Annotated in this window: 59 protein-coding genes, 3 pseudogenes and 1 riboswitch (1 of these 63 running past the window's edge); of the genes and pseudogenes, 21 read left to right on the forward strand and 41 right to left on the reverse strand. The window is 71.4% G+C overall.

All coding sequences use genetic code 11. The annotated features are described in order from the left end of the window. Window positions 1-6: 6 nt before the first annotated feature. Window positions 7-357, reverse strand: a complete 351-nt coding sequence (locus ABZS58_RS20220; RefSeq protein WP_354783519.1) for a hypothetical protein — start codon at window positions 355-357, stop codon at window positions 7-9. Further along, window positions 357-545, reverse strand: coding sequence for a hypothetical protein (locus ABZS58_RS20225; protein ID WP_354783521.1), 189 nt, complete (start codon window positions 543-545; stop codon window positions 357-359). The genes ABZS58_RS20220 and ABZS58_RS20225 overlap by 1 nt, the downstream gene beginning before the upstream one ends. A 125-nt stretch (window positions 546-670) precedes the next feature. Here ABZS58_RS20225 and ABZS58_RS20230 point away from each other — a divergent pair, with 125 nt between their 5' ends. Continuing rightward, window positions 671-1,078 (forward strand): GntR family transcriptional regulator, encoded by a 408-nt coding sequence (locus tag ABZS58_RS20230; RefSeq protein ID WP_354783523.1) that lies wholly within the window; start codon window positions 671-673, stop codon window positions 1,076-1,078. Between the two features lie 146 nt (window positions 1,079-1,224). Here the strand turns inward: ABZS58_RS20230 and ABZS58_RS20235 are convergent, their stop codons facing one another. From ABZS58_RS20235 to mtfM, 11 genes and pseudogenes are all read right to left on the reverse strand, one after another. Further along, window positions 1,225-1,962 carry an alanyl-tRNA editing protein gene (locus ABZS58_RS20235; protein ID WP_354783524.1) on the reverse strand — a complete coding sequence of 246 codons (738 nt, stop codon included), beginning with the start codon at window positions 1,960-1,962 and terminating at the stop codon, window positions 1,225-1,227. A gap of 166 nt (window positions 1,963-2,128) precedes the next feature. Then, a complete protein-coding gene (locus ABZS58_RS20240) occupies window positions 2,129-3,022 on the reverse strand; it encodes an alpha/beta hydrolase (RefSeq protein ID WP_354783656.1) in 894 nt (297 codons plus the stop codon). 10 nt (window positions 3,023-3,032) lie between these two features. After that, complete coding sequence (locus ABZS58_RS20245) at window positions 3,033-3,359, reverse strand: DUF2516 family protein (protein ID WP_354783526.1); 327 nt, start codon at window positions 3,357-3,359, stop codon at window positions 3,033-3,035. A gap of 69 nt (window positions 3,360-3,428) precedes the next feature. Further along, window positions 3,429-3,962 (reverse strand): hypothetical protein, encoded by a 534-nt coding sequence (locus tag ABZS58_RS20250; protein WP_354783528.1) that lies wholly within the window; start codon window positions 3,960-3,962, stop codon window positions 3,429-3,431. Window positions 3,963-4,045: 83 nt separating this feature from the next. Continuing rightward, window positions 4,046-4,372, reverse strand: a pseudogene (locus ABZS58_RS20255) (helix-turn-helix domain-containing protein); the annotation flags it as partial. A gap of 69 nt (window positions 4,373-4,441) precedes the next feature. Continuing rightward, the gene (locus ABZS58_RS20260; protein WP_354783529.1) at window positions 4,442-5,389 is read right to left on the reverse strand and encodes an asparaginase; all 948 of its coding nucleotides are present in this window, start codon (window positions 5,387-5,389) and stop codon (window positions 4,442-4,444) included. After that, a complete protein-coding gene (locus ABZS58_RS20265; RefSeq protein WP_354783531.1) occupies window positions 5,386-6,219 on the reverse strand; it encodes a 3-keto-5-aminohexanoate cleavage protein in 834 nt (277 codons plus the stop codon). The genes ABZS58_RS20260 and ABZS58_RS20265 overlap by 4 nt, the downstream gene beginning before the upstream one ends. An 8-nt stretch (window positions 6,220-6,227) precedes the next feature. Then, window positions 6,228-7,304, reverse strand: coding sequence for a folate-binding protein (locus tag ABZS58_RS20270; protein WP_354783533.1), 1,077 nt, complete (start codon window positions 7,302-7,304; stop codon window positions 6,228-6,230). Between the two features lie 4 nt (window positions 7,305-7,308). Then, window positions 7,309-7,734, reverse strand: coding sequence for a transcriptional repressor (locus ABZS58_RS20275; RefSeq protein WP_354783535.1), 426 nt, complete (start codon window positions 7,732-7,734; stop codon window positions 7,309-7,311). A gap of 22 nt (window positions 7,735-7,756) precedes the next feature. Next, a complete protein-coding gene (locus ABZS58_RS20280; protein ID WP_354783537.1) occupies window positions 7,757-8,341 on the reverse strand; it encodes an FABP family protein in 585 nt (194 codons plus the stop codon). Then, complete coding sequence (gene mtfM, locus ABZS58_RS20285; protein WP_033363477.1) at window positions 8,338-8,442, reverse strand: small membrane protein MtfM; 105 nt, start codon at window positions 8,440-8,442, stop codon at window positions 8,338-8,340. The genes ABZS58_RS20280 and mtfM overlap by 4 nt, the downstream gene beginning before the upstream one ends. Before the next feature lie 12 nt (window positions 8,443-8,454). On the opposite strand from mtfM, the gene ABZS58_RS20290 reads away from it, so the two are divergent. Next, window positions 8,455-8,829: a DsrE family protein gene (locus tag ABZS58_RS20290; protein WP_354783539.1), complete on the forward strand. Its 375-nt coding sequence runs from the start codon at window positions 8,455-8,457 to the stop codon at window positions 8,827-8,829. On the opposite strand, the gene ABZS58_RS20295 is transcribed toward ABZS58_RS20290, so the two are convergent. The 6 genes from ABZS58_RS20295 to ABZS58_RS20320 all read right to left on the reverse strand — a co-directional run bounded on the left by ABZS58_RS20295 (window position 8,826) and on the right by ABZS58_RS20320 (window position 13,034). Next, on the reverse strand, window positions 8,826-9,611 hold the full coding sequence (locus tag ABZS58_RS20295; RefSeq protein ID WP_354783541.1) for a hypothetical protein: 786 nt from the start codon (window positions 9,609-9,611) through the stop codon (window positions 8,826-8,828). The two genes, ABZS58_RS20290 and ABZS58_RS20295, sit on opposite strands and share 4 nt — an antisense overlap. An 82-nt stretch (window positions 9,612-9,693) precedes the next feature. Beyond that, window positions 9,694-10,005 carry a DUF1416 domain-containing protein gene (locus tag ABZS58_RS20300; RefSeq protein WP_354783543.1) on the reverse strand — a complete coding sequence of 104 codons (312 nt, stop codon included), beginning with the start codon at window positions 10,003-10,005 and terminating at the stop codon, window positions 9,694-9,696. 13 nt (window positions 10,006-10,018) lie between these two features. Continuing rightward, window positions 10,019-10,870 (reverse strand): sulfurtransferase, encoded by an 852-nt coding sequence (locus ABZS58_RS20305; protein WP_354783544.1) that lies wholly within the window; start codon window positions 10,868-10,870, stop codon window positions 10,019-10,021. Window positions 10,871-11,081: 211 nt separating this feature from the next. Further along, the gene (locus ABZS58_RS20310) at window positions 11,082-11,189 is read right to left on the reverse strand and encodes an Ms5788A family Cys-rich leader peptide (protein ID WP_354783546.1); all 108 of its coding nucleotides are present in this window, start codon (window positions 11,187-11,189) and stop codon (window positions 11,082-11,084) included. 49 nt (window positions 11,190-11,238) lie between these two features. Further along, window positions 11,239-12,003: a DUF2993 domain-containing protein gene (locus ABZS58_RS20315; RefSeq protein ID WP_354783548.1), complete on the reverse strand. Its 765-nt coding sequence runs from the start codon at window positions 12,001-12,003 to the stop codon at window positions 11,239-11,241. 92 nt (window positions 12,004-12,095) lie between these two features. Continuing rightward, window positions 12,096-13,034, reverse strand: coding sequence for a hypothetical protein (locus ABZS58_RS20320; RefSeq protein ID WP_354783550.1), 939 nt, complete (start codon window positions 13,032-13,034; stop codon window positions 12,096-12,098). A 272-nt stretch (window positions 13,035-13,306) separates the two neighbouring features. On the opposite strand from ABZS58_RS20320, the gene ABZS58_RS20325 reads away from it, so the two are divergent. From ABZS58_RS20325 to pstB, 6 genes are all read left to right on the forward strand, one after another. Further along, on the forward strand, window positions 13,307-14,008 hold the full coding sequence (locus tag ABZS58_RS20325) for a response regulator transcription factor (protein WP_354783552.1): 702 nt from the start codon (window positions 13,307-13,309) through the stop codon (window positions 14,006-14,008). Between the two features lie 14 nt (window positions 14,009-14,022). Beyond that, entirely contained in the window at window positions 14,023-15,066 is a 1,044-nt protein-coding gene (gene mshD / locus ABZS58_RS20330) for a mycothiol synthase (RefSeq protein ID WP_354783554.1), read from the forward strand. Window positions 15,067-15,259: 193 nt separating this feature from the next. Next, window positions 15,260-16,378: a phosphate ABC transporter substrate-binding protein PstS gene (gene pstS, locus ABZS58_RS20335; protein ID WP_354783556.1), complete on the forward strand. Its 1,119-nt coding sequence runs from the start codon at window positions 15,260-15,262 to the stop codon at window positions 16,376-16,378. A 98-nt stretch (window positions 16,379-16,476) separates the two neighbouring features. Then, complete coding sequence (pstC, locus tag ABZS58_RS20340; RefSeq protein ID WP_354783558.1) at window positions 16,477-17,379, forward strand: phosphate ABC transporter permease subunit PstC; 903 nt, start codon at window positions 16,477-16,479, stop codon at window positions 17,377-17,379. Beyond that, window positions 17,376-18,464 (forward strand): phosphate ABC transporter permease PstA, encoded by a 1,089-nt coding sequence (gene pstA / locus ABZS58_RS20345; RefSeq protein WP_354783560.1) that lies wholly within the window; start codon window positions 17,376-17,378, stop codon window positions 18,462-18,464. Before pstC ends, pstA begins: the two co-directional genes overlap by 4 nt. 20 nt (window positions 18,465-18,484) lie before the next feature. Then, a complete protein-coding gene (pstB, locus tag ABZS58_RS20350; RefSeq protein ID WP_354783562.1) occupies window positions 18,485-19,261 on the forward strand; it encodes a phosphate ABC transporter ATP-binding protein PstB in 777 nt (258 codons plus the stop codon). 5 nt (window positions 19,262-19,266) lie between these two features. On the opposite strand, the gene ABZS58_RS20355 is transcribed toward pstB, so the two are convergent. Further along, window positions 19,267-20,028 carry an NUDIX hydrolase gene (locus ABZS58_RS20355; RefSeq protein ID WP_354783564.1) on the reverse strand — a complete coding sequence of 254 codons (762 nt, stop codon included), beginning with the start codon at window positions 20,026-20,028 and terminating at the stop codon, window positions 19,267-19,269. 9 nt (window positions 20,029-20,037) lie between these two features. Next, on the reverse strand, window positions 20,038-20,460 hold the full coding sequence (locus tag ABZS58_RS20360; RefSeq protein WP_354783566.1) for a hypothetical protein: 423 nt from the start codon (window positions 20,458-20,460) through the stop codon (window positions 20,038-20,040). A 38-nt stretch (window positions 20,461-20,498) separates the two neighbouring features. On the opposite strand from ABZS58_RS20360, the gene ABZS58_RS20365 reads away from it, so the two are divergent. From ABZS58_RS20365 to ABZS58_RS20375, 3 genes are all read left to right on the forward strand, one after another. Further along, the gene (locus tag ABZS58_RS20365; RefSeq protein ID WP_354783568.1) at window positions 20,499-21,476 is read left to right on the forward strand and encodes a Gfo/Idh/MocA family oxidoreductase; all 978 of its coding nucleotides are present in this window, start codon (window positions 20,499-20,501) and stop codon (window positions 21,474-21,476) included. Window positions 21,477-21,517: 41 nt separating this feature from the next. Then, a complete protein-coding gene (locus ABZS58_RS20370) occupies window positions 21,518-21,844 on the forward strand; it encodes a hypothetical protein (protein ID WP_354783570.1) in 327 nt (108 codons plus the stop codon). Window positions 21,845-22,049: 205 nt separating this feature from the next. Then, complete coding sequence (locus tag ABZS58_RS20375) at window positions 22,050-24,071, forward strand: M91 family zinc metallopeptidase (protein ID WP_354783572.1); 2,022 nt, start codon at window positions 22,050-22,052, stop codon at window positions 24,069-24,071. A 3-nt stretch (window positions 24,072-24,074) separates the two neighbouring features. Here the strand turns inward: ABZS58_RS20375 and ABZS58_RS20380 are convergent, their stop codons facing one another. From ABZS58_RS20380 to ABZS58_RS20390, 3 genes are all read right to left on the reverse strand, one after another. Next, window positions 24,075-25,091: an inorganic phosphate transporter gene (locus ABZS58_RS20380; protein ID WP_354783658.1), complete on the reverse strand. Its 1,017-nt coding sequence runs from the start codon at window positions 25,089-25,091 to the stop codon at window positions 24,075-24,077. Continuing rightward, window positions 25,091-25,717 (reverse strand): DUF47 family protein, encoded by a 627-nt coding sequence (locus ABZS58_RS20385; RefSeq protein WP_354783574.1) that lies wholly within the window; start codon window positions 25,715-25,717, stop codon window positions 25,091-25,093. The genes ABZS58_RS20380 and ABZS58_RS20385 overlap by 1 nt, the downstream gene beginning before the upstream one ends. Window positions 25,718-25,832: 115 nt before the next feature. Then, entirely contained in the window at window positions 25,833-26,831 is a 999-nt protein-coding gene (locus tag ABZS58_RS20390; protein WP_354783576.1) for a hypothetical protein, read from the reverse strand. A gap of 71 nt (window positions 26,832-26,902) precedes the next feature. On the opposite strand from ABZS58_RS20390, the gene sigJ reads away from it, so the two are divergent. Then, on the forward strand, window positions 26,903-27,775 hold the full coding sequence (gene sigJ, locus ABZS58_RS20395; RefSeq protein WP_354783578.1) for an RNA polymerase sigma factor SigJ: 873 nt from the start codon (window positions 26,903-26,905) through the stop codon (window positions 27,773-27,775). Here sigJ and ABZS58_RS20400 read toward each other — a convergent pair. Then, on the reverse strand, window positions 27,758-28,252 hold the full coding sequence (locus ABZS58_RS20400; RefSeq protein ID WP_354783580.1) for a DUF402 domain-containing protein: 495 nt from the start codon (window positions 28,250-28,252) through the stop codon (window positions 27,758-27,760). The two genes, sigJ and ABZS58_RS20400, sit on opposite strands and share 18 nt — an antisense overlap. 130 nt (window positions 28,253-28,382) lie before the next feature. On the opposite strand from ABZS58_RS20400, the gene ABZS58_RS20405 reads away from it, so the two are divergent. After that, window positions 28,383-30,368, forward strand: a complete 1,986-nt coding sequence (locus ABZS58_RS20405; RefSeq protein WP_354783660.1) for an ATP-dependent DNA helicase — start codon at window positions 28,383-28,385, stop codon at window positions 30,366-30,368. Window positions 30,369-30,773: 405 nt separating this feature from the next. Continuing rightward, window positions 30,774-31,049, forward strand: coding sequence for a hypothetical protein (locus ABZS58_RS20410; protein ID WP_354783582.1), 276 nt, complete (start codon window positions 30,774-30,776; stop codon window positions 31,047-31,049). A gap of 18 nt (window positions 31,050-31,067) precedes the next feature. Here the strand turns inward: ABZS58_RS20410 and ABZS58_RS20415 are convergent, their stop codons facing one another. Continuing rightward, window positions 31,068-32,339 carry an AI-2E family transporter gene (locus ABZS58_RS20415; protein WP_354783584.1) on the reverse strand — a complete coding sequence of 424 codons (1,272 nt, stop codon included), beginning with the start codon at window positions 32,337-32,339 and terminating at the stop codon, window positions 31,068-31,070. Between the two features lie 118 nt (window positions 32,340-32,457). On the opposite strand from ABZS58_RS20415, the gene ABZS58_RS20420 reads away from it, so the two are divergent. Then, window positions 32,458-32,808, forward strand: a complete 351-nt coding sequence (locus ABZS58_RS20420; RefSeq protein ID WP_354783662.1) for a co-chaperone GroES — start codon at window positions 32,458-32,460, stop codon at window positions 32,806-32,808. Here ABZS58_RS20420 and ABZS58_RS20425 read toward each other — a convergent pair. Further along, the gene (locus ABZS58_RS20425) at window positions 32,799-34,361 is read right to left on the reverse strand and encodes a PrsW family intramembrane metalloprotease (protein ID WP_354783586.1); all 1,563 of its coding nucleotides are present in this window, start codon (window positions 34,359-34,361) and stop codon (window positions 32,799-32,801) included. The genes ABZS58_RS20420 and ABZS58_RS20425 overlap by 10 nt on opposite strands. Before the next feature lie 32 nt (window positions 34,362-34,393). Then, window positions 34,394-34,510, forward strand: a riboswitch (SAM riboswitch). Between the two features lie 12 nt (window positions 34,511-34,522). On the opposite strand from ABZS58_RS20425, the gene ABZS58_RS20430 reads away from it, so the two are divergent. Next, entirely contained in the window at window positions 34,523-35,713 is a 1,191-nt protein-coding gene (locus ABZS58_RS20430; RefSeq protein ID WP_354783588.1) for an aminotransferase class V-fold PLP-dependent enzyme, read from the forward strand. Window positions 35,714-35,825: 112 nt separating this feature from the next. Here ABZS58_RS20430 and ligD (ABZS58_RS20435) read toward each other — a convergent pair. Together ligD (ABZS58_RS20435) and ligD (ABZS58_RS20440) are read right to left on the reverse strand one after the other, a co-directional pair. Next, window positions 35,826-36,632, reverse strand: a pseudogene (gene ligD, locus ABZS58_RS20435) (non-homologous end-joining DNA ligase); the annotation flags it as partial. Then, the gene (gene ligD, locus ABZS58_RS20440) at window positions 36,625-37,566 is read right to left on the reverse strand and encodes a non-homologous end-joining DNA ligase (protein ID WP_354783590.1); all 942 of its coding nucleotides are present in this window, start codon (window positions 37,564-37,566) and stop codon (window positions 36,625-36,627) included. The pseudogene ligD (ABZS58_RS20435) and the gene ligD (ABZS58_RS20440), both read right to left, overlap by 8 nt. A gap of 96 nt (window positions 37,567-37,662) precedes the next feature. On the opposite strand from ligD (ABZS58_RS20440), the gene ABZS58_RS20445 reads away from it, so the two are divergent. Further along, entirely contained in the window at window positions 37,663-38,652 is a 990-nt protein-coding gene (locus ABZS58_RS20445) for a Ku protein (RefSeq protein WP_354783592.1), read from the forward strand. Here the strand turns inward: ABZS58_RS20445 and ABZS58_RS20450 are convergent. From ABZS58_RS20450 to ABZS58_RS20470, 5 genes are all read right to left on the reverse strand, one after another. Next, window positions 38,649-39,116, reverse strand: coding sequence for a hypothetical protein (locus ABZS58_RS20450; protein WP_354783594.1), 468 nt, complete (start codon window positions 39,114-39,116; stop codon window positions 38,649-38,651). The genes ABZS58_RS20445 and ABZS58_RS20450 overlap by 4 nt on opposite strands. Then, complete coding sequence (locus ABZS58_RS20455; protein WP_354783664.1) at window positions 39,113-40,741, reverse strand: fatty acid--CoA ligase; 1,629 nt, start codon at window positions 40,739-40,741, stop codon at window positions 39,113-39,115. Before ABZS58_RS20455 ends, ABZS58_RS20450 begins: the two co-directional genes overlap by 4 nt. 94 nt (window positions 40,742-40,835) lie before the next feature. Further along, window positions 40,836-42,401, reverse strand: a complete 1,566-nt coding sequence (locus tag ABZS58_RS20460) for an MDR family MFS transporter (protein WP_354783596.1) — start codon at window positions 42,399-42,401, stop codon at window positions 40,836-40,838. Next, the gene (locus tag ABZS58_RS20465) at window positions 42,398-42,892 is read right to left on the reverse strand and encodes a MarR family transcriptional regulator (protein WP_354783598.1); all 495 of its coding nucleotides are present in this window, start codon (window positions 42,890-42,892) and stop codon (window positions 42,398-42,400) included. The genes ABZS58_RS20460 and ABZS58_RS20465 overlap by 4 nt, the downstream gene beginning before the upstream one ends. A 141-nt stretch (window positions 42,893-43,033) precedes the next feature. Then, on the reverse strand, window positions 43,034-43,423 hold the full coding sequence (locus ABZS58_RS20470) for a winged helix-turn-helix domain-containing protein (protein WP_354783600.1): 390 nt from the start codon (window positions 43,421-43,423) through the stop codon (window positions 43,034-43,036). A 204-nt stretch (window positions 43,424-43,627) separates the two neighbouring features. Here ABZS58_RS20470 and ABZS58_RS20475 point away from each other — a divergent pair, with 204 nt between their 5' ends. Then, a complete protein-coding gene (locus ABZS58_RS20475) occupies window positions 43,628-43,870 on the forward strand; it encodes a hypothetical protein (RefSeq protein ID WP_354783602.1) in 243 nt (80 codons plus the stop codon). A gap of 262 nt (window positions 43,871-44,132) precedes the next feature. On the opposite strand, the gene ABZS58_RS20480 is transcribed toward ABZS58_RS20475, so the two are convergent. Further along, window positions 44,133-45,737 (reverse strand): hypothetical protein, encoded by a 1,605-nt coding sequence (locus ABZS58_RS20480; RefSeq protein ID WP_354783604.1) that lies wholly within the window; start codon window positions 45,735-45,737, stop codon window positions 44,133-44,135. A 238-nt stretch (window positions 45,738-45,975) separates the two neighbouring features. On the opposite strand from ABZS58_RS20480, the gene ricT reads away from it, so the two are divergent. Then, window positions 45,976-46,809 (forward strand): regulatory iron-sulfur-containing complex subunit RicT, encoded by an 834-nt coding sequence (gene ricT / locus ABZS58_RS20485; protein ID WP_354783606.1) that lies wholly within the window; start codon window positions 45,976-45,978, stop codon window positions 46,807-46,809. On the opposite strand, the gene ABZS58_RS20490 is transcribed toward ricT, so the two are convergent. The 4 genes and pseudogenes from ABZS58_RS20490 to ABZS58_RS20505 all read right to left on the reverse strand — a co-directional run. Beyond that, the gene (locus ABZS58_RS20490) at window positions 46,803-48,314 is read right to left on the reverse strand and encodes a molybdopterin-dependent oxidoreductase (protein ID WP_354783608.1); all 1,512 of its coding nucleotides are present in this window, start codon (window positions 48,312-48,314) and stop codon (window positions 46,803-46,805) included. The two genes, ricT and ABZS58_RS20490, sit on opposite strands and share 7 nt — an antisense overlap. A gap of 8 nt (window positions 48,315-48,322) precedes the next feature. Continuing rightward, on the reverse strand, window positions 48,323-48,967 hold the full coding sequence (locus tag ABZS58_RS20495; protein ID WP_354783610.1) for a fasciclin domain-containing protein: 645 nt from the start codon (window positions 48,965-48,967) through the stop codon (window positions 48,323-48,325). A gap of 134 nt (window positions 48,968-49,101) precedes the next feature. Continuing rightward, window positions 49,102-49,617 carry a cellulose binding domain-containing protein gene (locus ABZS58_RS20500; protein ID WP_354783666.1) on the reverse strand — a complete coding sequence of 172 codons (516 nt, stop codon included), beginning with the start codon at window positions 49,615-49,617 and terminating at the stop codon, window positions 49,102-49,104. Next, window positions 49,591-51,417 (reverse strand): annotated as a pseudogene (locus ABZS58_RS20505) (cellulase family glycosylhydrolase); the annotation flags it as partial. The pseudogene ABZS58_RS20505 and the gene ABZS58_RS20500, both read right to left, overlap by 27 nt. Window positions 51,418-51,599: 182 nt before the next feature. On the opposite strand from ABZS58_RS20505, the gene ABZS58_RS20510 reads away from it, so the two are divergent. Then, complete coding sequence (locus ABZS58_RS20510; protein WP_354783612.1) at window positions 51,600-52,196, forward strand: response regulator transcription factor; 597 nt, start codon at window positions 51,600-51,602, stop codon at window positions 52,194-52,196. Between the two features lie 129 nt (window positions 52,197-52,325). Further along, entirely contained in the window at window positions 52,326-52,946 is a 621-nt protein-coding gene (locus tag ABZS58_RS20515; protein WP_354783614.1) for a LuxR C-terminal-related transcriptional regulator, read from the forward strand. Here the strand turns inward: ABZS58_RS20515 and ABZS58_RS20520 are convergent. Further along, window positions 52,918-54,504, reverse strand: a complete 1,587-nt coding sequence (locus tag ABZS58_RS20520; protein WP_354783616.1) for a cellulose binding domain-containing protein — start codon at window positions 54,502-54,504, stop codon at window positions 52,918-52,920. The two genes, ABZS58_RS20515 and ABZS58_RS20520, sit on opposite strands and share 29 nt — an antisense overlap. Before the next feature lie 39 nt (window positions 54,505-54,543). Continuing rightward, window positions 54,544-54,707, reverse strand: the final stretch of a protein-coding gene (locus ABZS58_RS20525; protein ID WP_354783618.1) for a bifunctional diguanylate cyclase/phosphodiesterase. The gene runs 2,173 nt beyond the window's last position; only the last 164 of its 2,337 coding nucleotides appear in the window; its start codon lies beyond the right edge, outside the window; it ends in the stop codon at window positions 54,544-54,546.

Genomic DNA, 54,707 nt, shown 5'->3' on the forward strand with positions numbered 1-54,707 from the left:
ACGTGGCTACACCGCCAGCACGTAGGCCTCCGCCGCATACTGCCCCGGGTCGCAGGTCAGCACGGGCCATCCCGTCGCTTCCGACTCCCAGATCGCCTGCCTCACCGCCAGCGACCCGGACCACGCGGAAACTGTCGTGGCAGCCGCCTCATCGAGCGGCAGCACCTTCATCGACGGAGACCAGAGCACCGGCTCCCACGCGGTCGGCCGGATACCGGCCTGATCGCCGGCTTCCACGATCGCGGCAGCGGGGAAGGCGAGCGGGAAATCGCCCCGATCGGCACGGAACCAGAGGTTCATGAGCGGTTCGTAAGCGTCGAACATCGCCACTATCGCGCTTGCGTCGAGGACGAACATCAGGCTGTCGCCTGACCGCCCCGCTCGGCGATCAACCGTTGCGCCGTCGCGATCAGCTCGTCGACCTGACGCTCGGCCTCGGGCGAGAACTCCTCCGGCACACGGTCAGGACCCCACAGCTGTCTCAGGAGCGCCGCACCCGCACCGGGCGTGTGTGGCGGCAACCCGCCGTGCTCAGGAGCTTCCATTTCACAAGAATAGCCAGTCATCGTGCCTCCCGATCGAGCTTCGGCAATGCCCATGAGCGATTATAGGGCCATGTGCGCATAGGACGGCAAGCGGACAAGATCGGCGGGTTATCTACGGTTGTCGCATGATCGACCGGAGTTCGGATCGGCCGCTGTATCAGCAGCTGGCGGACCTGCTGCGTGAGCAGATCCACACGGGGGTGCTGGCGCCGGGGGCGTTCGTGCCGTCGGAGAGCAGCCTCATGCAGGAGCACGCGCTGGGGCGGCCCGCGGTCCGGAACGCGGTGTCGGTGCTGCGGCAGGAAGGGCTCGTGGTGTCGGCGAGAGGGGCGCGCACACAGGTGCGGCCCGCCCTGCAGCGGGACGTCGTGGAGCTGCGCGACGGGGACGAGGTCATCGGGCGGATGCCGACCGATCCGGAGCGCCGCGACCTGGGGATCGACCCGGGCGAGCCGATCCTGGAGGTGACGAGGGCCGACGGGGCGAAGCTGATCCTGCCCGCCGGCGCCAACCAGCTGAAGGTCGGTCGCTGACGCGGACCCCGCATCCCGCGAGCCGCCACCGGCCAGAGTGCGTCAGTCGCTGAGGCGGACTCGGCGTCTCGCAAACGCCACCGGCCAGAGTGCGTCAGTCGCTGAGGCGGACTCGGCGTCTCGCAAACGCCACCGACCAGAGTGCGTCAGTCGCTGAGGCGGACCCGGACCCGGCGGTTGGCCTTGCCCTTGCTCTCGACCTTGACGACCTGGAGACGGCCGATCTGGGCGGTCGACGCGACGTGGGTGCCGCCGTCGGCCTGAGCGTCGAGGCCCACGATGTCGACGATGCGGATCTCCTGCTCGTCGGGCGGGATCAGGTTGGCCTGGGTGCGGATGATGTCCGGGATGGCCAGGGCCTCGTCGCGGCCGAGGACCCTGGTCACGACCTTCCGATCGGCGGCGACCTCGGCGTTGATGAGCTCCTCGAGCCGCGCCTTGAAGTCGGGCGGGACCTCGGGCAGGTTGAAGTCCATGCGGGCCTCGGCGGGCTCCATGCTGCCGCCCGTGACGAGTGCGCCGAAGTCGCGGAACACCACACCGCCCAGGACGTGCAGGCCGGAGTGGGTGCGCATCAGCTTCGTGCGGCGGTCGTCCTCCACGGCACCGATGACCTCGGTGCCGGCGGGCGGGAGCGGGTCACCCTCGGCCGGCTGGAGGTAGAGGTCGTCACCTTTTCGCGTCCCGGTGATCCGCGTCTGTACCCCCTGCCACAGCAGAACGCCGTGGTCCGGCGGCTGGCCGCCGCCGCCCGGATAGAAGGCGGAGCGGTCGAGCACGATGCCGTCGGTGGCATCGGAGTGCAGGACGACGCACGTCCACTCGCGCAGTGTCGGGTCCGCGAGGTCGAGACGGGAGGTCCTGCCGTGTTGCGTGACACCCATGTCCCGAACTCTATGTCGGTCCGGCCCAGCGGCGCAGCGCGGTCATGGTCCGATCCCCCTCAGGTCAGTCGTGGCGAAGTTTTGTCGTCCACAAGACAGACGCCTCGAGGTGTCCTCCTGATACACGCCCGGGGATCAGCCGTTCGGACAGTCTCGGGCGGCGGGCTCAGGCGGCGTTGAGGAACGCGGAGATCCGGCCGCGCAGGTCTGCCCGATGGGTCCACACGACCCCGGGGCGGTCGTAGATGTGCAGCTCGGCGCCGGGCAGGGATTCGGCGAGCTGCTCGGCGACGGCGACAGGATGCAGGTCGTCCCCGCGGGCGCCGATGACGAGGCATCTGGCGGTGACCTTGCCGAGGTCGGCGCGGTCATCGACGGCGACCTGGGCGGGCAGGCTGCCGAGGCCGGCCGCGAGCCCGTCGCGCATCAGCTGGTCGAGCCGCTGGCGCAGGAACGCCCAGACCGCGGGCGTGTTGCGGACCTGGGTGGGGACCTCCATGGAGATCACGTCGGCCACGGCGGCGGCGTCGCCGGCGTCGATCGCTTCGAGCAGCGCGCTGAGTCGCTCCTGCGCGGCGGCCGGCCGCGCCGTGTCCAGGACGGCGGGGAGGAAGAACACGGCGCGCTCGAAGCGGCCGGGGTTGTCGGCGAGGAGCCGGCAGAGCGCGCCGGCGCCGAGGCTGACGCCGAGGGCACGGGTGGCGCCGGACAGGTCCGCGACGGCGCGCAGGTCCCGGGCGAGGTCGGCATAGGTCCAGAAGCCGCCGGGCGCGGCGGAGTGGCCGTGCCCGCGGAACTGGAAGAAGACCTTGCGGCCGGAGACCGCGCTGCCCAGGGGGCGGGTCTCGGCGATGCCGCTGCCCAGCCCGTGGGCGAAGACCGTGACGGGGTCGCCGTCGCCGGTGATGAGCCGCTCCAGCTCGACGCCGTGCGGGGTGGCGATCTGCTCTGTCGGCGGTGCGGGGAGGGTCGGCCGGCCGGTCTGCGGCCCGCGGGTCACGGGCGGGCGGAACCGGTCGGGCCTGCCGTCGGGCGGCGGCGGCCAGCGGAAGTCCATCAGCGAACCGCCATCACCACGAGCCGTGGCCGTCGACCGCGTCGCGCAGGGCGGGTCTGATGTCGAGCAGATACACCGCGAAGATGCCCGCGGAGATGAGCAGGAAGATGCTCAGGTAGCCCATGCGCAACTGTGGTGCCACCGCGGTGAGCAGCAGACCTCCACCGTTCATGGCCAGCCAGATCGTCTTGGACATGGTGCCGATGGCCGGGAAGGCGTCGGCCCGCTGGACGAGGCAGTGCAGCAACGCCGCGGCGCCGAGCACCAGGCAGAAGATCCACACCGCCAGGTCGATGTAGAGCTCGACCCTGTCGTAGAACACCGGCACTGCAGTCACCATCCCACGAGCTTATTCCGAAGCCCCCCGGCCCGTGCGAGACGGTGCCGGAGGGCTCCTGACAAACTCCCGTTACTTCTTCGCTGCGGTGGTCTTCTTCGCGGCGGTCGCCTTCTTCGCGGGCGCGGCGGCGGGCGCCACGGCATCCGTGGAAGTGGACGCGTCGGAGGACTTCGGCGTCACGGCCGGCGCGACGTCGGCCGGGGTCGGGGTCACGGCGACCTCGGTGGTGACGGTCTTCGTGGCCGGCGCGATCTCGATCTTCGCCTCGGTCGTGCGACCGCCGGCGACGACCTTCTCGCCACGGTTGACCAGCTCGGTGTAGACGGCAAGCGCGCGGTCCTGGGCCACCTGGGCGCCGGCGAGCAGCGTCACCGTGTTGCGCCGGGCCACGTCGCGCAGGCGGTCGGCGGCCACGGTCAGGTCGGCGCGGAGGTTGGTCTCGGCGACGGCGTCGGTCACGGCCGGACGCAGCTCCTCGACGCGGGCGCGCAGCTGGGCGACCTGCCCGGGCAGCTTGCGCAGCTGCTCATAGGCCAGGTCACCGGCGCCGGCGGCGGCATAGAGCGGGGTGGGGATCTTGCGGGTGGTGGTGCTGGTGGTCATTTCAGCTCCTCTGACTTCGTCGGTGATGTCGGATCGGCGCCCGGCCCCGCCCCCGAGGGGGCGCCATCCACATCGGTGCGCGTGTTCTCGCGCCGGAACGTCTCGTAGATCTGCGTGAGCGACTGCTTCTGGGACACGGTGAGATCACTGTCCGCAGCGATCGCGGCCAGGACGTCGTGCCCTTCGCGCTCGAGCAGGCCGGCCCGCAGATACATCAGCGGGGTCGACACCCGCAGCGCACCGGCGAGCTGCGCGAGCACCTCGGCGCTCGGTTTGCGCAGGCCACGCTCGATCTGACTGAGATATGGGTTGCTGACGCCGGCCTGCTCGGCGAGCTGGCGGAGCGAGATGCGCGCGTTGCGGCGCAGGTCACGAATGAACCCACCCAGGTCGCGCGGCTCTTCAGTCACGTCACCGACCGTAGCTCGCCCTGCTAACTCTTGCAAGCAAAACGCTTGCAGCAGCTAGCGTGAAGCGGGTCACCAGACACCGCGGACCTCGCCTACCCGCGACCCGCCACCCAAAACCGACATTTCAGTGTATGGCGCCAGCGAAACGCCCAGCCGTGAAAAGGCCGAATTCAGCACCGGCAGCCGGGCCCGCATCGCGCCGTCGTCGATCTTCATCGCCACCGCACCGACGCCGGGGAGGGCGGCGGCAAGCACACCCTCCGCGCCGCCTTTCACCAGAAGACCGGGAGCCGCCCGCATGAGCTGCGTGTCGTGGCCGTCGGCGTCGGTGCCGCAGACCAGGTCGGGACGGGCGCGCATCGCGTCGGCGACCCGGCGCGGCGCGGAGCCCGGCGGGGCGGACACCAGCTGCAGGAACGCCGAGGCCAGCCCGCGTAGCGACACCGCGAGCAGCGGCGCGCCGCACCCGTCCACGCCGACCGCCGCCGCCGGCTCCCCCGCCAGGGACTCGACACCGGAGCGGATCGCCACCTGCACCGGATGCGCCGGCTCCAGGTAGCCGGCGAGGGGCCAGCCGTTGGCCGCGCACGTGCGCAGCATCCCGGCGTGCTTGCCGGAGCAGTTCATGAACAGCGGCGACCGCTCCCCGCCCGCCCTGACCACGGCGTCGCGGGCGGCGTCGGACAGCGGGTAGTCCGGCGGGCAGCCCAGCGCGGTCGCCGGGATGTCGCCGAGGACCCCGCGCACGGCCTCGACGTGGACGAGCTGGCCGCGGTGGCTGGCCGAGATGATCGCCAGCTCGGCTCCGGTGGCGGACAGGCCGGCCGCCAGCATCCCGACGGCCTGCATGGGTTTGTTGGACGAGCGCGGGAAGATCGGGCCGAGCACGTCACCGGCCCACGCCGTGACCTCCCCGCTGGCGTCCAGGACGACGACGGACCCGCTGTGCCGGCTCTCCACGAAACCGCTGCGCACGACCTCCGCGAGCGGCTCGCCGCCCAGGTACAGGTCGCTCATGCCCGGACGCCCAGCAGCGCGCGGGCGGCGGACGGGGTCATCGGTGGGCGCTGGGCGAGGCGGGCGAAGGCGGAGGCCCGCGCGACGAGCTGCGCGTTGCTCTCCACCGGCACGCCCCTGGAGTACGTGACGGTGTCCTCCATGCCGACCCGCAGGTGCCCGCCCGCGGACAGCGACGCGAGCAGGACCGGCAGCGTGCTGCGGCCGATGCCGGTGGCCGAGAACGTGGTGCCCTCGGGCAGGTCGCGCATCGCCTGGACGCAGGCGACGAGGGCGTCGGCGGTGCCGGGCATCCCGCCGGGCACGCCCATGACGAGGTCGACGTGGACATGGCCGCCGAAGGGCAGCCCGTGCTTGTCGAGCAGGCGCTTGAGGGTGGTCAGCTGGCCGAGGTCGAAGATCTCGTACTCGGGGACGATGGCACGGTCGCGCATGCGGGTGTGCAGCTCGACGACGAACGCCCACCGGTTGAGGAACACGTCGTCGCCGAAGTTGACCGTGCCCATCGTGCAGGAGGCCATGTCGGGCTCGGCGTCCAGGACCCGGAGCCGGTCGTCCTCCGGGTCGGTGACCGCACCGCCGCTGGAGAGCTGGACGATCAGGTCCGTCTCGGCCCGCAGCGCGGCGACGGCCTCCTTGAGCAGACCCAGGTCGAGGGTCGGCGCGGCGGCCGCGTCGCGGAGGTGCACATGGATGACGGCGGCGCCCACCGCCTGGCAGTCCTTGCCGGTCGCGACCAGCTCGGCCAGGGTCACCGGCAGGGCTGGCACGTCGGACTTGCTCGATTCGGCGCCGGTGGGCGCCACCGTGATCAACGTCGTTGTCGTCATGGCTCTTTCTACAGCGGGTCGATCGCGGCGGTGGACGGACCCACCAGCAATTGACCGCCCGATTGACCGTCACTGCCGGGCTTGACGTTCTGCCTGACCACGGCGAGCGCGATCTGGCCGAGCTCGTAGTGTCGCACGGCGGTGCCGACGAAGCCGACCGCCCGCCCGTCCTTGACGACCTCGGTGTGCGGCGCGGGCAGCTCGTCGGTGGCGATGCCGTCCAGGTGCAGCAGCACCAGCTTGCGCGGTGGCCGGCCGAGGTGGTGCACCCGGGAGACCGTCTCCTGCCCTCGGTAACAGCCCTTTTCGAGGTGTACGGCCTGCGCTGTCCACCCGACCTCCGCGGGCAGCGTCTTGTGGTCGGTCTCGAAGCCGAAGCGCGGCCGCCGGGCCGCCACCCGCATCGCCTCGTACGCCCAGATCCCCGCGAGCGGGAGACCTGCCGCGGCGACGACGTCGGGCACCGCGGCGCGCGGCACTAGGAGGTCCGCGCCGCCCTCGACCCGCCGGACGAGCCCGTCGAAGCCGGGCAGCGCCGCGGCGGCATACCGGGCGGTGGGGCGGGGCGGGACGACACCCGTGGCGAACTTCGCCGGCGGCACCGGCACCACGTCGGGCGCGGCCAGCGGGACGCCGAGCGCGGTCAGCGCCTCGTCGGTGTGCGGACCGGCGATCGACAGCACGGCCCGGCCGGCGGTCGCGTCGGCGGGCTCGACCCGGGTCATGAAGATCATCCGGGTGAGGAACGTCAGCAGGCCCGCCCCGGCGCCCGGCTCCAGGTCCAGCCAGGTGGTCGTGCCGTCGTCGACGAGCACCGCGTGGTGCTCGACGTGCCCGTGCGGCGACAGGACGAGCAGCTCGGAGCCGGTCATCGGGGGCAGGCCGGTCAGGTGCTGGGTGGTGAGGCTGTGCAGCCAGGTCAGCCGGTCGACGCCCGGCACGGCGAGCACGTCGCGGTGCGAGCGGTCGACGAGACCGGCCTCGGTGTCGAGGATCTTCTGCTCGCGGCCGGGGTCGCCGTAGTGCGCGATCGCGCCGGTGTCGGGGGACGAGGGCTCTATGGACGCCACGGAAACGGGCTTCACGGGGTTACTCCTCTTCGGTGCCGCAGCTGCCGCACACACCGAACAGGGCCACGTGGCCGATGTCGAGGCGGAAGCCGCGGGTGGTGCACAGGTCGTCGGCGAGCGCCTCGAGCGTGGAGGACGGCAGCTCCTGCACGTCGCCGCAGCCCCGGCACACCAGGTGGGCGTGCTGGTGCTCGCCGAGCGGATGATAGGTGGGCGCGCCGTGCGACAGGTGCGCGTGCGTCACCAGCTGGAGCTCTTCGAGCAGCTCCAGCGTGCGGTAGACGGTGGTGATGTTGACCCCGGCGGCGCGCTCGCTGACGTCGGCGTGGATCTGGTCCGGTGTCGCGTGGCGCAGCCGGTAGACCGCTTCGAGCACGAGCTGCCGCGGCGCGGTCAGCCGCAGGCCCCGCGACCGGAGCACCGCGGCCAGATCATCGAAACCCACCGCACCAGGTTAGCCCGGAGCCCTAGCCCGCGACACGCTCCAGGCGGGCCGACAGGTGCGTCTGGAGCGGCTGGCCGACCGCCGCGAGGTCGAACGCGTAGAGCAGCGCGCCCTCGACGATCCCGTAGAGCCGCTGCGCGCCGCGCACCTCCTTGGCCGTCGACGTGCGGACGACCGTGTCGGTGGCCATCTGCCACTGCGTGGTGCCCTTGGCCTGACCGATGTAGAGCTCCATGATCCCGGTCGGCTGGCTCAGCAGCACCTCGACCTCATCGGTCGCCTTGCCGTCCGCGAGCACCGGCCGCCACCAGCCGGTCTCCCGGTTGCTGGGCTTGATCGGGTTGCCCTCGACGTCGATCACCCACGCGCGCGACTCGTAGAACAGGAACGGCCGGCCGTCGTGGCTGAAGCGGATCTCCTGCGCGTAGTGGAAGCCCTCGATCGTCGGATAGTCGCCCTGGCCTCGCCCGCGCCACACGCCGACCAGCGGCAGCAGACCGAGCAGCGCGGGATGGAGGTCCGGCCCGACCCGCAGGTCGTGCGTCTCCTCATACGGATACTCCCCGACCTGGGCCAATCCCGCCCACGGCGGCTCTACGTCTGTCACCAACGCCCCCTCGACACCCTCACCGCCAGATAGATCAGGCCGCCGGCCAGTGCGCCCATTCCGGCGACCAGCAAGCTCACGAACCCGATCTCGGTAACCATCCCCCGAATTCTATGCTGCGATACATGGCACGTTCTCTGGTCATCAAGCTCACCGCCGGCACGGACGCGCCGGAGCGCTGTTCGCAGGCGTTCACCGTGGCCGCCACCGCTCTCGCCGGCGGGGTGCCCACCTCGCTGTGGCTGACCGGGGAGTCGGCATGGTTCGCGCTGCCGGGCCGGGCGGCGCAGTTCGAGCTGCCGCACGCCGCTCCCCTGGCCGACCTGCTGGAGGCGATCCTGGCCGGCGGCACGGTCACGCTGTGCACCCAGTGCGCGGCCCGCCGCGACATACGCCCCGACGACGTCATCCCGGGCGTGCGCATCGCCGGCGCGGCCGTCTTCGTCGAGGAGGCGCTCCAGGAGGGCGCGCAGGCGCTCGTGTACTAACAGCCCGCGGTCGACGTGATGTGCAGCGCGTCGCCTTCGACGCGCAGGGCGACGCCCGCATCACCGGCGCGGAAGGCGAACAGCTTCGGCTCGTCGAGGACGACCGCGGTCGCGGGGACCGTGGCGCGGGACGCGGCGCCGTCGCCGGTGGTGACCGCCTCGACGGTCCACAGGGTGCCGCCGCCGGGGCAGGTCAGGCGGTGGGTCCGCCAGTCCGACGCGGTCTGTTTCAGGGTGTCGAGCACCGCCTGCACGGGCGCGCGGTTGGCGCTCTGCGACTGCGGCGTCGCCTCCTGCACCGCCGCGTCCTGCACGCGGCAGCCGGTGTCGGCGACGAAGCGCAGCTGGCCCGGTTGCACAAGGGCGCCGCGCAGGGTGACGAAGCCACCGGCGTCAGCGGTCAGCAGATGGGTGTTCGACCCGCTCACCAGGTGGCTGTCGTACGACGCGGGCAGCGCGCCCCGCACCCGGTCCAGCACGGCGGGCTCGGTGTCCTTTCGCACGTACACCATCAGCACCCGCTCGAAACGGGTGCCCTCGCGCGCCGAGGTGACCCGGCAGCTGCGGTCGGTGCGGGTGTAACCGCCGAGTGCGGTGACGGTGGTGGCGGGGTCGAGTGCGGCGGCGACCCGGGCGAGGGCCCCGTCGACGACCGGCAGGCCTTCGGCGATCGTGGTCTGGTCGCGGGACGTCGGCGCGTCGTTGCGCGAGGAGTAGTAGGCGAAGCCGGCCACGGCGAGGGCCCAGGCAGCCGTTGCGGCGACGATCCAGCGACGTTTCACGGCCGATATCCTCGCAGCCCGGCACAACGACGCCGCCCTCCGGGGTTGGGCCCGGAGGGCGGCGTCACGTTGCGTGCGAGGGTCAGGCGACCGCGACCGCGATCTCGTTGATGCCCCGGTCGGCGGCCACGCTCGCGTCGCCGTTGCCCTGGCGGGACAGGGCGCGCAGGGTCCAGTTGCCGGGCGCGGCGAAGAAGCGGAACTGGCCGGCCGGCGAGGTGACGACCTCGGCGGTGAACTCGCCGGTCGAGTCGAGCAGGCGCACGTAGGCACCGCCCACGGGACCGTCGCCGGAGCTCACCACGCCGGTGATGACGGTTTCCTTCTCGACGTCCACGGAGGCCGGGATCGGCGCGCTCTGCTCGGGGGCGCCGCAGCTGTCAACAGTGCTCATGATGATCTGCCTTTCACGCGTTACCGGGCTCGTCGCCCACGGCGACGGGGACACCGACGAGGGAGCCGTACTCGGTCCAGGATCCGTCGTAGTTGCGCACGTCGCTGTGCCCGAGGATCTCCTTGAGCACGAACCAGCTGTGCGAGGAGCGCTCGCCGATGCGGCAGTACGCGATGGTCGCCTTGCTGTCGTCGAGGCCGGCGGCGGCGTAGAGCTCGCGCAGGTCGTCGTCGGACTTGAAGGTGCCGTCCTCGTTGGCGGCCTTGCTCCACGGCACCGACACGGCGGTCGGGATGTGGCCCGGACGCTGCGCCTGCTCCTGCGGGAGGTGGGCCGGGGCGAGGAGGCGGCCGGCGAACTCGTCGGGCGAGCGGACGTCGACGAGGTTGAGCACGCCGATCGCCTTGACGGCGTCGTCGCGGAACGCGCGGATCGACAGGTCCTGGTCGTGCACCGCGACATAAGTGGTGGCGGGGCGGCTGACCTCGTCCTTGGTCAGCGGGCGCCCGTCGAGCTCCCACTTCTTGCGCCCGCCGTCGAGCAGCTTGACGTCGCCGTGACCGTACAGCTTGAAGTACCAGTACGCGTAGGCGGCGAACCAGTTGTTGTTGCCGCCGTAGAGCACGACGACGTCGTCGTTGCCGATGCCCTTGCTGGACAGCAGCGCCTCGAACTGCTCCTTGCTGACGAAGTCCCGGCGGACCTGGTCCTGCAGCTCGGTCTTCCAGTTGATCTTCACCGCACCGGCGATGTGGCCGCCGTCATAGGCGGCGGTGTCCTCGTCGACCTCGACGAAGACCACGTTCTCGGCGCCGATGTTCTGCTCGGCCCAGTCGGCCGTGACCAGTGCGCTCTCGCGACTCATGAGTGTTTTCTCTCCCAGGGGAACGATTCGGATGGGTCGAGTCGACACACGGGTCGGGGTGTGCACCACGCCGCGCGCGACCCGAGGGGACGGATCACGGTTTCGGCGATGGGTCTGGGAGATTGCCGCGAGCTGGATCGCCCGCCAGACCCATCGGTCTGGGGCGCCGCTGCCTCGAGCCGTTAGAAGAGCACGCTGCAGGGCCGCACCACTAGGGGCGGCAACACAGGCAGGTGGCCACGCGGCACAGGTCGACCGCGCGCCGTCTGGTGAGCAGCATGCTCATGGTCAGGGAGCCTAGCATCGCTGCCGGTGTCATCCCATGGTCCGTTAGGTCACGTCCAGCTGGTGGACTGCCCTTGACCTGATCATTGTGACAGCGGGACGTCCTTCGCGGAGGCGATGACCAGCAGTCCGGCGTCCGTGGTCTCCGCGGAGTTGATCACCAGGTTGTACGGCAGGCCGGGCAGCTTCACGGTGACCTGCAGGCGGCTCTTGTTGGCCTGGATGAGGTCGTTGACGAACTTCGGCAGGTTGCCCTGGTCGGTGGTCACCGAGTCCAGCTTGAGCAGGACCTTGCCCGATTCGACCACCATGTTGCCGTTGGCGATGATCGTGACCTTGATGCCCTGGTACGCGAACGGGATCCGCAGCTCGATCTTGTTGTTGACGACCTTCACGTCGACCGCGGAGGGGTCCACACCCTGCGGCAGGTTGCTGAACTCCAGCAGCTTGCGGACGTTGTCCCAGGTCATGTTGGCCCGGCCGGTGACCTCGCCGGCGACGACCTCGCCCTTGCCGTTCATCAGGTCACGGGCGTCGGCTTTGACCGCCTTGGCATCGACGGTGAGGTCCTCGAGCTTCACGTTCTCGATCTGCGGCTTGCTGAGCGCGATGGTGATCTTCTCGTACTCCCCCGCGAGCACCTGCGTGAGGAACGGGAAGCCGGCGATCTTCACCGAGGGGTCACCCTCGTAGGTGACGGAGTTGGCCGCGAGCTGCTTGCGGGTCTCGTCCGTGATGCGGTCCTGTGCGGTGCTCGCCGCGACACGGTCCGCGACGAAGAGCACGCCGACCAGGATCACCGCCAGCACGACCAGGATGATGCCGACCTTGGACCCTCGACTCGCCACAGCACTCCCTCCGCGCCTGCGTGTTGCTCAGCATGTGTTGCTCACCGGGACGTACCCAGCCACCAGGATTTCCTACCGTGGCAAGCCCAGCGTTACAGGAGCAGGAGCGTACTGGCCACATACGCGGCGGGCGCGGCGAAGGCGAACGCCCCCAACGGTCCCTGGATGTGCCTGGCCAGATACATGGCGGGCTCATCACCGTCGATGCGGCGGCTGGCCTCCGCGTAGCCGACGGACAGGTCGACCATGACCGCCACGATGGCCGTGGCGAGGCCGGCGAGCGCGCTGGGCAGCGGGGTGATGCCGTCGAGCAGGTTGCCGATCGCGCCGGCCGCGGCGGTGCCGACCATCGCGCCGAGCACGACACCCGCGCCGCCGCGCGGGACCTGCGGGGCGATGCGGGGCAGCGCGGCGATCGAGTCGGCGAGCCGGGCCACGACGATCGCGATGCCGGCGGCGGCCAGACAGGCGACGATCGCCTGGGTGCCGCGCGGGATCCTGCCGAGCACGATCACGCTGGCGAAGGCGACGACGCCGAGGGTGACGACCAGCGACGAGCCGAGCGACTCGGTGACCCGCTGCCGCCCCGCCGGGCGGGTGAGCTGGCCGACGACGCCGATGATGAACCCGGCGGCGGTGACATAGGCGAGCGGAGCGAGCGACGCGGGGCGGGTCAGCACGGCGGCGACGTCGGTGCCGATCGCGACCGCGATGCCGACGGCGCCGACGACGCGCGGGGCCGGCGGGCGGCTGGCGATGATCCACACGCCGACGAACAGCACCTGCACGCCGAAGATCACCACGGCGTAGGACTCGTGCCTGGTCTGCGCGCCGACGACCAGGCCGACCGTCATGAGCGCGGCGAAGCCCGCGATGCCGAGGGAGACCATGCGCCGAGCCGGTTGAAATGACTCGGACTGGTCGGAGATATCCGGAACGTCGGCCTCCTCCCGGCGCCGGCGGCGGGGCGCCTCGTCGGCGGCCGGAGGCCAGGCGCCGTGGTCCCCGGCGGAGGGTGTGGTAGCGGGCACGCCCCGATGGTGCCAGAACCACCCCGTCCCGGCCCGCACCGGGATGAGAAAAACCGCATAGCACGTCGAAAGAAACGGTGGAGTGTGGCTCACCCGACTGTCTCGATTCGGATCGCCGCTGGTCGCAAAACATGAATACTCCGATATTCTTCGGTGGGATACACCCACAACACCCCGTCAACGTGGCCGGGACGAAGACACAGAGCCGCCGCCCCGCTCAGGGCGCTACAGCGCCCCCGCTGCGAGGTGCGCCGCGGCCACGGAGGTGACTCGTGGAGATTTTGCTGCTGACCGCGGCGCCCGCGGGCCAGGTGGTCCTGCCCGGGCTGGACCTGCTGCCCCACACGGTGCGCACCGCTCCCCGTGACGTCCGCACGCTGGTGAGCGGGCCGAGCCCCGACGCCGTGATCGTCGACGCGCGCACCGAGCTGGCCGACGCCCGCGCGACCTGCCGCATGCTGCACGCCACCGGGCTGGGTGTGCCCCTGCTCGCGGTGGTGACCGAGGCCGGTCTGGTCGCGCTGCACGCCGACTGGGGCCTCGACGACGTCATCCTGGCCAGCGCCGGTCCCGCGGAGATCGAGGCCCGGCTGCGCCTGGGCGTCGGCCGCCTCAACTCGGCCGCGGCCGCGAGCGGCGGCATGATCAAGGCCGGCGAGCTGACGATCGACCCTGACACCTACGCGGCGAAGCTCAAGGGCCGCCCGCTCGACCTCACCTACAAGGAGTTCGAGCTGCTGAAGTTCCTGGCGCAGCACCCCGGCCGGGTCTTCACCCGCGACCAGCTGCTGCGCGAGGTGTGGGGCTATGACTACTTCGGCGGCACCCGCACGGTCGACGTGCACGTGCGGCGCCTGCGCGCGAAGCTCGGCTCGGAATACGAGTCGATGATCGGCACGGTGCGCCAGGTCGGCTACAAGTTCGTCGTCCCACCGTCGCGCCCGCTGCACGAGTCGGAGCCGGTAAGGGTCTGACCTAGACTCCACCCGTGACCGTCGAGCAGCTTGACCACCTCTCCGCCCCGCAGGTCGACGAGGTGCTCGCGCTGAGCCGGGCCGCGGGCGACACCGACGGCGTGCTGCCGCTGTCGGAGCAGGTGGTGCTGCACCTGCGGCACGGGGGCGAGGCGCAGGCGGTGCACCTGCTGGCGCACGACGCCGCCGGCACCGTCGTCGGCTACGCGCACGTGGACACGACCGACGCCGTCGCGGGCGCCTCGGCCGAGCTGGTGGTGCATCCGCAGCACCGGCGGCACGGCGCCGGCCGGGCCCTGGTCGAGGCGGCGATCGCGGTCGCCGACGAGCGCGCCGGCGGCCGGCTGCGGCTGTGGGCGCACGGCGACCACCCCTCGGCCTCCGCGCTCGCCGTCAGCCTCGGCTTCGACCGCGCGCGGGTGCTGCTGCAGCTGCGGCGGTCGCTGTTCGCACCGCTGGACGAGGTGGCGCTGCCCGACGGTGTGACACTGCGGGCGTTCCGGCCCGGCGAGGACGACGCCGCCTGGCTCGCGGTCAACGCCGCAGCCTTCGCCGATCATCCCGAGCAGGGCAGATGGACCCTCGACGACCTGCGCGTGCGGCTGCGGGAGCCGTGGTTCGACGCGGAGGGCTTCCTGCTGGCGTTCCGCCACGAGCCGCCGGAAGGCCGTGACGGCGGCGACCTGCCGGAAGGGCGTGACGGCGGCGAGCCGCCAGAAGGGCGTGACGGCGGCGAGCTGCCAGAAGGGCGTGACGGCCAGCTGCCGGAAGGGCGCGACGGCCGCGAGGAGCTCATCGGTTTCCACTGGACCAAGATTCACGGTGATCTTGCCGATCACGCGATCGGCGAGGTCTACGTGCTGGGCGTCGCGCCCGGCGCGCACGGCGGCGGGCTCGGCCGGGCGCTGACCCTGGCCGGCCTCCGGCACCTCCGATCGCGCGGACTTTCGCAGGTCATGCTCTATGTCGACGAGGACAACCGGCGCGCGGTGGCGCTGTATCAGCGGCTCGGTTTCGTGCGCTGGGCCAACGATGTGAACTTCCGCCGCGGCGTCTGACACAAAACGGGCACCACCTATCTCCAATGGGCAGTTCACCCATTGGCAAACTGGCCTCCGACCAGGCGTCACCTTTTCCGGAGGACCTGTTCACCCCTCGTTCATCCGCCCCCGGAGGGCCGGTTACCTAGCGCTCTTAGCGTCGCTTTCAGTCGACGACCCCCGTCGGCAGTACCCCGACGAAGGGACCGCAGTGAACTTCAAGCGGCACGGCATTCTGGCCGGCATCGCGATCACCGCGACGCTGGCGCTCACCGCGTGCGGCTCGGATAACAACGAGACCCCCGGTACCACGGGCAGCAACGGTGGCAGCGCTCCGGCCTCCACCATCAACTGCGCAAAGGGCTCACTGACGGCCCAGGGCTCGTCCGCGCAGAAGAACGCGATGGACGAGTGGATCAAGGCGTACCAGCAGAAGTGCACGGACGCGAAGATCGACTACCAGGGCACCGGTTCCGGTGCTGGTATCACCGCCTTCTCGGGTGGCACCGCCGACTTCGCCGGCTCGGACTCCGCCCTCAAGGACGGTGACGAGTCCACCAAGGCGACCGCTCGCTGCGGCGGCAACCCGGCGCTCAACCTGCCGATGGTCACCGGCCCGATCGCCATCGCCTACAACCTCGACGGCGTCAAGGACCTCCAGCTCAAGCCGGAGACCCTCGCCAAGATCTTCAGCGGCGCGATCGCCAAGTGGGACGACGCCGCCATCAAGGCCGACAACCCGAGCGCGACGCTCCCGTCGACCCCGATCAACGCCATCCACCGCCAGGAGTCCTCGGGCACCACCGAGAACTTCACCGGCTACCTGGACAAGGCCGCGGCCGGCACCTGGACCCTGGGCAAGGACAAGGTCTGGAAGGGCACCGGCGGCCAGGCCGAGAAGGGCTCCGACGGCGTCGCGGGCGCGATCAAGAAGGCCCCCGGCACCATCGGCTACGTCGAGTGGTCGTTCGCCAAGGTCAACTCGCTCGCCACCGCCAAGATCTACAACGGCGCCGGCGAGTACACCGCGCTGACCGGTGCCGCGGCCGGCAAGACCGTCGCGGGCGCCAAGATCACCGGCACCGGCGACGACCTGAAGCTCTCGATCGACTACGCCACCAAGGAGGCCGGGGCCTACCCGATCATCCTGGTGACCTACGAGATCGTCTGCAGCAAGGGCACCCCGGCCGACAAGCTCGAGCTGCTCAAGGGCTTCCTCGGCTACACCGTGAGCGCCGAGGGCCAGGCGCAGCTCGACAAGCTGGGCTACGCCCCGCTGCCCGAGTCGGTCCAGACCAAGGTCGCCGCCTCCGTGAAGAACCTGGCCTGACGGGACTCTCGTTGAGCCAGCAGACTCTGCCTGCCACCTCCGCCGGTTCGCCCGGCGGAGGTGGCGGTCTTCCGAGGCGCCGCAGACTCGGCGCCGACATGCTCTTCCGTGGCACCGCGACGGCTGCCGGCTCGATGGTGCTCGTCATCATCGCCGCCATCGCCGTCTTCCTGGTCGTCAAGGCGATTCCGGCGATCAGCAAGGACACCGAGAACTTCTTCACCTTCAAGGGCTGGTTCACCGAAGGCGAGAACCCGCAGTTCGGTGTGGCGGCGACGGTCTTCGGCACGGTCCTCACCGGCGCCCTGGCGCTGCTGCTGGCGGTGCCGGTCGCCCTGGGCATCGCGCTGTGCCTGTCGCACTACGCGCACCGCCGGGTGGCCACCAGCCTCGGCTTCGTGATCGACCTGCTGGCCGCGGTCCCCAGCGTCGTGTTCGGTCTCTGGGGTCGCGACTACTTCTACGAGCCGATCACCAACTTCTCGAAGTGGCTGCACGACACCTTCGGCTGGCTGCCGATCTTCGGCAGCGAGGGCCCCTACGGCAAGTCGATCCTCCTCGGCTCGATCGTCCTGGCGATCATGGTCCTGCCGATCGTCACCTCGCTCTCCCGTGAGGTCTTCATGCAGACCCCGCCGGAGAACCAGGAGGCCGCGCTCGCGCTCGGCTCCACCAAGTGGGAGATGATCCGCACCGCCGTGATCCCCTACGGCAAGGCCGGCATCATCGCCTCGGTCATGCTGGGCCTGGGCCGCGCGCTCGGCGAGACGATCGCCCTCGCACTGACCCTCGGCGGCGTGTACGCGATCAACTTCGACTTCCTCGGACCCGGCGGCGTCACCATCGCCTCCAACATCGCCAACCGGTTCGGCGAGGCCAACGAACTCGGCCGGGGCGCGCTGATCGCCTCCGGTCTCGTGCTGTTCGCCATCACGCTGGTCGTCAACATGGCCGCGCGCGCGATCGTCTACCGGCGCCGCGAATTCGTCGGGAGCGCATGATGAGTGTCGAAACCCCTGAGCGTCTCGTCGGGGTGAGCAGCGGCCAGCAGCTGCGCAGCAAGTCCCTGCCGTCGTGGTCGTCCGCCGCGGCGGCCGTCGCGGCCATCGCGGTGGCGTTCCTGCTGATCAACCTGACGGGCGCCGGCGGCCTGGTCCTGACCGGTGTCGTCGCGGCCGCGCTGTTCGTGGTGTTCCTCGCGATCGCCGCGGCGGTGGTCGAGGGCGGGCGCGCCGCCCGCAACCGGATCGCCACCACGCTCATCTACGGCGCGTTCGTCCTGGCCCTGGCCCCGCTGCTCTCGGTGGCCTGGACGCTGGTCAGCAAGGGCACCACCCGCCTCGACGGCAACTTCTTCGGCACGTCGATGAACAACATCGGCGCGTTCGACGAGCAGGGCGGCGCGTACCACGCGATCATCGGCACGCTCGAGCAGGCCGGTCTCGCCACGCTGATCACGGTGCCGCTGGGCATCCTCGGCGCGATCTACATCGTCGAGTACGGCCGGGGCTTCCTGGCCAACGCGATCCGCTTCTTCGTCGACGTCATGACCGGTATCCCGTCGATCGTGTCGGGTCTGTTCATCCTGTCGTTCTGGGTCTTCACGGTCACCCCGCTGTTCAACGACGGCAACGCCCGCTACTCGGGCTTCGCCGCGGCACTGTCGCTGAGCGTGCTGATGCTCCCGACGATCGTGCGGTCGACCGAGGAGATGCTGCGGCTCGTCCCCACCGCGCTGCGCGAGGGCGCCTACGCGCTCGGCGTGGCACGCTGGAAGACGATCGTCAGCATCGTGCTGCCGACGGCGCTGCCCGGCATCGTCACCGGCGTCATGCTGGCGGTGGCCCGTGCCGCCGGTGAGACCGCGCCGGTCCTGCTCGTCGCCGGCGGCTTCAACTCGATCAACTTCAACGTGTTCAGCGGCAACCAGTCGTCCCTCTCCCTGTTCGTCTTCGAGCAGGCCGGGGTCGCCTCCGCGTTCGCGCCCGGCCGCGCCTGGACGGCGGCCCTCACGCTGGTCGTTCTCGTCCTGGTCCTGACCGTCACGGCGAAGCTGCTGGCCCGCCGCAACAAGCTCGCCCGATGACCCTCACTGGAGCGCCCCACATGGCAAAGCGCATCGAAGCCCACGGTGTCACTTCGTACTACGGATCGTTCAAGGCGATCGACGGCGTCTCGATGACGATCGAGCCGAAGTCCGTGACGGCTCTGATCGGGCCCTCCGGCTGCGGCAAGTCGACGTTCCTGCGGTCGATCAACCGGATGCACGAGGTCCTGGCAGGCGCCCGCATCGAGGGCCGGCTCCTCATCGACGGGCAGAACATCTACGACAAGGACGTCGACGTCACGGCGGTCCGCCGGATGATCGGCATGGTCTTCCAGCGGCCCAACCCGTTCCCGACCATGTCGATCTTCGACAACGTCGTCGCGGGCCTGCGGCTCAACGGCGTGCGCAAGAAGTCGGTGCTCGAAGAGGTCGCCGAGAAGGCGCTGCGCAGCGCCAACCTGTGGAACGAGGTCAAGGACCGGCTCGGCCGTCCCGGCGCCGGCCTGTCCGGCGGGCAGCAGCAGCGTCTCTGCATCGCCCGCGCCATCGCGGTCGAGCCGCAGGTCGTGCTCATGGACGAGCCCTGCTCGGCGCTCGACCCGATCTCCACGCTCGCGATCGAGGACCTGATCACCGAGCTGAAGAACCAGTACACGATCGTGATCGTCACGCACAACATGCAGCAGGCGGCCCGCGTCTCGGACCGCACCGGCTTCTTCTCGATCGAAAAGACCGGCGACCCCGGCCGCCTCATCGAGTACGACGACACCGCCAAGATCTTCACCAACCCGTCGGTCAAGAAGACCGAGGACTACATCACCGGCCGGTTCGGCTAGACCCGCTATTTTGGTCGGATGGCGTCGGCCGGGTCACGGTCCGACGCCGCCGCCAGGGCCGCCTCGATGCTGCCCGCCTCCGCCAGCTCGAGAAGCGTGAAGGTGGTCGGCGGCAGCATCGTGAAGCGACCGTCCGCGGCCTCGGCCGGCGCGCACCAGACCGTGTCGTCGGCCTCCCCGCCGACATCCCTCGTGACCTGACCCTCCGGCAGGGCGGCGAGGAAGAAGTACGTGTCGAAGCGGCGCGGCTCGAACTCCGGCGTGATCCAGCGCGACCACGCGGCCAGCAGGTCGGAGCGCAGGACCAGGCCGTTGTCGGCGAGGAACTCCGCGAAGCCGAGCTCCCGGTCGATCAGCGCCAGCCTGGCCCGCTCCCAGTCGGGTCCGCTCACATCGCCGACGACGGTGTCCTCGTCGGCGCCGGCCAGCAGCACGCCGGACTCCTCGAACACCTCCCGGACGGCCGCGCAGACGAGCGAGCGGGCCACGGACTCCGGAAGCCGCAGCCGCGCCGCCCACTGCGCCGGCGACGGGCCGGCCCACCCCGGCAGGACGGTCGCGTCGCGCGGGTCCACGCCGCCGCCGGGGAACACGTACATCGACGCGGCGAAGGCCATCGTGCGGACGCGGCGCAGCAGATACACCTCGAACGGCGCCCGCAGCAGGACCACCGTGCCGGCGAGGCGGGGCTCCACCGGTGCACCACCGGAATCAGCGAACCGGCGGGCCTGCTCGGCAAGACCGGGCGGTAGACGGAACTCGACCATCCGCCCAGCCTAGGGCTTCGCCTCGTGGCCGGATCTCCCGTGGGTGCGGCGGCGCTCCTTCATCTCGGCCTCGAAGAGGTGCCGGCGGCCCTGGACGAGCTCGTCGCGGGCGGTCCGGTCGAGGTCCTTGAACAGGGCGTAGTAGCCGTCGTCGAACTCCTCGACGACCTGGAACGTCCAGCGTCCGGCGATCACGTTGCGCCCGACGAGCTCGGTCTCGATCCGCTCGGCGAGCTTCGCGTGGCCGGCGTCGCGGAACATGCCGACCACCTCGTCGAGCATCAGGTCGGCGTGGCCGATCAGCTGGTGCACGTCGTAGAGGCGCCCCCGGGCCCGTTCCACGGTCTCCAACGCCTCGCTCAGCTTGCCCAGCGCCTCGACGGTGGCGGCCGACACCCCGTCCGGCCTGCGGTGTTGCTCATCTGGTCCCACGGGCGTCCGGTACCCCGCCGAGCACTAGATTGAACGTCATGGCCGACCGCATTCGCTGGGGCATCCTGTCCACCGGCAGCATCGCGAGCACGTTCGTCGACGATCTGCGCCTGCTGCCGGACGCCGTGGTGACCGCCGTCGGATCGCGGACCTCCGCCGCCGCGGAGCGGTTCGCCGCGGCGCACGACATCCCCCGGGCGCACGGCTCCTGGCAGGCGCTGGTCGACGACCCCGAGGTCGACGCGATCTACGTGGCGACCCCGCACACCGCGCACTTCGACGCGACGATGCTGTCCTTGGCCGCGGGCAAGGCGACGCTGACGGAGAAGCCCTTCACGCTCGACGTCGCGTCGTCGGAGACGCTCGTGCAGACCGCCCGCGAGCGCGGCGTGTTCCTCATGGAGGCCATGTGGATGCGCTGCATCCCGGCGGTCCGGCGGATGGTCGACCTCGTCGCCGGCGGCGCGATCGGCGAGCCCACGGCGGTGCACGCCGACTTCGGCATGGCGGGCCCGTGGGACGGGACGCACCGGCTGATGTCCCGGGCCCTGGGCGGCGGGGCGCTGTATGACGTCGGGATATACCCGGTGACGTTCGCGCACCTCTTCCTCGGCATGCCCTCCAGCGTGCAGGCGTGGGCGCGGATGACGCCCGGCGGCGTCGACGCCAACACCGGCATCCTGCTCGGCTACGACTCCGGCGCCCTCGCCGCGCTGACCTGCGGGCTGGTCGGCGACAGCGCCCGCCGGGCGACGATCACCGGCACGACGGGCCGCATCGAGGTGCCGCGCGACTTCTTCCACCCGCAGGCGTTCACGCTCTGGCGCGGCGACTCGCCTTCGGAGGTCGAGCTGCCGTTCGAGGGCGCCGGCTACCACTTCGAGGCCGCCGAGGTGCACCGTTGCCTGCGCGAGGGCCTCACCGAGAGCCCGCTGATCCCCCTCGCCGGAACGCTGGACATTTTGACCGTTTTGGATGCTGTACGGGTAAAGGTCGGTCTTGACTACTCCGACTAGCGGGACCACCTGACGGTCTTCACTTGGCTACCCTGCGCGATATGGCGAAGGAGATCCGGGCCGATCCCGGAGCGCTGAGCGATCTGGCGGATGCCAGCCTGGCCGCGGCATCGCGCCTCGGCGACCACTTCGGTGGCGGCTACCGCCACCTGCCGCTGCCCCCGTCGACGTTCGGCACCCTCGGCGGCGCGGCCACCCTGCACGGCACCTGCACCCTCGTGCTCCAGGACGCCCACGCCGCGATCACCGGGCTGGCCGCGGTCCTGGAGGGCGACGCCGACCGCCTGCTGCGCACCGCGTTCGCGTACCACGAGGCCGACCGCCTCGCCGACCAGCGCGTCGGCGGCTCCCGCGGAGTCACCGCATGACCAGCGCGGAAGGCGCGCGGTGCGGACCCGCGGCCGCGGGACGGCGCAGCACGCCGAAGATGCCCGATCGGGGCGACGCTGACGGCGGTTGCCGTCCTGTGGCAGCGCGACGCGGCGGCTGGAGTGCGGCGGGTGCGGTCGGACAGCGGTGCGGGCCCGGAGCGGGGCGGCACGGTGTGGTCGGGACGGTTGTGGGGGTGGGGGCATGACCACGGCGGAGGCGGTGGCGGCGTCGATCGTCGTCGACGACCTGTGGCGGCTCGACGCGCGGCCCGAGTCGCTGGAGGCGGCGGCGCGGGTGTGGCGGGCGACGGGGCAGGACGCCGCGGCGGCGCTGGCCGGGCTGGAGGCGGCGGCGCGGGCCGTGGACAGCGGCGGGTGGGCCGGGGACGCGGCCGAGAGCTACCAGTGGCACCGCGCGAAGCTGGGGCGGGACCTGGACACCATGGCGCGGATGGGGCCGGCGACCGCCGGGCGGCTGGAGGCGATGGCCGCGTTGCTGCGGCGGGGGCAGGACCTGCTCGATGACGGGTGGCGACGGATCGGCGCGGCCGTGCCGCACCGGCGGGGGCGGGACGCGGTCACGTTCAGCCCCGTTGACCGGGCGCAGGCCGACGCGGTCGGACGGGCCGCCGGTGATGCCGCCGCGATCCGGTCCGAGGTGGTGCAGGCGCTGCTCGTCCATGATGCGGCGCTGCGATCGGACCGGCCGCAGTGGGCGGCGGTCGCGGCGGGCTGGGGTGCGGTGGCGGCCGGGCGGGTGGAGGGCTGGGCGGCCGCCGGGGAGAGCGGGACCGGGGTCGACGTCATCGTGGCCGGCAGCGTGGTGGTCAACGCGGCCGGAGGCGGTGATGTGATCACGGTGCGCACCGAGCCGGACGGGAGCCGGATCGTGCTCGTCGACGGGGTGCCGGTCAGGGTCCCCGCGGGCGCGCGGCTGGTCGTGCGGGCCGGCGCGGGCGACGACACCGTCCGCGTGGAGGGCGCCGGCGCCGTGACCGTGCTCGGCGGCTCCGGCGACGACGTGCTGGAGGGCGGCGACGGGGACGACGTGATCATCGCCGGGGCGGGCGCCGACAAGGTCCTGGGCGGCGCGGGCGACGACCTGGTGAGCCTGGGACCGCTGGGGACGCGCGGCGGGCGGCCGGTGACCGAGATCGCGATGCTCGGCGATGGGGACGACCGGCTCCGGGGCGGCGACGGCACGGCCCAGGTCGACGGTGGCGAGGGCGACGACCTGCTGTTCGGCGGCGACGGCGCCGACGTGATCAGCGGCGGTGGCGGCGCGGACACCGTCGTCGGCGGCGACGGCGAGGACCGGCTGACCGGCAACGGCGGCGACGACACGCTGTTCGGTGGGGACGGCGCCGACTACGTCGACGGCGGCGCGGGCGACGACCGGCTCGACGGCGGTGAGGACGGCGACGTGCTGTACGGCGGCGACGGCCGGGACACCCTGATCGGCGGCGCGGGCGGCGACTACCTGGACGGCGGCACCGGCGACGACACCCTGGACGGCGGCGACGGCCGGGACGTGCTCTCCGGCGGGAGCGGCGACGACCTGATCATCGGCGGCAAGGGCGACGACGTCGTGTACTCCGGGGCCGGCGCGGACGTGGTGGCCGGCGGTGAGGGCGACGACGTCCTGTACGGCCAGGGCGAGGACCGCGCCACCGGGGTCGAGCGGTTCGCCGCGGTCTCCTCCGCGGGCGGGCTGGACAGCTTCGTGCGGATCGAGGGCGACGCGGAGTTCGTCGCGCGGGTGCGGGCGGATCTCGACCTGCTCAGCGCCTCGCCCGACGGCCGGCAGATGCTCGCGGCACTCCAGGCGACCGGCGTGCCGATCACCATCCAGCCGGAGGCGGACGACAACGGGCACGCGAGGCCCGGACCGCGGCCGGTGGTGCTCTACAACCCGGCGTGGGGTGGCGTGCTGGACGGACGGCCGCCGGTGGTGACGCTCTTCCATGAGCTGGCGCACGTGTACGACTTCACGCACGGCACGGTCGACCGGCGCTCGTACAACGGTGCCAGCGGGCGTGACGTGGACGGCTTCGGCAATCCGGTGCCCAACTCCGAGCGGCAGGCCGCCGGGCTGCCGATCGACGACGACGGCGACCCGGCGACCGCCAACCGGATCGACCCGCGGCATCCGATCGAGCTCACCGAGAACGGCCTGCGCGCCGAGATGCGTCTGGCGCACCGCGGCACGTACGGGAGTCCCTAGCCGCTAGAACATCCAGCGGGAGAGCAGGTAGGCGAGGACGGCGATGGCTCCCGCGGCCGGGAAGGTGAGGACCCAGGCGATCAGGATGTTGCCGGCCACGCTCCACCGGACCGCGGAGAGCCGCTTGGTCGCGCCGACGCCCATGATCGCCGAGGTGATCGTGTGGGTCGTCGAGATCGGTACACCCAGCCATGACGTGGTGAAGAGCACACCGGAGGCGACCGTCTCGGCCGCGAAGCCCTGCGGCGGGTCCAGGTCGATGACCTTGCGGCCCAGCGTGCGGATGATGCGCCAGCCGCCGGAGTACGTGCCGAGCGCCAGCATCGTCGAGGACGTCCAGAAGACCCACTCGGGGATGTGGCTGGTGTTGTCCTGGTAGCCGCCGGCGTACAGGGCGAGGACGACGATGCCCATGGTCTTCGCGGCGTCCTGCATGCCGTGGCCGACGGACATCGCCGCGGCGGACACGGTCTGCGCGTAGCGGAAGCCCTTGTTGAGCTTGCGCGGGTTGCCGTTCCGGAAGATCCACATGATGGCGATCATGAAGGCCCCGCCGAGCGTGAAGCCGACCAGCGGCGAGGCCACCATCGGGATGACGACCTTCTCCAAAATGCCGGACCACAGCACGGTGGCGTCCTGCACCCCGAGGAGCATCGCGCCGAGCGACGCCCCGACCAGGCCGCCGACCAGGGCGTGCGACGAGGAGGAGGGGATCCCGAAGTACCAGGTGATGAGGTTCCACGCGATGGCGCCGACGACGCCGGCGAACACGATGCCGAGGCCGCTCATGCCGCTGGGCGGGTGGATGATGCCGCTGCCGACGGTCTTGGCGACGGCGCCGCCGAGGTGCGCGCCGGCGAAGTTGCCGAGCGCGGCCATGATCAGGCCGGTGCGCGGGCTGAGCGCGCGGGTGGAGACGGAGGTCGCGATCGCGTTGGCCGCGTCGTGGAAGCCGTTGGTGTAGTCGAACACCAGCGCCACGAGGATGACCGCCAGCACCGCGACGAGCTGGGCGCTGATCAGGACTCCTTGACGACGATGGTCTCGATGGTGTTCGCCACGTGCTCGAAGGCGTCGCATGCGGCCTCGAGCTCGTCGACGACCTCTTTCATCTTGAGCACCGTGAGCGCGTCGTACTCACCGGAGAACAGGCGCACGAGCATCATGCGGTACGCGTTGTCGCCCTCGTTCTCCAGGCGGTTGCACTCGACCCAGTATTCCTCGAGGTTCTTCATCGTCTTGAGCCGCGGCATCGCCTCAGCGGTGAGCCTGGACTGCTGGTCGAGGACCTTGACCATCTCGTGCAGTTCGCGGGGCAGCGACGGCAGCTTGGTGAGGCCGTAGAGGTAGAGCAGGCTGCCGACCGCCTCGAGGTGGTCCATCACGTCGTCGAGCAGCGATCCGAGCCGGTAGATGTCCTCCCGGTCGAACGGCGTGATGAAGCTGGAGTTGATCTTCTTGTAGAGCTCGTGCGTGATCGCGTCGCTGTCGTGCTCGACCTCGACCAGCCGCTCACTGACGGTCTGTACGTCGACGCCCGGGAGCGCCAGCTCGGAGAGCAGCTCCGTGCCGATCACCAGGTTCTTCGCCGCACGGGTGAAGAACTCGTAGAACGAATCGTCGCTGGGACGAAGCCTGAAACGCACAGCCCTGACCTCGAGACGTGAACGGATTCCGCGAGCAAACCGGTTGGTCCTCGGCGGGAATGCTAGATCCCGCCCCCGGGGTTGGCAGAACCGCAGTCCTGTGACCTTGCGCAGTTCATCTCTCGTTCAGCTTGTGTTCATCTTGTACGACGGCCCGCCGCGGCTCCGCCCGGTGCTTTCGCTCCCGTTCGACGGGTTTGCGGAGAAACCTGGCGAGCGGGCCGCGGTGGCGGCTCGCGATGAGGTCGACGCCCGCGGCGCGCAGCTCCAGCCAGAACGCCGAGCGCACCGCGCGCGGGTCCTCGGGCACGCCGACGAAGCGGATGCGCCGGCCACCGGCGTGCGCGGCGCCGATCAGCGACCGCACGATGTGCCGCGCCTCGGCGGGGAACTCGGGCCACTCCTCCTGCGGGTCCCAGCCGAGCCTGGCCCCGAGCGCCTCGGTGACCAGCGGCGCGACGGTGACTGGCAGCCCGCCCGGCTCCAGGTCGCTGAAGCGGCCCTCCAGGAACGCGAACCGCTCGTAGGCGCCGAGCAGGTCGACGCGGGACCAGTACGAGCCGGTGAGCACGACGGTGATCGCGCCGGGCACGACCCGGCCGCCCAGGAACGTCGTGAGCAGTTCGGCCCGCGGGCGCAGGAGGAGGTCGAGGGCCTCGTACTCCGGCCGCGCGGTCTGCAGCGCCGGCGCGCCCCGCTGCTGGGGCGGGTACGAGGTCCTGTGCGGCGCCGCCAGGTCCGGGTCGGCGTGCACGAGCAGCAGGAACGGCTCGGCGCGGCGGGGATGGACCCGGCCGACCGGGCTCGCGTCGACCAGCGCCGCCAGGGGCTCCAGGACGGCGTCCTCGAACGTCGGCGCCGGCTCGCCGTCGGGCATGGCACAGTCCAGGCGCAGCACGGGCGGGCTGGTGTCGCCGTCGAGCCGGACGGCGACCTCGACGCCCGCGAAGCCGGCGCGGACCGCGGCGGCGATCGGATCGGCCGGACCGTCGACGGCGACGAGCAGGCCGTCGGCGAGATAGGGCCGGCCCCGCCGCGCTCTCGCCGCGGCGAGGGCACCCATCGCAGCGAGGCCGACGAGGCCGCCGGCGATCGTGGCCAGACCATTGCTCATTCCTAAATGGTATGTAACGTACATATCGCCCGGGTGCGAAACGCCCTGCTCCGATGGGCTTGAATGGGCGCGTGGACGACGGGTTCAGCGCGCACCGCGGGCATCTGTTCGGCGTGGCGTACCGGATGCTCGGCAGCCGCGCCGACGCCGAGGACGTCGTGCAGGACGCCTGGCTGCGGTTCGCGGGCGCGGACACCTCCGGCGTCGCCGACCTGCGGGCGTGGCTGACCACCGTCACCGGGCGGCTGTGCCTCGACCACCTGCGCGCCGCCAAGGTCCGGCGCGAGGCGTATGTCGGGCCGTGGCTGCCGTCGCCGCTGATCGAGCGGATCGCCGACCCCGCACAGATCGACCCGGGCGAGCGGGTGGCGTTCCGCGACAGCGTGAGCATCGCGCTGCTGCTCGTGCTGGACGCGCTGACCCCGGAGCAGCGGGTGGCGTTCGTGCTGCACGACGTGTTCGCCGTGCCGTTCGCGGAGGTGGCGGCGACACTTGGCACCACCGCCGAGAACGCGAGGCAACTGGCCTCACGGGCCCGCCGGGCCGTCGCCGACGGCGAACGCCGGCACACCACCGACCGGGCCAGGCAGGCCGAGGTCCTCGCCGCGTTCACCGCCGCGGCGTCCGGTGGGGACCTCGACGCGCTGCTCAAGCTTCTCGCCCCGGACGTGGTGGCGCTCGGCGACGGCGGGGGCGTCGTCTCCGCGGCCCGCCGGCCGATCGTCGGGGCGCTGCGGGTGGCCCGCTTCGTGCTCGGCCTCTACCGGCACGGTTTCGACGTCGAGCCCGTCCTCGTCAACGGCGACGTCGGGCTGGTCGTCACGTCCGGCTCACAGGTCGCGGTCGCCAGCCTGTCGATCAGCCCTTCAGGGCTCGTGACCGGGCTCTACAACCAGCTCAATCCGGCGAAGCTGCCACCTTTGCCCTCATCGGACCAGATCTAGCCATTCGTGATACCTGGTGCCGAACGGCTCCGTGCGCTGGGTGACGGCGCCGAAGAGCCAGTCGGCGCTGGCCTGGGCCTCGGCGATCACGTCGGCCGGGTAGGAGTACTTGACCTGGTGGGCGGCGAACTCGTCCTCGTCGAGCAGCTCGATCGCGCCCGTGCGGCGGCGCCGGACGTCGAGATCCAGGTCGATCATCGTGACCTCGGTCTCCTCGATCCAGTGCGGGACCGTGGTGATGTCGCAGTAGATCTCGGTGCGGTGCGGGGCGGCGTTGAAGCAGGCGGTCCACCAGGACTGGCGCGGGAAGAGCAGCACGTGCGGCGACTCGACCGGGCCCGTCCTCGTCGGTCCGCGGTGCACGATGGTGCCACTGTCGGCGCCGACCCAGATGCCGTGGTCGTCCTCGCCGAGGAGTCTGGTCTCGTAGTTCCAGTGCAGTGAGCCGTCGAACTTCCGGTAGACCACCTTTGGCATGCGCCCACAGTACTGATCCTGGTCCGCCCGACGGGTTTCTGTCGTACCGGCACGGTAGCTTCTTGGCGTGACCGCGACGCTTGCCACCGTTGATCTGCTGTCCGCCGCCGTCGGTGCCGTCCCCGGCGGCATGGAGCGACCCGGACAGCAGCAGATGGCCGAGGCGATCTCCCGCGCGGCCGCCCAGGAGGAGCACCTGCTCGTCCAGGCGGGCACCGGCACCGGCAAGTCCCTGGCCTATCTCGTGCCGTCGCTGCTCATCGACGGGCCCGTCGTGGTGTCCACCGCCACCCTGGCGCTGCAGTCCCAGCTGGTCGACCACGACCTGCCCAGGCTCGCCGACGCGGTCGAGCCGCTGCTGCGCCGGCGGCCGACCTTCGCCGTGCTCAAGGGCCGGCACCACTATCTCTGCCTGGCCCGTCTCGAGGGCACCTCCGCCGAGGAGCCCGAGGACGCCCTCTTCGACGTCGGCGAGGCCCGGCCCACCCGCTGGCTCGGCGAGGCCGGCCGGATCGGCAAGCACATCGACCGCCTCCGCGACTGGGCGATGGAGACCGACACCGGCGACCGCGACGAGCTCGACCCGGGCGTCGACGACTCCGCCTGGAAGCTCGTCTCGATGCCCGCCCGCGAGTGCGTCGGTGCCGCCCGCTGCCCATATGGCGCGGAGTGCTTCGCCGAGGCGTCCCGCGCCCGCGCCCGCGAGGCCGACATCGTGGTCACCAACCACAGCCTCCTCGCCATCGACATGCTCAGCGGCCGCATGATCATCCCGCCGCACAGGCTCCTCGTCGTCGACGAGGCGCACGAGCTCGCCGACCGGGTCAGCTCCGCGTCGCAGGCCGAGCTCACCCCCGAGCTGCTGGAGCGGGCCGCCCGCCGCTGCCGCCCCTACGTCGACGACGACGTCGCCGACCGGCTCATGGAGGCCGGCGACACCCTCACCGTCGCGCTCGCCGACGCCCCCGCCGGCCGCATCACCGACGGCCTGCCCACCACCCTCGGCGAGGCTCTGACCCTCCTCGACGGCGGCGGCCGCAAGGCCATCGACGCCATCGGCGAGGTCAAGGCCGACGACGCCGACCCCGTCCGCAAGGCCCAGGCCAAGACCATGGTCGGCGACCTGACCAAGATCGCCCAGCGCATCCTCGCCGACGCCGAGCATGACGTCGTCTGGATCGAGCGCGACGACCGCGGCCGCCGCGCGGTCGTCGTCGCGCCCCTCTCGGTCGCCGGCACCCTCAACACCCACCTGTTCCACGAGCGCACCGTCGTCGCCACGTCGGCGACCCTGGCCCTCGGCGGCCAGTTCGACACGGTCGCCCGCTCCCTCGGCCTCCCCGTCACCACCCCCGCGCCCGCCCTCGCCACCGGCGCGTCCCCGGCCGAGGCCGCGCGCGAGGCGGTCAAGCGCGCCGACGCCGCCCGCGACGAGGCCGACCTCGCGTGGAGCTCCCTCGACGTCGGCTCCCCGTTCGACTATGCGAAGCAGGGCATCCTCTACGTCGCCGCCCACCTCCCGCGCCCGCAGACCTCCGGCCTGTCCGACGCAGCGGCCGACGAGATGGTCGAGCTCGTCCAGGCCCTCGGCGGCCGCGCCCTGGGCCTCTTCTCCTCCCGCAAGGCCGCCGAGCGCGCCGCCGAGGTGCTGCGCGCCCGCGCCCCCGGCATCACGATCCTCCTGCAGGGCGAGGAGTCCCTGCCGATCCTGGTCCGCAAGTTCCGCGAGGACCGCAACAGTTGCCTGCTCGGCGTCATGTCCCTCTGGCAGGGCGTCGACGTCCCCGGCGACGCCTGCCAGCTCGTCATCATCGACCGCCTCCCCTTCCCCCGCCCCGACGAGCCCCTCGCCGCCGCCCGCTCCGCCGCCGTCGACTCCTCGGGCGGCTCAGGCTTCGCGGCCGTCAGCGTCCCGATCGCCGCGGTCCGTCTCGCCCAGGGCGTCGGCCGCCTGATCCGCGCCCGCACCGACAAGGGCGTCGTGGCCGTCCTGGACTCCCGCCTCGAAACGGCCCGTGGCTACGGCCCCTATCTGCGGGCGTCCCTGCCCCCGTTCTGGTACACGACCAAGCCCGACCTGGTCCGCGGCGCCCTGCGCCGGTTGGGAAGCTCGTAGCACTCCGCGCTTCGGCGGCGATCTCCGCCTGGCAGCCGGACCAGCCCGCGCCACCCGCGACCGTGACCGCCGCGCCCGAACTGACGTCCCTCCGCCGTCCCCGCGTCGCCGGCCAGACCCGAGGCCCTGCGCACGTCGATCACCTATCAGGGACGCAGAGCGCCGGGCGCACGGCCCAAACCATGACCCGCGCAGGCCAGGTATCTCCCTTGGCGCGCCCGATGGACCGCCTCCGCCTGCCAGTCGCGCGGGGTCACTGTTCCAGGCAGCCATGAGCGCTGTGGGCTGCCCCGCTGAACGTCAGGAAGGTCATCGGCCCGTGCTGGATCGCCGGTGCCGCTAGTGCGGTGACCACAAACGTTCGTGGTGTTGGCAGCCCAGGACGTGAGTCGCCATGCTTCCCCCATGGGCTACCGCGACGACCTGGACTCCGACGTTCAACGGCTCCTCAACGAACTGTGCATCAAGCTGGGGTTCTGCCTGCCACCCGACGAGAACCGTCGGCTCCAAGAGTCGCCTCCGGGCGACGTGGACAGCTTCACCGATGCAGTCATTGAGGCGGAAGGGCTGGGCGATATGGGCTACACGGACATCCGCCGCCAGGTGCGAGAGGTCGTCGATCAGCACATGAGCCGCTGGGTGGAGAACGATCGTCGGGCGGGCGGAGCCTCAACCCGGTGAACGTTTGTGGTCACCGCACTAGTCGGCGGAGATGATGACCGCGTCGGGTGGGGGTTCGTGGCGGTGTTGGACCAGGTGGCGGATGCCGGTGTTCAGGACGGCCACGAGGGGGACGGCCACCAGTGCGCCGATGATGCCGGCCAGGACGACGCCGGTGGAGATGGCGACGATCACGGCCAGCGGGTGGACGGAGACGGCGCGGCCCATGATGAGGGGTTGGAGGACGTGGCCTTCGAGTTGTTGGACGGCGATGACGCCGATGAGGACGACGAGGGCGCTGATCGGGCCTTCGTCGACGAGAGCGACCAGGACGGCCACGGCGCCTGAGACGGTGGCGCCGATGATCGGCACGAAGGCGGCGAGGAAGACCATCGTCGCGAGGGGGAACCAGAAGTCCACGTTGATGATGACCAGGAGCAGGCCGATGCCGAGGGCGTCGATGAAGGCGACCAGCACCGTGGCGCGGACGTAGGCGACCAGGGTGCGCCAGGCGGCCTCGCCGGCGCGGCGGATCGGGTCGCGGGCCGGGGTGGGCAGGACGCCGGTGAGGAAGAGCCAGATGCGGTGGCCGTCGCGCATGAAGAAGAACGTGACGAAGAGCACCAGCAGGAGCAGTGCGAAGAACTCGATGGTGGCGGTGGCGGTGGAGACGGCGCTGTCGGTGAGGCTGCCGCGGTTGTCGTTGAGCCAGTTGGACGCGGCGTCGAAGGTGGCGTCGAGCTGGCTGCCGTTGAGGTGCAGCGGGCCGGTGGTGAGCCAGCCCTGGATCTGGTTGACGCCGACGGAGGCCTTGTCGGCCAGGGCCGGGAAGCCGTCGACGAACTCGGAGACCACGAGGGTGAGGACGCCGGCGACGGCGGCCAGGCCCGTGATGAGGACCAGGAACGCGGCCAGGGACGGTGGCAGCTTCACCCGGCGGCGCAGGAAGCCCATCATCGGCGCGAGCAGCGCGGACAGCAGCAGCGCGATGCTCAGTGGGATGAGGACGGTCCTGAGGCGGCTGACGAGGAAGAGCAGGACGGCCAGCGCGGCGATGAGGACGAGCAGCCGCCATGACCAGGCGGCGGTGATGCGCAGCCCGTGCGGGACCTCGGCGTCGTCGCGGCTCATTGTCGAATGGTGACCCGTCGAAGCGTGACCCGTCGAAGCGTGACCGTCCTCCAGGGCGGGCGGTGGATCCTCCGGAGCCGGCGAAGCGGCCGCGGCCTCCTCCCGCTCGATGCGGGCCTTCTCGAGGCGTTGCTCATAGGCCCGCCGGAGGTTGACGCGCACCTGATCGAACCGGCCCACGGAACCCCCCTTGACGACGCGAGCGGACTCCCCACCGTAGACCGGGTCCGGCGGCGATGGCACGTACCCAGGCGGTAGCGTCGCATCCGTGACAGCCCAGCCAGCCGCCGGCTACCCGGTGACCACCGCCCCGCCCGTCGTGTCCGATGTGGAAGGGGGCCTGCCGATCCGGTTGCTGCACGACCGGGTCCTCGTGCGGCTCGAAGGCGCCGAGGGCGAGCGCCGGCACGTGTCCGGCATCGTGATCCCGGCGACGGCGTCGGTGGGACGGCGCCTGTCGTGGGCGACGGCGGTCGGCGTGGGCCCCAACGTGCGGTCGATCGTGTCCGGCGACAGGGTGCTGTTCGACCCGGAGGACCGCTCCGAGGTCGAGCTGCAGGGCCGCGACTACGTGCTGCTGCGGGAGCGTGACGTGCACGCCGTCGCGGCCCGCCGGGTGGAGCCGGACTCGACCGGGCTCTATCTGTAGGGGTAGGGATAGGGCCAGTACACCGGCGGCTGCGGCACCATGACCGGGACCGGCACGACCGGAGTGGGCGGAGCGGCGAGCACCCGGACCATCCCGTCCGGGAAGGTGATGTGATACCTGCTGCCGTCCCACACCGCGAGCGGCGCCTGCGGATCGCGGCCGATGAAGACCTGGCGGTAGGCCGCGAGCGCCGTGAGCAGCTGCCGCTCCTCGGCGAGGGCCTCCATCCGGCGCTCCGGTGTCTTGTCGAGGCCGCGGTACAGCCCGTCGCGCAGCAGCGCGAGCTTCGTCGCGTCGAACTGGAACGCCCGCATCGCCTTGGCGCCCGGGTCGCCGGCGACCCGCTTGGCCCACCGGCGGGCGGAGAGCCGGCGGCCGAGGGTGCCCAGGGCGGCCACCTCCGGCGGTGAGAACCAGCCGGCCCGCGCGTACTCGGTGAGCATCCGCTCGGTCAGCTTGCCCTCGTTGGAACGCTGCCACAGGGCGAAGCCGACCATGCACAGGAAGATCGGCATCATGACGGCGAAGTACCCGTACAGCAGCACCCAGGCGCTGGCGGAGGCCGTGACCGACATGAGGTTCCACGACCCGTGCAGCAGCATCGCGAGCAGCAGCCCGGCGATCGGCGCGAGCCACCGGACCGCCTTCGTCGAGCTGCGGGAGGCCAGGCCGAGCCCGATGCCGGTCATGGAGGTGAACAGCGGGTGCGCGAAGCCGGTCATCAGGATGCGCACCACGAAGATCGCGACGAGGGCGACCGCCCCGTTGACCGGTCCGGCGTCCTCGGCGGTGTCCGCGTAGCCCTTGAAGCCCAGGTACAGGATGTTCTCGACCATCGCGAAGCCCGTCGCGGAGAGTCCGCAGTACACGATGCCGTCGATCAGACCGGAGAACGCACGCGGGCGCCGCCAGAACAGCAGGATCGGCCCGAGCGCCTTCATGCTCTCCTCGATGAAGGGCGCGACCACGACCGCCACGATCGCGTCAGACAGGCCGAGCTTGTCGGCGAGCACCCCGCCCGCGGTGTTGACCACCAGCGCGACGGCGGTGGCGACGCACGCCCCCCATCCGAAGACGAAGACGAGATAGCGCACGGGCTCCGGCTCGTACCGGTCGAGCCAGAGGAAACAGGCGACCAGCAGCGGCACGGGGATGACCGCGGCGCCCACGCCGATGACCAGGGCGGTCCATCCGCCGCTGAAACCGAAGAACGCCAGCAGGGCCACGCCGCAGGCCGCGATCCCGCCCATGACGCCGATGAGCGTCCAGAGGCGGCGGCGGTCGGAGCGCTTGGCGGGCGGGGCGGCGGCGAGAGCGAGGGCCGCAGTCGGATAGCGCTGCTCGCCGGTGTCGGGAGCGGACTCCTCCATCACGTTGGGCACGACGTCGGCGGCTGCCCTGTCCCAGTCCTGCACCGAGGGTTTGCCCAGGCCGACCGGATCTCCGGCGGCGGGCGCGGCGCCGGCGACCGGACCAGCCCAAGGTGACCGCTCCTGCGCGGGCGGCGAAGCGGCTGGATCCGATGGCGTCCCACTCGGCGGGAGTTCGGTCATGGGCCAACCTTAACCGCGCTACGGTGAGCACAGGTCATGAGTGCCAGCGCACAGCCCCGGCTTGCTGGCCGGCAACCCTCGCGTTCGCGGCGGGGTGCCCCGGGTGATGACACGGTCCGGCGCGCGGTGTGTCCGGGCAAGCGCGAGCGGAGGGCTCTGCCATGTCCACGATCCTGTCCCCCGGTGACGTGAAACTGCGCGACGGCCGCAGTGTCGACTTCGCCAACCTCGACATCGCCGCGACCGCCCCGTGCCTGCGGGTCGTCGCGGACGCGGTCGCCGAGCTCCTGCCGTTCTACGGCAGCGTCCACCGCGGCGCCGGCGCACTGTCGGAGCGCTGCACCCGGGAGTATGAACAGGCCAGGGAGACCGTCGCGGACTTCCTCGGCGCCCGCGACGGCGACACGGTGGTCTTCACCCGCAACACGACCGACGCGCTGAACCTCCTCGCCCGGGTGGTGCCCGAGGGCGCGGCCGTGCTCACGTTCGACGCCGAGCACCACGCCAACCTGCTGCCGTGGAAGAAGACCGTGCACCTCGACGCGCCGCGCTCGCCGCAGGAGGCCGTGGCGGCGCTGGAGGACGCATTGCGCCGGGAGCGGTGCGGGCTGGTCAGCGTGACCGCGGCCAGCAACGTGACCGGCGAGGTGTGGCCGGTCACGGCCCTCGCCGACGTCGCGCACCGCTTCGGCGCCCGGCTGGCGGTCGACGCCGCGCAGCTCGCCCCGCACGCCCCGGTCGACCTGACCGCGCTGGGTGCGGACTATGTCGCGTTCTCCGGTCACAAGGTGTACGCACCGTTCGGCGCCGGAGTGCTCGCGGGCCGCGCGGACTGGCTCGACGCCGCCGAGCCGTATCTGGCCGGGGGCGGCGCCAGTGCCCATGTCGACGACGACGCCGGCGTGCGGTGGGCGACCGGCCCGGCCCGGCACGAGGCCGGCACGCCCAACCTGCTCGGCGCGGTCGCGATCGCCGCCGCGTGCCGTGAGCTCGCCGGTGCCGACCACCCGGCGGAGCGGGCCCTGGTCGCGCGGCTGCGGGCGGGGCTGGCCGAGCTGCCGCACGTGGAGGAGCTGCGGCTGTTCGGGCCGGAGGCGCAGCGGGTCGGCATCGTGTCGTTCGCGGTGCTCGGCGAGGACCCGGGCGAGCTGGCCACGCGACTCGGCCGCGACCACGGCATCGGCGTGCGGACGGGGCTGTTCTGCGCGCACCCGCTGACCCGGCGGCTCCTGGCGGAGGCGACCGCCCGCCTCGACCCGTCGGCGCAGGCGCCGGCGCAGGCGGTCCGCGCCAGCTTCGGCCTCGGCACCACGCAGGCCCACATCGACCGGCTCCTCGCCGCCCTTCGCTGACCGGCCTCATGATCTGTGAGGACTGTTTGTCGCCCTGACGATCAAAAGATCACGGAACGGCGAGTCAGATGCGGGACAGGACGACCGACGGGGTGAGGTCGGCGATGGTGATCGCGCCTTCGGCGACCTCGTCCCAGGTCAGCGGCGCGGACACCGTGGGCATCGCGCCGGCCCGCAGCGAGTACGGCGCCACCGTCGTCTTGAACGCGTTGTTCTGACTCCAGTCGATGAAGACCTTGCCCGGCCGCAGCTGGCGGGCCATCCGCGACACGATCAGCTCCGGTCGCCGACGGGAGAGCCCGTCGGCGACGTCCTTCACGTACGCGCTGATCTCGTCGGCCGTCTCGTCGCCGGACAGCTCCGCGGTCAGCTGCATCCCCTTGCGACCGGAGGTCTTCGCGACCGTCTCCAGCCCGTCGTCCGCGAGCCGGTCCCGGACCAGGAGCGCCACCTCGAAACACGCCGGAAGCGCGGCCGGCGGGCCGGGATCGAGGTCGATCACCAGCAGGTCGGGGTTGAGCGGCTCGCCGGAGGGGGAGATCCGCCACTGCGGCGTGTGCAGCTCCAGCGCCGCGAGGTTCGCCAGCCACACCAGCGTCGCGAGCTCCTCGACCACGATGAAGTCGAGCGTCTCCCGGCCGCGGCTGGAGCCCGGCACCGGCAGCGTGACCGTGCGGACCCAGTCGGGCGTCCCGGCGGGCGCGTTCTTCTCGAAGAAGCTGTTGCCCTCGACGCCGTTCGGGTAGCGGATCCGGGTGAGCGGCCGGCCCCGCAGATGCGGCAGGAGCACCGGCGAGATCCGGGTGTAGTAGTCGATGATCTCGCCCTTGGTGAAGCCGACCTGCGGATACAGCACCTTGTCGAGGTTGGTCAGGTCGAGGTGCCGGCCCTCGACCTCGACGCGGATCTTGTCAGCCATCGTGGACGTCCGATGCGGTCAGGTCGGGGCGCATGCGCAGGAACCGCGGGAAGCGCAGCCGCCCGTCGCGCGTGCGGTGGCTGAACTTCACCTCGATGACCAGCGTCGGCTCGACCCAGATCGCGCCGCGGGCGTCCTCGCGGGGCACGGTGCCGGCGAAGGGCGACCGCGGGGTCGGCAGGTCGCGCAGCGCGTCCAGCAGCGCCTTCTCGGACGCGTTGGAGATCCCGCCGCCGACCCGGCCGCGAAACGCCAGCCCGCCACCCGGGACGCCGGCGGGGACGCCGACCAGCAGCGCGCCGAGGGCGCGTTTGCCGGGCCGCCAGCCGCCGACGACGAACTCGCAGCTCTCCTCGAGCTTGACCTTCACCCAGTCGGGCGAGCGCAGACCGGGCAGGTAGTGCGAGCCGGCCCGCTTCGCGACGACCCCTTCGAGCGCGTTGTCGCGGCTGGCGGCGACGGTCGCCGGCCCGTCGTCGAAGCACGGCGGGATGACGGCCCGAGGCCCCAGGGACAGCGCTTCGAGGATGTCTCTGCGGCTGGTGTACGACGAGGCGACCACGTCCCGGCCCGCGGCGCGCAGCACGTCGAACGCCAGATACGAGACCGGCAGGGTGAGCGCCAGGCGGGCGGCGAGTCTCGGCTCACGCACGTGCATCCGCTCGGCGAGCAGCTGAAACGAGGGTCGCCCGGCCTCGTCCAGGGTGACGACCTCGCCGTCGAGGACGGTGTCGTCGAGGCCCTCGCCGATCGCGGCGAGCTCGGGATAGGCGGCGGTCACCTCGACGCCGCTGCGCGCGTAGAAGCGGGTCGCGCCGGCGCTGATGACGGCGATCGCCCGGATGCCGTCCCACTTGAACTCATACGACCAGCCCGGCCCGGACGGTAGCGGGCCGGTCGAGGCGAGCATCGGTGCCGGCGGGCCGGTCCCCATCACCCCACGATAGTTCGCCGCGGAGTTCCTCGCGTGCGGGTCGATTCGATGCGAAGCTGGTACTTAGAGGTCAACACGCTGTGGAAGGGGATCCCCATGCGCGCGATCTGGAAAGGCGCGGTCTCCTTCGGGCTCGTGTCGATCGCCGTCCGCCTGTATTCGGCGACGGAGGAGAAGGACATCCGCTTCAACCAGGTCCACCGCGACGATGGCGGACGGATCAAATACAAGCGGGTCTGCTCCATCGACGGCGAAGAGGTCGCTTATGACGACATCGCCAAGGGGTACGACCTGGGCGGCGGCGAAATGGTGATCCTCACCGACGACGACTTCGCCGACCTGCCGCTGACGACCAGCCGGGCGATCGAGGTCCTGGAGTTCGTGCCCGCCGAGCAGGTCGACCCGATCCTCTACAACAAGGCGTACTACCTGGAGCCGGACAAGACGGCCGCGAAGCCCTACGCGCTGCTGCGCGACGCGCTCACCAACACGGAGCGGGTCGCGATCGTGAAGGTGGCGCTGCGGCAGCGCGAGCAGCTCGCGACGCTGCGGGTCCGCGAAGAGGTGCTGGTCCTCAACACGATGCTGTGGCCCGACGAGATCCGGGCGGCGAAGTTCGACATCCTCGACGAGGACGTGTCTGCGCGCCCGGCGGAGCTGGCGATGGCCGGCTCGCTGATCGAGTCGATGGCGGCCGACTTCGACCCCTCGACCTACACCGACAACTACCGCGAGGCGTTGCAGGAGGTCATCGACGCGAAGGCGGCCGGCCGGGAGGTCGTGCAGCCGGAGGAGGCCGAGGAGGCGCCGGCCGCGGCGGTCGACCTGATGGCGGCGCTGCGCGCGTCGGTCGAGCGGGCGAAGGCCGCCCGCGGCGAGTCCGCGCCGGCCGCCGCTTCCGCCGCGAAGAAGACGGCGGCGAAGAAGACCGCCGCGGCCGGGGACAGCGACGACGAGGTCGCCGAGGCGACGCCGATCAAGCGCACCGTCGCCAAGAAGGCCACGCCCGCGAAGAAGGCGACCGCGCCGAACAAGGCGACGCCCGCGAAGAAGGCCACTCCGGCGAAGGCGAGGAAGTCCGCCTAGTCGGTGGTGCGGGTGAAATAGACCGTCGCGGACGCCTTGTCCAGGAGCAGGTCGGTGCCGTCCACCCGGAGCCAGGACGGGGCGGCCGGTGCGAATGGGCGGAGGTCGTCCGGCACCTCCGGAGCCGCCGCCGCGACGGTCGCCGGCAGTGCTCCGGCCCGCTCCGGGGTCAGCACGGCGAAACCGTCCATCGTGTAGTCCATCGGGCCGATCTCCGGGCAGGACCGCGCCCGGGCCTCGTGCTCCTGCCAGTGCACCTGCTGGATCGGGGCGAGCTGCGGCCACTGCTGCTCGATGCGGGTCTTCGTGGTGATGACCGCCGTCTTCGTCGGCGTGTCGACGTCCTCGCACCCGGCGAGTCCCGGCACCCAGTCACGCAGTGCCAGGACCACACCACAGGAAGCGATGACGCAGGCGAGGACCACACCAGTGACGATGAGCGCGATCTTCGCCGTCCGGTTCACCCGTTGATCTGTACCACCTCGAGGCCACCGCCCGCATAGTCGGCGCGGACGCGCTTCTTGTCGAACTTGCCGACGCTGGTCTTCGGCACGGCCTCGATGAACGACCACCGCTCGGGCAGCTGCCACCTGGCCACCTTGTCGCCGAGGAACTCGCGCAGCGTCCCGGCGTCGGCGCTGTGCCCCTCCTTGAGCACGATCGTGGCCAGGGGCCGCTCGCCCCACTTGTCGTCCGGTACACCCACGACACACGCCTCAAGGACGGCCGGGTGTGCCATGAGCGCGTTCTCGAGGTCGACGCTGCTGATCCACTCGCCGCCGGACTTGATCACGTCCTTGGCGCGGTCGGTGAGGGTGAGGTACCCGTTGGGCGACAGCGTGCCGACGTCGCCGGTGCGCAGCCAGCCGTCCTCGAACTTGTCGGGGTCCGGCCCGTCCTCGCCGATGTACTGCGCGGTGATCCACGGCCCGCGGACCTGCAGCTCCCCCACGGCCTTGCCGTCGCTCGGCATGACCTCTCCGGCGGGCCCGACGATGCGGCCCTCGACGCCCGCGGGGATGCGGCCCTGGGTGTACCGGTATGCCCACGCCTCCGGCCCGTCGACGCCGGAGGGCTCCCGGGCGACCGAGCCCAGCGGCGACATCTCCGTCATGCCCCAGGCGTGGATGACCTCGATGCCGTGCCGCTCGGAGAACGCGTGCATCAGCGCCGGCGGGCAGGCCGAGCCGCCGATGACGACCTCCTTCAGCGAGGACGTGTCGGTCGGGTTGGCGTCCAGGTACGCGAGCAGATCGGTGAAGATCGTCGGCACGGCCCCGGCGAACGTCGGCCTCTCCACGGCGATCATCTGCGCGAGCGGCGCCGCCTGCAGGAAGCGGTCCGGCATGATCAGCGACGCGCCGCTCATCAGCGCCGCGTACGGCAGGCCCCACGCCATCGCGTGGAACATCGGCACGATGCACAGGTCACGGACCTTGGGCCCGAGGCCGAAGCTCTCCGCCATGCAGACCTCCATCGAGTGGAGGTAGATGGAGCGGTGCGAGTAGGCGACGCCCTTCGGGTTGCCGGTGGTGCCGCTGGTGTAACACAGCGCCGCCGCGTCGTTCTCGTCGACGGCCGGCCAGTCGTACAGGTCGGACCTGCCTTCGAGGAGAGTGGCCCAGCGGTGCACCTCGACGCCGTCCTTGGCGAGCTTCGAGACGTCGCCGTCGCCGACGACGACGATGTGCCGGATCGTCGTCAGGTGCGGCAGGACGCCGGCCAGCAGCGGGATCAGCGTCGAGTCGACGATGACGACCCGGTCCTCGGCGTGGTTGGCGATGTAGATGAGCTGCTCGGGGAAGAGCCGCAGGTTGAGCGTGTGCAGCACGGCGCCCATGCTCGGCACCGCCAGGTAGGCGATGAGGTGCTCGGCGTTGTTCCACATCAGCGTGCCGACGCGCTCGTCGCCGGTGACGCCGAGGTCGTCGCGGAGGGCGTGGGCGAGGCGGGCGGCCTGGCGGCCGACCTCCGCATATGAGGTATGTCTCGCCCCGTCTTCGCCGCCGGTCCAGGTGACCACCTCGGAGTCGCCGTGGACGGTGGCCCCGTGCCGCAGAATTCGGGAGATCAGGAGGGGTGTCTGCATCATCGTGCTGCGCATGCACTGCACGCTAATGTGCGCTGGCTCACAACGGAACCCCGGAGCTACTGGTGAGTAGCTCCGGGGTTCCTGTGCGTTGCTAGAACGCCGCGGCCTTGGCTTCCATCTCGGCGGCCGCGTCTTCTTCGCTGACCTTTTCGGGGGTGGTCGCCGCGCCCTGCAGGGGCTTGTCCGGCAGCGCGACGGTGATCACGGTGCCGACGAAGGCGACGATCGCCGCGGCGAGGAACACCGGGTGCAGCGCGTTGACGAACACGTGCTCGACCGCGTCGAGAACCTGTGGCGGCAGCTTGCGGACCTCGGCGGGCGCGTTGATCGACACGCCCTTCATGCCGCTGTCGCTCATCTGCGCCGACAGCTTGCTGTTCATGACCGCACCGAGCGCGGCGACGCCGACCGAGCCGCCCAGCGAGCGGAAGAACGTCGCGGCACTGGTGCCGGCGCCCATGTCACGAAGGTCGAGCGCGTTCTGCACGGCGAGGATGAGCGGCTGCATCGCCATGCCGAGCCCGACGCCGATCACGGTCATGTAGATGAACGCCTGCCACAGCGGCGTGTCGACCTGCAGCGTCGTGAACAGCAGCAGACCCGAGCCCATGATCACGGTGCCGGCGACCGGGAACCACTTGTACCGGCCGAGCCTGCTGATGACCCGTCCGGCGACGATCGAGGTCACGATGACGCCCGCCATCATCGGCAGCATCAGCAGGCCCGAGCGGGTCGGCGAGGCGCCCTTGACGATCTGCAGGTACAGCGGGACGTAGATGATCGAGCCGAACATCGCGAAGCCGAGGATGAACGTCGCGGTGTTGGCCAGGGAGAACGTCGCCCGCTTGAACAGGCGCAGCGGCAGGATCGGCTCCTCGGCGCGGCTTTCGGCGACGATGAACAGCCCGGTCAGCACCGCACCCGCGGCGAGCAGGCCGAGGATGGTCGCCGAGCCCCACGCGTATTCGTTGCCGCCCCACGACAGCGCGAGCAGCCAAGCGCTGACCGCCGCGACCATGAGCGTCGCGCCCAGGTAGTCGATCCTGTGGTCCCGCCGGGTGTGCGGGACGAGCCGGAGGACCCGGCTGCAGACGTACAGGGCGAAGACACCCAGCGGCACGTTGATGTAGAAGATCCAGCGCCAGTCGGTCTCGGCGAAATACCCGCCGACGAGCGGCCCGGCGACCGACGAGATGCCGAACACGGCACCGAAGAGGCCCTGGTAGCGGGCCCGCTCCCGCGGCGCGACGACGTCGGACACGATCGTGAACGCGAGCGTCATGAGACCGCCGGCGCCGATGCCCTGCAGCGCGCGGGTCGCGATCAGCTGGGTCATGTCCTGCGACATGCCGGCCAGCAGCGAGCCGACCAGGAACGTCGAGATGGCGAACAGGAGGACCGGGCGGCGCCCGTACAGGTCGCTGATCTTGCCGTACAGCGGGGTCGAGGCGGTCGAGGCGAGCAGGTACGCCGTGACGACCCACGAGTAATGATCGAGGCCGCCGAGCTCGCCGACGATGGTCGGCAGGGCGGTGCCCACGATGGTCTGGTCGAGCGCGGCCAGCAGCATCCCGGTCATCAGGCCGCCCATCAGCAGCATGATCTGCCGGTGGGCGAGTTGCGGCCGGGCGTGTTCCGGCGGCACGACGGTGGTCATCGGGCGTTCCTCTCGGTGCTTTCTGACTTTTCCGCTCCCGTTCCCGGCAGCTTTTCGGCAAGCGTCTGGTTGAGTTGCGTAAAGAGGGCGGCGAAGATCTGGCGCTCCTCGGGCGTCCACCCGGCCAGCAGGTCCTGCCATATGGCCAGCCAGCGGGCCCGGTTCTCCTCGAACACGTCCCGGCCGACCTCGGTGACCTCGATCAGGCTGGCCCTGCGGTCGGTGGGATCGGTCGCACGGCGCACCAGCCCCGCGGTCTCCAGGGCCCCGACCTGCCGGCTGACCGTGGACAGGTCCAGCGCGACGTCGGTGGCGAGCGCCGACATCCGGAACGGCCCGTCGACCGCGATCCGGCTCAGCAGCACATACGCGGGGCGCTCGAGCCCACGGCCCGCGTCACTCCACTTCAGTGTGGCGAACAACCGCTCCGACAGACGGATGAACCGCCCGACCTGCCGCCCGATGGCGGCGTGCTCGCTGGTGTCGTCCACGATCCACATCCCTGCGCTGCCCGATACTTGCTTGCCACAAGCATCGGTTCACAGAGCGACGTTCACCAACTCAATAACGGGTGATCCGCGTTACGGCGCTTTTTCCTTATTCGCGCCTTTGTCCTTGTTCGCGCCTTTTCCTTATTCGCGGCTGAACTCGAAGCGGTCGGCGGGATACGCCTTGTCCCCGACCACCAGGACTGGCACCCCGTCGCCGAGGCCGTATTCCTTCTTCTCCTGCGGGGTGGGCATGCGGGCCCACACGATCTCGCCCTCGTGCAGCCAGACCCGCTCACGCTGGACGGCCGCCCGGATGCGGCTGCGGTAACCCCGCTTGCTCTCCACGAGCCCCTCGCCGCGCAGATACTGCATGGCGTCCCGGATCGTGTCCCGGCCGACGTCATACTCCTCGGCCAGATACTTCTCCGAGGGCAACAGGCTCCCCGGAGCCATCTCACCGCTGATGATCTTCTGCCGTATCGCATCCGCGACCTGCAGATAGAGCGCCAGGCCCGAGCTCCGGGAGATCATGACCGCGACCATATGAATGTCTATCGGCAGCGCCTATTGTGGCCTTATGGCTACTGACCTATAGTATTGCCAGGCGCGGGACCGGGCTGGGCGGTTCGGTTTCGCGCCACCCAAATCAGGGGTGCGGCGCCGTCCCACGACGCTGCGAGCCGCGCGGCGCCGCACCCCACCCCCATCCGCCGCACAGACCGACGGGAGACAGCCATGGACGACGACAACCTCTTCCCCATCGTCACCCTCGACCTCCGCGCCATCCGCACCGTCCTCACCGAAGACGAAGGCGACCTGATCCTCCTGGTCGACGACGGCGACGTGCAGATCGAGTTCGGCTCCGGCCTCTGCGGCACCTGGGAGCAGGCCATCCTCGGCGCGGAACGCGTGGCCACCGCCGCCGCCGAGTACGCCACCGCCCTCCGCGACCTCCGCACCCCCGCCCTCGCCGCCTGACCGCGAAAACCCCATGATCCGGAAGACTTTTGCCGCCAGAGCAGCAAAAAGTCTTCCGGATCACGGGGAAGCGCGGCGGGGGCCACGGTGATGCCACGCGCATGCGTGTGAGCCTGCCGCGCAAGCAGGCAGTGCGCCGCGCAGCGGCGCATTGGGGGTCCGGGGTGAGAATCCCCCGGCGGGACCCGCGCGGAGCGTGGGGCAGCGAGCTATCGCCGAAGGCGACAGGCGGGTAACAGCGGGTAACAGCGGGTAACAGCCTTCAGGCAGCTCTGCGGCGGGCCAGGATCTGCAGGAGGCGGCCGCCGACGACGAGGAGGACGCCGCCGCCGAGCATCAGGGCCACGTTGCTGCCGGTCACCGGGAGGCCACCGCCGGCCTGGCCGCCGTTGCCGCCGGTGCCGCCCGTGCCGCCCGTGCCGCCACCGTCGTGACCGCCGTAACCGTCGTCGTCATCGTCGTCGTCCGGGCCGTAGCCGCCGTCGTCGTCCGGGCCGGTGGTGGCACCGGGGCCGGCGGGGGCATTCGGGGCGGCCGCTGCCGTTTCGAGGGTGCAGATGCCCAGGTCGATGAGGGAGGTCTTGTCGGCGGGGCCCGAGTCGCCATGGCCGTAGCCGCCGGTGGACTTCCAGGTGTTGCGGGAAATCAGTTTGACGCGGACCGAGGCGGCCTTGGCGTAGACGCCGGTGGAGCTGAACTGCTTCTCGACCGTGCCCAGTTCGACCCGCAGGACCACGACCCCGCCCTTGGACGAGGCAGCGGTGCTCTCGGCGGCAGGCGGGGCGGCGGCAGCACCAGAGCCGGTGCCGAGCAGACCGCCGACCGCCGGCAGGCCGGGCAGGCCGCCGAGCAGGCTGTTGAGGTCCGCACCGGGCAGGATCGCCGTGGCGCCGCCGACGACGCCCGAGACCGCGCTGGTGATGCCGGTCAGCAGGTCGAGCAGCGGCAGGCCGCCCAGCAGCGGGAGGTTCTCGGTGCGGGCCAGGTCGGTGGCGGCCTCCAGGCTCCCGGCGTTGAGGGGCACGACCACGTCCACGTGGGAGCCGGCCGAGGAGACCCGGATCGGCGCCTGGCCGGGGACGGTGATCTCGAGGACGGGAGCGGTGTAGTCGACCGTCTTCCTGGTGCCGGCGAGAGCGCGCAGCGTCGGCTGGCTGACGACCCGTACGCCGATCGCGGTGGGCCCGTTGTCGAGGAGCTTGAAGTCGGCGATCCCGCCGGTCGCGGTGGAGACCGCGGCGGGGCGGCCGCCGGCCTCGCCGACGCCGGTGACGGTGGCGCTCTCGACGGCGTTGATGCGCAGCAGGGCGCGCCCGTTGCGGCCCGGCAGGACGGTGATCCCGGCGAGCTTCGCCTCCGAGGCGGCGCGCGGGCCGTCAGCGGTGGTGCAGCGGCGGGCGTTGTTCCACGACGCCTGGGCGCGCAGGCCGCCGGTGCCCAGCCGCAGCGCGCCCAGGTCGACGCCGGCCACGTTCACGACGTCGGGCCCGCTGTGCGTCGGCGGCGCTTCCTGATACGCCCTGGGCCCGAGCACCCCGGCCGGCAGGTCGCCGCTGCTGCGCAGGTAGCGGGCGTCGGCGGCGGCGCGCAGGTCGCCCCCGGCGAGGCCGGAGTGGGTGGTGGCGATACGGAGTTCGGGCAGGACAACGCCGGGCAGGCCGGTGGCGCGCAGGTCGACACGGCCGAGCGCGAGAGTGTTGCTGGCGGCGGTGGCACCGAAGCCCTCTGGGCAGGCCGCGTCGGCCGGTGCCGCCACCGCGGGTGCCGCCAACGCGACCGGGCTCAGCGCCCCGACCAACGCCGTTGCGGCGAGGGCGGCGAAGGTCCGGGCTGTTTTCGGGCGTGCGGAAGCAACAGGAGACGTCATGCTTGAGGTCCTCCGAGACCGGGAGTACGGGGGTAGCTCGCCGGGGGGCGTGCCACTGCTGCCCCCAACGAGCCCTTCTCGGCCGGAGTTACGGCCCTTTTTGCGGGCTCATCCGCACTAGTAACGACGAAGTAGTTGGAATAGCTACGGTATCCCCCAAAAGAGCCAAAATGGACTTTCGGGGGCGATAGCCGCAGGCCATATGGAACTGCCAATGATCCGCGTTACTGTGAGCGCCATGGGCATGCTGTGCGCGGTGAGCTTCAATCGCTACGGGCGGCTGTTCTATTTCGACCCCGGCGAGTTCCGTCCGGGCGTGGGCGACCGGGTGCTGATCCCGACCGACGACGGCCCCGAGGTGGCCGAGTGCGTCTGGGCCGCGCAGTGGGTCAGCGAGGAGACCGAGGGCTTCCCGCGCCTGGTCGCCATGGCAGCGGACGACGACCTGCGCCGCGACGAGCTGCTGCGCAAGCGCAAGGCCGAGGCCAAGGTCGCCGCGAAGAAGCTGATCCGCGATCACGAGCTGCCGATGAAGGTCGTCGCAGTGGACCACGTGCTGGACGGCTCGGGCGGTCAGGGCGCGCGGACCACGATCTATTTCACCGCACCCCATCGGGTGGATTTCCGCTCGCTGGTCCGGGATCTGGGCGCCACGCTGCACTGCCGCGTGGAGCTGCGCCAGCTGTCCGCGCGGGACTCGGCCAGGGTCCAGGGCGGCATCGGCTCGTGCGGGCGCGACCTGTGCTGCGCCACGTTCCTCAACGACTTCGAGCCGGTCACCATCCGGATGGCGAAGGATCAGGACCTGCCGCTCAATCCGTTGCGCATCTCCGGCGCCTGCGGACGGTTGATGTGCTGCCTCAAGTACGAGCATCCCCTGTATCAGCAGTTCCAGGCCACCGCGCCGGCCGTCGGCACCCGCGTGTCCACGCCGACGGGTGAGGGCCGCGTCGTCGGGCACAGCGTGCCGCGCGACTCCGTCACCGTGCGGATGGACGCCGACGGGTCGCGCTGCTCGTGCAGCCGCGCCTCGGTCTGCGGTTCCCGGCAGGCGTACGAAGAACGCTACTGAACCGTCACGGTCACCGAGTGCCAGCCGGTCGCGCCGTCCGGGAACGGCGTCACCCGCTCGGCGGGCTGCACCGCACCCGTCTTGTCGGTGGCCCGGACCTTCAGCAGGTGACTGCCGCGCGTGGCGGCCCAGTCGAGGCGCCACTGCACCCACGTGTCGTTCGTCGGCGACGGCAGCAGCGTGGCAGCCTGCCACGGCCCGTCGTCGGCCTGCACCTCCACGGCGGCGATGCCACGGCCCTGCGCCCACGCGACGCCGGCGACGCGGACCGTACCGGCGGACAACCGGGCGAAGGGCAGTGGCCGGTCGATCCGTGACGCCGTCTTCACCGGCCCGCGGGCGGCCCAGCCGCGCTCCACCCAGTACGCGTCGTACGCGTCGAACGTCGTCAGTTCCAGCTCCGTCACCCACTTGCAGGCGCCCGCGTAGCCGTACAGGCCGGGGGTGAGCATCCGCACGGGGAAACCGTGGTCGAGCGGGAGCGGCTCGCCGTTCATGCCGACGCAGAGCATGGCGTCGCGCCCGTCGAGCACCACGGACAGCGGCGTCCCGATCGTCATGCCTTCCACGGACCGCGCGACGAGCTGATCCGCCTCTGGTGAGGGCCGGACCTCGCGCAGCAGTTCCGCCAGGTGTACGCCCAGCCAGCGGGCCGTCCCCACGTATGGCCCGCCGACCTCGTTGGAGACGCAGTTGAGCGTGATGTCCCGCTCGATCAGCGGCCGGCGCAGCAGGTCGTCGAACGACAGCTCGACCGGCCGCCCGACCATTCCCTTGATCTTGAGCCGCCAGGAGCCGGCATCGACACGGGGCACGGTGAGCGCGGTGTCGACCCGGTAGAAGTCCCGGTTCGCGGTCACGAACCCCTCGTCCAGGCCGCCGGGCAGCGGCGGGGCGGCCGACGCGGGCGCGGGCAGCCTGATCGACTCCCGGGACCGGTCGGCGGCGCTGCGCCCGGCGATGTGCAGGGCGGCGGCCCCTCCACCGGCGGCCGCCGCTCCGCCGGCGATGACCGCGGCGGTGCCGAGGAAGCGACGCCGATCGAGGAGCCGGGCAAACCCGGTGGCGGCGGCGACGGGCGCGGCGGCGGACAGGGTGCGCAGCAGCAGGACCAGTGCACCGGCCGCGACCAGGCCCCCGAGCAGGGACGGCAGGCCGTCGAGCGGTCCGGCGGCGGGCCGGCTGGCGGCGGCGAGCGCGCCGGCCACCCCGAGGACCGCCGCGCCGGCGAGTCCGTAGACCCGCCGGCGCGCTCCGAGCACGCCCACCACCGCGGCGAAGACGATCAGCCCGGCCGCGATGCCGGTCAGCAGCAGCGGCTTGTCGTTGGTGCCGAAGGTGCGGACCGCCCACTCCTTCACCGGGGTCGGGGTGGCGTCGATGATGACGCCCCCGACTCCGACGACCGGTCCCGCGGCGGGGACGACCAGCGCGGCGAACAGTTCACCGGTGGCGATCCCCGCGGCGGCGGCGAGAATGCCCGCGAGGGCGGCTCGAAGCTTCATCGCGAGGATCAGGCCTTCGGCATGAGGACGGTGTCCACGATGTACACGATGGCGTTGGCGGTCTGGACGTTGCCGCAGATGACCATCGAGGCGCCGTTGACGGTGAAGCTGGTGCCGCTGCCGGTCACCGCCAGCTCGGTGCCCTGCAGGGTCTTGTGCGAGCCGGCGAGCTGCGCGGGGGTGAGCTTCTCGGGCACCACGTGGTAGGTGAGGATGCCGGTGAGGGTCTTGTTGTCGGCGAGGACCTTCTGCAGGTCCGCCGCCGGGATCTTCGCGAACGCGGAGTCGGTCGGCGCGAAGACGGTGGCCGCCGGCAGGGTGTTGAGCGAGTCGACGAGGTTGGCCTGCTTGGCCGCGGTGACGAGGGTCTTCAGCACCGGGTTGCCGGCCGCGGCGGTGCCGACGGGCACCTTGGCCATGGCGGTGAAGCTGCCGGCGTTGGCCGGGTCGGTCGGGACCGCGGCACAGCCCGCCCCGAACGGCGCGTCCGACATGGGGGCGGCGCTGCTCGGCGCGGCCATGGTGGTCGCCGCTCCGGTGGTCATCGCCGGAGCGGCCGTGTCCTTGTCGTCGGACGAGGAACCGCAGGCGGCCGTGGCCGACAGGGCGAACACGGCCGCCGCGGCGACGGCGACGAGCTTGAAGGCGCGCATGGTGATATTTCCCTTCGTAAGCGGATGTACACCATGTCTTCGGAGCGCCCCGGGTGTTCGGATTGGTGCGAGTTTCAGGGCAGAGCCCGGACGGGTGACGCGGAGACCGCGCCACCCGTCCACGAACAGGAGCATCAGGCCGGGACGACGCCCCAGGCCAGAGAACCGCCGATGAAGGCCGGCACCGTGGTCGCGTCCGCGAAGGACGTCCCCGCGCCGCGGCTGTAGTCGTTGGTCTCGTTGACCGGCTGCCAGTCGGTGCGGCTGACCCGCAGCTGGACCTCGCCGCTGTTGCCGCCGGGCGCCACGCTGCCACCGGTGAAGGTGACCTCGATGTACGCGTCGGCACCGTTGACCGCCGACGGCAGGTTCACGACCCGGGTCGCGAGGTTGCCGCAGCCGACGACGGCCCAGTCGCACCAGATGGCGTAGCTGCCGCCGTCGCGGGTGAAGTAGTAGCGGACCGCGACGGTGTTCAGCGCGAGCGCCGTGCTGCCGCCGTTGACGACCTGGAGGCCGGGCTTGATCTCCTGGTCGTTGGTCGGGACGCTGTTGTTGCGGTACTGCACCCGCACCACCCCGGTCGGGTTGGCCGCGGTCCTGCCGGTGACCGCCGCGGTCTGTGCGGAGGCGTTGCCGGCCGCGTCCACGGCCCGCACGGTGTAGCTGTACGTGGTGTCGGCCGCGAGGCCACTGTCGACATAGGTCAGCCCGGCGACGGTGCCGACCTTGGTGCCGCCCCGGTAGACGTCGTAGCCCGCGACCGAGCCGCTGTTGTCGGTCGACGCGGTCCACGACAGGGAGACACCGCTGGTCGTGGTGCCGGTGACGGTCAGCCCGCCCGGCACCGTCGGCGGCGTGGTGTCGACCGGCGTGCTCGTCGTGGTGGCGGTGCGGGCGGCCGAGGCCGCGGAGACGTTGCCCGCCCCGTCGAAGGCCCGCACGGTGTAGCTGTAGGTGGTGCTCGGGGTCAGCCCGGTGTCCGTGAAGGACGCCGTGGCCGAGGTGCCGACCTTGGTGGCGCCGCGGTAGATGTCGTATCCGGCGACGGTGCCGCTGTTGTCGGTCGACGCGGTCCAGGTCAGCGAGACGCTGGTGCCGGTGGTCCCGGCGACGGTCAGCCCGGCCGGCACGGTCGGCGCGGTGGTGTCGGCGACCGAGCCGTAGCGGTCGTTGAGGCTCAGACCGTTGGCGCCGAGCTTGACCGTGTGGTCGAGGCCGACGAACTTGTTCTGGTACTGCCACAGCGCCGGCTTCAGCATCGCGTACTTGGCCTCGTCCCAGGTCTTCCAGTCGTCCAGCAGCAGGCCGCCGGTGTCGCCGGAGTTGGGGTTGAGCACCCAGAAGGTCTGGCTGATGCGCTTCTCGATGATGGTGTCGCGCAGGGCGTACATCCACTTGTCCTGACGCGCGTCCTGCCCGAGCCGGCCGCCCCACTCACCGACGAGCAGCGGCGCGGTGTTCTCGGTGTGGATGTACAGCCAGTTCGGCTGCCACACGTCGGTGGTCAGCGACGCCTTGTCGAACGGCTTGGAGAACCACGGCTGCTCGTAGACCAGCGGGCCGTAGTCGTGCGGCGAGTAGACGATGTGGTTGCCCAGGTTCACCGGGTAGTTCTTGACCCCGCGCAGGTTGCCGCCCCACCAGTTGCCGTAGTAGTCGGCCTCGGCGGTGGAGGACCAGTTGGTGCCGTTCTTCGGGAAGATCTCGATGCCCTCGCAGAGGATGAGCATGTTCGGGTTCTTCGCGAGGATCCGGTTGCCGGCGACCTGGCAGGTGTTCTTGAAGTTGTCCTGGTCGGTGGAGTTGTCCCACTTCGCCCGCGGCGACTCCGACCACTTGCCGTGCGGCTCGTTCTTGATGTCGGCCGCGACCAGCGTGTCGTTGGTCTTGTACCGGTCGATCACCCACTCCCACGCCTGGTAGAACAGCTCGGACGTGATCGAGCCCTTCCACCACACCGGGTAGATGTGCCCGGAGTTGTCGGCCTCGGCGGAGTGCACGTCGAGCATCACCTTGATGCCGAACTGCTGGCACAGCGCGAGGAAGGCGTCGAAGACCTGCAGCGTGGTCTTGCCGACCAGCTCGGGGTTGGCGTAGGTGTTGACGCCGCTGGGGACGGCGGCCTGGCCGGCCTTCCACTCCAGCAGCAGCTGGGTCGAGATCGGCACCCGGACGATGTTGATGCCGCGGTCGGCCATCGACCTGGTGATCTCGGTCATGTTGCCGCTCCACAGGCCGTGGAAGACCCGCTCGGTGGCGTTGAAGCCGAACCAGTTGGTGCCGGTCAGCCAGACCTCGTTGCCCTGACTGTCGACGATCTTGTTGCCGGAAGTGTGCAGCCAGTCCGCGGTGTCCGCGGCGGTGGCCGGAGCCGACGAGACGAACGGCGCGAGAGGCACCAGCAGCGCGGCCGCGACGGCGGCCAGCAACCTTCGGTGGAGGCGCATGCGAAGCCCTTTCTAGATGGCGGTCCAGAACCGGGAGCGCTCCCAAGCGGTGGCGGCGCACCTGGGAGCGCTCCCGGTGACGGGTAGCGTAAGCATGTCGACACCGCCGCGAAACAATGGCGAACATCGTTGGCACGCTTGTCCCGTGGCACACCGGGACACCACGCAAGGAGGTCCCGGCATTGACGACAGTCCTTATCGCCGACGACAACAGCGTGGTCAGGGCCGTCGTCCGCGAAATGCTCACCAGTGACCTCACCGTCGTCGCCGAGGCGGCCAACGGCGCCGAGGCCCTCCAGCTCGCCCGGCGGCACCGCCCCGACGTCACGCTGCTGGACCACCGCATGCCGGTCCGCGACGGCCTGTCCGTGGTCGGGGCGATCAGCGCGCACAGCCGGGTCCTGATGCTGACCCGCAGCGCCGACGACCGCACGGTGCTGGACGCGGTGCGTTCCGGCGCGATCGGGTTCCTGGTGCACGGCCAGTTCGGCCCGGCCGAGCTGCTGCACGCGGTCCGCGCGGTGGCCGGCGGCGAGTCGCACCTGTCGCCGAGCGCCGCGCGGGTGCTGGTCTCCGCCGTGCGGCAGACGCCCGCGCGGCACGGCCTGTCGCAGCGCGAGGCGGAGGTGATGGACCTGATCGCCCGCGGACTGTCCAATGGGGACATCGCCGCGACGCTGGTCCTTTCATCGAAGACGGTCGAAAATCACGTGAACCGGGTCTTCGCCAAGCTCGGCGTCACCAGCCGGGCCGGCGCGATCCGGCGCTGGAACACCTGAGTTCCGCGGGGCGGACACCCAAATCCGTTGGGTGCGTCCCGCGCCGTACCTCGAAAAACACCGCGAACGCACCCACCGGGAGTTTCGAGAAGCGTTGCCAATGCGACGTACCCGTGGTGTCGTGACGGCATGCGGGTCCTGGTCATCAGCTCCACCGGCAACAGCCTCGCCGAGCTGCTGCGCCCGTGCGCCGGGGCACTCGAAGTGCGCCCGTTGCTGCACGTGCTCAACGGCGGCCGGATCGACGCCGATCTCGTCGTGCTGCACACCCACGCGCCGATCCGCGAGCTGACCGCGCTCGCCACGCTGCCGCCGCCCCGGCCGCCGGTCCTGGTCGTCGCGTTCGCCGTGGTCCCCGGCGACGTGGTGCCGATGCTGCGGGCCGGCGCGCGCAGCCTACTGGTGGAGGGCCAGTACACGCGGGCGGACCTGCTGGACGCGGCCCGCGCCACCGCCGACGGGCACAGCCGGCTCTCGCCGGTGCCACTGTCCATCGTGGTCGATCACGTGCAGCACCGCACGGCCGACCGGGCGCCGGCGCTGCTGCACCAGCCGCTCACCCGCCGCGAGCACGAGATCATGGAGCTGATCGCGGCCGGCGAGCCCAACGCGGCGATCGCCGTGCGCCTCGACCTGGCCGAGAAGACGGTCCGCAACCGGGTCAGCCAGATCTACCTCAAGCTGCGCGTCAACAACCGCACCGAGGCGATCGTGCAGTGGCTCAGCCGCACCGAACGCCGTTCAGGGTGAAGGCGGTCGGCGCCGGGTTCGCGCCCTGCCAGGTGCCCTGCAGCCCGAAGGTGACGGTCCCGTTCGGCGGCACCTTCGGCGTGACCCCGCCGTCCTCGACCACGACCGCCGCGCCCGACTGCGTCGCGACCGCGCCCCAGTAGCTGGTCAGCTTCTGGCCCGAGCCGTATTCGAAGCGCAGCGACCAGCCGTCCAGCGCCCGGGTGCCGGTGTTGGTGAGCACCACGTCGGCGACGAACCCCGGGTCCCACTCGTTCCGCTTGGAATAGCGCACCCTGCATGCGTTCGCGGCGTCGGTACCGGATACGCCTCCGACGCCAGGAACAGCAGTGGGGCTCGACGGGACACCGGCGGAGCCTTTGGGGGACCTCGTGGTGGCCGGTGCGACGCTCGTCGCCGTCACCGGGGGCGGGACGGACGGCGCGGCGCCCACCGTCTGTCCACTGAGGACCGACGGGGTCGGCACGGCCGGCGCGGCGAGCCCGGGCGGGTCCGCCGACCCGCCGAACGGCAGGATCAGCGCCACCGGCAGGGCGGCCGCGACGGCACCGACGAGCACCCGCAGCCGGCGCGACGGCGGCGCGGCGACCGGCACCGGCTCGGCCGGCACGACCGCGGTGACCCGGCTGCCGCGGCCGGGGCCCGACCACACGGTCAGCGTCCCGCCGCACACCCGGGCCCGCTCGTCCATCCCGACGAGCCCGTGGCTGCCCGCCCGCTGCAGCAGGCTCAGGTCGCCGGGCACGGTGAAGCCGGCGCCGTCGTCGCGGACCTCCAGGGTCACCAGGCCGCCGGACCGGGTCAGCGTCACCGCGACCAGCTCGGCGCGCGCGTGCGCGGCGACGTTGCGCAGCGCCTCCCGCAGGATCCAGCACAGCTCGATGCCGACCTCGGGCGCGGCGTCGACGTCGGCGTTGTGCAGGATGACCCCGACGCCGCTGGTCACCGACCATTCCCGGCCGATCGCGGCGACGACGTCGGACAGCGGCGCGTCGGCCGGGTTGGACCGCAGCTCGTCGATGAGCACGCGGGCGTCGCGGGCCGCGTCGAGGGACCCGTCGCGCAGCGTCGCCGCGAGCCGGCTGGCCCGGTCCGGCTCGGCCAGGGTGCCCGGCAGGGCGGCGGCGCCGAGGGCGATCGCGTCGAGGGTCTTGCTCAGTGAGTCGTGCATCTCGCGGGCGAGCCTGGCGCGCTCCGCGGCCGCGGCGGCGGCCCGCGCCTCGATCCGCATCCGCTCTCCCCGCGCCGCCCACACCCGCCGGACCCGCAGCGCCAGCACCGGCAGCAGCCCGGCGACGGCCACGACCCCGAAGAGCACGGCATCCGTCGCGCCGGCGGCGGTCGTACCGACGCCGAGAGCGACATCAGGGTGCAGCCACCACAGCAGCAGCGCCGCCGGGAGCCAGATCGCCGCGCCCGCCAGGCCGAGCAAGGTGCCGGCGAGCGCGGCGGCGGCCGCCACGGGGAGCACGACGAACACCCCGGGGAGGGCGCCGCTCACCCCGAGCGCGGTCGCCCCCGTGGCGGCGAGGAGTGCGACGGCCGCACGAAGACGCACAGAGTCACGCATGGTGCGACGAGTATCACTCGCAGCGCCTCAGCCCGCCACTGTGTCCACCGGGAGCTGGCGCTCCAGGTCGCCGGGCGGGACCGGGCCGGAGAAGTAGATGCCCTGCGCCTTCTCGCAGCCCAGCAGCGTCAGCTCGCGCGCCTGCGCCTCGCCCTCGACGCCCTCGGCGACCGTGTCCAGGTGCAGCATCT

This window comes from Dactylosporangium sp. NPDC005555 (assembly GCF_040605635.1).
GTDB lineage: Bacteria > Actinomycetota > Actinomycetes > Mycobacteriales > Micromonosporaceae > Dactylosporangium.

What these genes read in the sequence shown, in the direction of transcription:
- ABZS58_RS20220 (WP_354783519.1), bottom strand. Translation starts at nt 357, where the DNA reads ATGTTCGTCCTCGACGCAAGCGCGATAGTGGCGATGTTCGACGCTTAC.
- ABZS58_RS20225 (WP_354783521.1), bottom strand. Translation starts at nt 545, where the DNA reads ATGGAAGCTCCTGAGCACGGCGGGTTGCCGCCACACACGCCCGGTGCG.
- ABZS58_RS20230 (WP_354783523.1), top strand. Translation starts at nt 671, where the DNA reads ATGATCGACCGGAGTTCGGATCGGCCGCTGTATCAGCAGCTGGCGGAC.
- ABZS58_RS20235 (WP_354783524.1), bottom strand. Translation starts at nt 1,962, where the DNA reads ATGGGTGTCACGCAACACGGCAGGACCTCCCGTCTCGACCTCGCGGAC.
- ABZS58_RS20245 (WP_354783526.1), bottom strand. Translation starts at nt 3,359, where the DNA reads ATGGTGACTGCAGTGCCGGTGTTCTACGACAGGGTCGAGCTCTACATC.
- ABZS58_RS20250 (WP_354783528.1), bottom strand. Translation starts at nt 3,962, where the DNA reads ATGACCACCAGCACCACCACCCGCAAGATCCCCACCCCGCTCTATGCC.
- ABZS58_RS20260 (WP_354783529.1), bottom strand. Translation starts at nt 5,389, where the DNA reads ATGAGCGACCTGTACCTGGGCGGCGAGCCGCTCGCGGAGGTCGTGCGC.
- ABZS58_RS20265 (WP_354783531.1), bottom strand. Translation starts at nt 6,219, where the DNA reads ATGACGACAACGACGTTGATCACGGTGGCGCCCACCGGCGCCGAATCG.
- mtfM (WP_033363477.1), bottom strand. Translation starts at nt 8,442, where the DNA reads ATGGTTACCGAGATCGGGTTCGTGAGCTTGCTGGTCGCCGGAATGGGC.
- ABZS58_RS20290 (WP_354783539.1), top strand. Translation starts at nt 8,455, where the DNA reads ATGCTGCGATACATGGCACGTTCTCTGGTCATCAAGCTCACCGCCGGC.
- ABZS58_RS20300 (WP_354783543.1), bottom strand. Translation starts at nt 10,005, where the DNA reads ATGAGCACTGTTGACAGCTGCGGCGCCCCCGAGCAGAGCGCGCCGATC.
- ABZS58_RS20305 (WP_354783544.1), bottom strand. Translation starts at nt 10,870, where the DNA reads ATGAGTCGCGAGAGCGCACTGGTCACGGCCGACTGGGCCGAGCAGAAC.
- ABZS58_RS20310 (WP_354783546.1), bottom strand. Translation starts at nt 11,189, where the DNA reads ATGACACCGGCAGCGATGCTAGGCTCCCTGACCATGAGCATGCTGCTC.
- pstC (WP_354783558.1), top strand. Translation starts at nt 16,477, where the DNA reads ATGCTCTTCCGTGGCACCGCGACGGCTGCCGGCTCGATGGTGCTCGTC.
- pstA (WP_354783560.1), top strand. Translation starts at nt 17,376, where the DNA reads ATGATGAGTGTCGAAACCCCTGAGCGTCTCGTCGGGGTGAGCAGCGGC.
- pstB (WP_354783562.1), top strand. Translation starts at nt 18,485, where the DNA reads ATGGCAAAGCGCATCGAAGCCCACGGTGTCACTTCGTACTACGGATCG.
- ABZS58_RS20355 (WP_354783564.1), bottom strand. Translation starts at nt 20,028, where the DNA reads ATGGTCGAGTTCCGTCTACCGCCCGGTCTTGCCGAGCAGGCCCGCCGG.
- ABZS58_RS20365 (WP_354783568.1), top strand. Translation starts at nt 20,499, where the DNA reads ATGGCCGACCGCATTCGCTGGGGCATCCTGTCCACCGGCAGCATCGCG.
- ABZS58_RS20370 (WP_354783570.1), top strand. Translation starts at nt 21,518, where the DNA reads ATGGCGAAGGAGATCCGGGCCGATCCCGGAGCGCTGAGCGATCTGGCG.
- ABZS58_RS20375 (WP_354783572.1), top strand. Translation starts at nt 22,050, where the DNA reads ATGACCACGGCGGAGGCGGTGGCGGCGTCGATCGTCGTCGACGACCTG.
- ABZS58_RS20390 (WP_354783576.1), bottom strand. Translation starts at nt 26,831, where the DNA reads ATGAGCAATGGTCTGGCCACGATCGCCGGCGGCCTCGTCGGCCTCGCT.
- ABZS58_RS20400 (WP_354783580.1), bottom strand. Translation starts at nt 28,252, where the DNA reads ATGCCAAAGGTGGTCTACCGGAAGTTCGACGGCTCACTGCACTGGAAC.
- ABZS58_RS20405 (WP_354783660.1), top strand. Translation starts at nt 28,383, where the DNA reads ATGGAGCGACCCGGACAGCAGCAGATGGCCGAGGCGATCTCCCGCGCG.
- ABZS58_RS20410 (WP_354783582.1), top strand. Translation starts at nt 30,774, where the DNA reads ATGGGCTACCGCGACGACCTGGACTCCGACGTTCAACGGCTCCTCAAC.
- ABZS58_RS20425 (WP_354783586.1), bottom strand. Translation starts at nt 34,361, where the DNA reads ATGACCGAACTCCCGCCGAGTGGGACGCCATCGGATCCAGCCGCTTCG.
- ABZS58_RS20430 (WP_354783588.1), top strand. Translation starts at nt 34,523, where the DNA reads ATGTCCACGATCCTGTCCCCCGGTGACGTGAAACTGCGCGACGGCCGC.
- ligD (WP_354783590.1), bottom strand. Translation starts at nt 37,566, where the DNA reads ATGGGGACCGGCCCGCCGGCACCGATGCTCGCCTCGACCGGCCCGCTA.
- ABZS58_RS20445 (WP_354783592.1), top strand. Translation starts at nt 37,663, where the DNA reads ATGCGCGCGATCTGGAAAGGCGCGGTCTCCTTCGGGCTCGTGTCGATC.
- ABZS58_RS20455 (WP_354783664.1), bottom strand. Translation starts at nt 40,741, where the DNA reads ATGCAGACACCCCTCCTGATCTCCCGAATTCTGCGGCACGGGGCCACC.
- ABZS58_RS20460 (WP_354783596.1), bottom strand. Translation starts at nt 42,401, where the DNA reads ATGACCACCGTCGTGCCGCCGGAACACGCCCGGCCGCAACTCGCCCAC.
- ABZS58_RS20470 (WP_354783600.1), bottom strand. Translation starts at nt 43,423, where the DNA reads ATGATCTCCCGGAGCTCGGGCCTGGCGCTCTATCTGCAGGTCGCGGAT.
- ABZS58_RS20475 (WP_354783602.1), top strand. Translation starts at nt 43,628, where the DNA reads ATGGACGACGACAACCTCTTCCCCATCGTCACCCTCGACCTCCGCGCC.
- ABZS58_RS20480 (WP_354783604.1), bottom strand. Translation starts at nt 45,737, where the DNA reads ATGACGTCTCCTGTTGCTTCCGCACGCCCGAAAACAGCCCGGACCTTC.
- ricT (WP_354783606.1), top strand. Translation starts at nt 45,976, where the DNA reads ATGGGCATGCTGTGCGCGGTGAGCTTCAATCGCTACGGGCGGCTGTTC.
- ABZS58_RS20490 (WP_354783608.1), bottom strand. Translation starts at nt 48,314, where the DNA reads ATGAAGCTTCGAGCCGCCCTCGCGGGCATTCTCGCCGCCGCCGCGGGG.
- ABZS58_RS20495 (WP_354783610.1), bottom strand. Translation starts at nt 48,967, where the DNA reads ATGCGCGCCTTCAAGCTCGTCGCCGTCGCCGCGGCGGCCGTGTTCGCC.
- ABZS58_RS20515 (WP_354783614.1), top strand. Translation starts at nt 52,326, where the DNA reads ATGCGGGTCCTGGTCATCAGCTCCACCGGCAACAGCCTCGCCGAGCTG.